The sequence below is a fragment of the bacterium genome, from assembly GCA_013360215.1.
GTDB lineage: Bacteria > CLD3 > CLD3 > SB21 > SB21 > JABWCP01.
The window spans coordinates 1-57,671 of sequence record JABWCP010000016.1; the positions used below are offsets into that span (position 1 = coordinate 1).

General features: G+C 43.3%; 42 protein-coding genes and 1 pseudogene (1 of these 43 running past the window's edge). 11 read left to right on the forward strand and 32 right to left on the reverse strand.

Annotation, left to right across the window (positions count from 1 at the left end):
• The 14 genes and pseudogenes from tsf to HUU58_10680 all read right to left on the reverse strand — a co-directional run.
• On the reverse strand, positions 1-318 hold a 318-nt coding region (tsf, locus tag HUU58_10615), incomplete at its 3' end, for a translation elongation factor Ts (protein ID NUN46123.1).
• Positions 319-368: 50 nt separating this feature from the next.
• The gene (gene rpsB / locus HUU58_10620; protein ID NUN46124.1) at positions 369-1,211 is read right to left on the reverse strand and encodes a 30S ribosomal protein S2; all 843 of its coding nucleotides are present in this window, start codon (positions 1,209-1,211) and stop codon (positions 369-371) included.
• A 209-nt stretch (positions 1,212-1,420) separates the two neighbouring features.
• Positions 1,421-1,810 (reverse strand): 30S ribosomal protein S9, encoded by a 390-nt coding sequence (gene rpsI, locus HUU58_10625; protein NUN46125.1) that lies wholly within the window; start codon positions 1,808-1,810, stop codon positions 1,421-1,423.
• Positions 1,811-1,829: 19 nt separating this feature from the next.
• Positions 1,830-2,246 carry a 50S ribosomal protein L13 gene (gene rplM, locus HUU58_10630; protein ID NUN46126.1) on the reverse strand — a complete coding sequence of 139 codons (417 nt, stop codon included), beginning with the start codon at positions 2,244-2,246 and terminating at the stop codon, positions 1,830-1,832.
• 244 nt (positions 2,247-2,490) lie between these two features.
• Positions 2,491-3,570, reverse strand: a complete 1,080-nt coding sequence (thiH, locus tag HUU58_10635; GenBank protein NUN46127.1) for a 2-iminoacetate synthase ThiH — start codon at positions 3,568-3,570, stop codon at positions 2,491-2,493.
• 7 nt (positions 3,571-3,577) lie between these two features.
• Positions 3,578-4,294 carry a sulfite exporter TauE/SafE family protein gene (locus HUU58_10640; protein NUN46128.1) on the reverse strand — a complete coding sequence of 239 codons (717 nt, stop codon included), beginning with the start codon at positions 4,292-4,294 and terminating at the stop codon, positions 3,578-3,580.
• Positions 4,295-4,312: 18 nt separating this feature from the next.
• Positions 4,313-4,759 (reverse strand): FixH family protein, encoded by a 447-nt coding sequence (locus HUU58_10645; GenBank protein NUN46129.1) that lies wholly within the window; start codon positions 4,757-4,759, stop codon positions 4,313-4,315.
• An 11-nt stretch (positions 4,760-4,770) separates the two neighbouring features.
• On the reverse strand, positions 4,771-6,201 hold the full coding sequence (gene ccoG, locus HUU58_10650; GenBank protein NUN46130.1) for a cytochrome c oxidase accessory protein CcoG: 1,431 nt from the start codon (positions 6,199-6,201) through the stop codon (positions 4,771-4,773).
• A gap of 24 nt (positions 6,202-6,225) precedes the next feature.
• Positions 6,226-6,804, reverse strand: a complete 579-nt coding sequence (locus tag HUU58_10655; protein ID NUN46131.1) for a c-type cytochrome — start codon at positions 6,802-6,804, stop codon at positions 6,226-6,228.
• Positions 6,715-6,945 (reverse strand): annotated as a pseudogene (locus tag HUU58_10660) (cytochrome C oxidase subunit III). Before HUU58_10660 ends, HUU58_10655 begins: the two are co-directional and overlap by 90 nt.
• Positions 6,893-7,096 (reverse strand): cbb3-type cytochrome c oxidase subunit 3, encoded by a 204-nt coding sequence (locus HUU58_10665; protein ID NUN46132.1) that lies wholly within the window; start codon positions 7,094-7,096, stop codon positions 6,893-6,895. The pseudogene HUU58_10660 and the gene HUU58_10665 overlap by 53 nt, the downstream one beginning before the upstream one ends.
• Positions 7,096-9,249 (reverse strand): cytochrome-c oxidase, cbb3-type subunit I, encoded by a 2,154-nt coding sequence (gene ccoN / locus HUU58_10670; protein NUN46133.1) that lies wholly within the window; start codon positions 9,247-9,249, stop codon positions 7,096-7,098. Before ccoN ends, HUU58_10665 begins: the two co-directional genes overlap by 1 nt.
• A gap of 5 nt (positions 9,250-9,254) precedes the next feature.
• A complete protein-coding gene (gene ccoS / locus HUU58_10675) occupies positions 9,255-9,437 on the reverse strand; it encodes a cbb3-type cytochrome oxidase assembly protein CcoS (protein ID NUN46134.1) in 183 nt (60 codons plus the stop codon).
• The gene (locus HUU58_10680; GenBank protein NUN46135.1) at positions 9,434-11,893 is read right to left on the reverse strand and encodes a heavy metal translocating P-type ATPase metal-binding domain-containing protein; all 2,460 of its coding nucleotides are present in this window, start codon (positions 11,891-11,893) and stop codon (positions 9,434-9,436) included. The genes ccoS and HUU58_10680 overlap by 4 nt, the downstream gene beginning before the upstream one ends.
• Positions 11,894-12,307: 414 nt before the next feature.
• Between HUU58_10680 and HUU58_10685 the strand changes: the two genes are divergently transcribed.
• The 4 genes from HUU58_10685 (at position 12,308) to HUU58_10700 (ending at position 14,977) form a co-directional block, all read left to right on the forward strand.
• Positions 12,308-12,892: a YceI family protein gene (locus HUU58_10685; GenBank protein ID NUN46136.1), complete on the forward strand. Its 585-nt coding sequence runs from the start codon at positions 12,308-12,310 to the stop codon at positions 12,890-12,892.
• A 93-nt stretch (positions 12,893-12,985) separates the two neighbouring features.
• Positions 12,986-13,435 carry a MarR family transcriptional regulator gene (locus HUU58_10690; protein NUN46137.1) on the forward strand — a complete coding sequence of 150 codons (450 nt, stop codon included), beginning with the start codon at positions 12,986-12,988 and terminating at the stop codon, positions 13,433-13,435.
• 4 nt (positions 13,436-13,439) lie between these two features.
• Positions 13,440-14,372, forward strand: coding sequence for a hypothetical protein (locus tag HUU58_10695; protein ID NUN46138.1), 933 nt, complete (start codon positions 13,440-13,442; stop codon positions 14,370-14,372).
• Positions 14,369-14,977 carry an HAD family phosphatase gene (locus tag HUU58_10700; GenBank protein ID NUN46139.1) on the forward strand — a complete coding sequence of 203 codons (609 nt, stop codon included), beginning with the start codon at positions 14,369-14,371 and terminating at the stop codon, positions 14,975-14,977. Before HUU58_10695 ends, HUU58_10700 begins: the two co-directional genes overlap by 4 nt.
• Positions 14,978-15,031: 54 nt before the next feature.
• Here HUU58_10700 and gdhA read toward each other — a convergent pair whose 3' ends face one another.
• The 4 genes from gdhA to HUU58_10720 form a co-directional block, all read right to left on the reverse strand.
• Positions 15,032-16,372, reverse strand: a complete 1,341-nt coding sequence (gdhA, locus tag HUU58_10705) for an NADP-specific glutamate dehydrogenase (protein ID NUN46140.1) — start codon at positions 16,370-16,372, stop codon at positions 15,032-15,034.
• 596 nt (positions 16,373-16,968) lie between these two features.
• Positions 16,969-18,000 (reverse strand): PorV/PorQ family protein, encoded by a 1,032-nt coding sequence (locus tag HUU58_10710; protein NUN46141.1) that lies wholly within the window; start codon positions 17,998-18,000, stop codon positions 16,969-16,971.
• Between the two features lie 71 nt (positions 18,001-18,071).
• The gene (locus HUU58_10715) at positions 18,072-21,608 is read right to left on the reverse strand and encodes a hypothetical protein (GenBank protein NUN46142.1); all 3,537 of its coding nucleotides are present in this window, start codon (positions 21,606-21,608) and stop codon (positions 18,072-18,074) included.
• Positions 21,609-21,696: 88 nt separating this feature from the next.
• Positions 21,697-24,633 carry a TonB-dependent receptor gene (locus HUU58_10720; GenBank protein ID NUN46143.1) on the reverse strand — a complete coding sequence of 979 codons (2,937 nt, stop codon included), beginning with the start codon at positions 24,631-24,633 and terminating at the stop codon, positions 21,697-21,699.
• Positions 24,634-25,491: 858 nt separating this feature from the next.
• On the opposite strand from HUU58_10720, the gene smc reads away from it, so the two are divergent.
• From smc to HUU58_10755, 7 genes are all read left to right on the forward strand, one after another.
• A complete protein-coding gene (gene smc, locus HUU58_10725) occupies positions 25,492-29,307 on the forward strand; it encodes a chromosome segregation protein SMC (protein NUN46144.1) in 3,816 nt (1,271 codons plus the stop codon).
• A gap of 248 nt (positions 29,308-29,555) precedes the next feature.
• The gene (gene nth, locus HUU58_10730; protein NUN46145.1) at positions 29,556-30,197 is read left to right on the forward strand and encodes an endonuclease III; all 642 of its coding nucleotides are present in this window, start codon (positions 29,556-29,558) and stop codon (positions 30,195-30,197) included.
• Positions 30,198-30,201: 4 nt separating this feature from the next.
• A complete protein-coding gene (locus HUU58_10735) occupies positions 30,202-33,627 on the forward strand; it encodes a hypothetical protein (protein ID NUN46146.1) in 3,426 nt (1,141 codons plus the stop codon).
• Between the two features lie 100 nt (positions 33,628-33,727).
• Complete coding sequence (locus HUU58_10740; GenBank protein NUN46147.1) at positions 33,728-35,017, forward strand: citrate synthase; 1,290 nt, start codon at positions 33,728-33,730, stop codon at positions 35,015-35,017.
• 149 nt (positions 35,018-35,166) lie between these two features.
• A complete protein-coding gene (locus tag HUU58_10745) occupies positions 35,167-35,601 on the forward strand; it encodes a D-tyrosyl-tRNA(Tyr) deacylase (GenBank protein ID NUN46148.1) in 435 nt (144 codons plus the stop codon).
• 9 nt (positions 35,602-35,610) lie between these two features.
• Positions 35,611-38,175 (forward strand): LPS-assembly protein LptD, encoded by a 2,565-nt coding sequence (locus HUU58_10750; protein NUN46149.1) that lies wholly within the window; start codon positions 35,611-35,613, stop codon positions 38,173-38,175.
• Positions 38,176-38,275: 100 nt separating this feature from the next.
• Positions 38,276-38,662: a DoxX family protein gene (locus tag HUU58_10755; protein NUN46150.1), complete on the forward strand. Its 387-nt coding sequence runs from the start codon at positions 38,276-38,278 to the stop codon at positions 38,660-38,662.
• 74 nt (positions 38,663-38,736) lie between these two features.
• Here HUU58_10755 and uvrA read toward each other — a convergent pair whose 3' ends face one another.
• From uvrA to HUU58_10825, 14 genes are all read right to left on the reverse strand, one after another.
• Positions 38,737-41,484 (reverse strand): excinuclease ABC subunit UvrA, encoded by a 2,748-nt coding sequence (gene uvrA / locus HUU58_10760; protein NUN46151.1) that lies wholly within the window; start codon positions 41,482-41,484, stop codon positions 38,737-38,739.
• A gap of 4 nt (positions 41,485-41,488) precedes the next feature.
• The gene (gene waaF, locus HUU58_10765; GenBank protein NUN46152.1) at positions 41,489-42,481 is read right to left on the reverse strand and encodes a lipopolysaccharide heptosyltransferase II; all 993 of its coding nucleotides are present in this window, start codon (positions 42,479-42,481) and stop codon (positions 41,489-41,491) included.
• Positions 42,482-42,502: 21 nt separating this feature from the next.
• Positions 42,503-44,335 carry an asparagine synthase (glutamine-hydrolyzing) gene (asnB, locus tag HUU58_10770; GenBank protein ID NUN46153.1) on the reverse strand — a complete coding sequence of 611 codons (1,833 nt, stop codon included), beginning with the start codon at positions 44,333-44,335 and terminating at the stop codon, positions 42,503-42,505.
• Between the two features lie 41 nt (positions 44,336-44,376).
• Positions 44,377-45,603, reverse strand: coding sequence for a glycosyltransferase family 4 protein (locus HUU58_10775; GenBank protein NUN46154.1), 1,227 nt, complete (start codon positions 45,601-45,603; stop codon positions 44,377-44,379).
• On the reverse strand, positions 45,600-46,604 hold the full coding sequence (locus HUU58_10780; protein NUN46155.1) for a hypothetical protein: 1,005 nt from the start codon (positions 46,602-46,604) through the stop codon (positions 45,600-45,602). The genes HUU58_10775 and HUU58_10780 overlap by 4 nt, the downstream gene beginning before the upstream one ends.
• Before the next feature lie 43 nt (positions 46,605-46,647).
• Entirely contained in the window at positions 46,648-47,898 is a 1,251-nt protein-coding gene (locus HUU58_10785; protein ID NUN46156.1) for a hypothetical protein, read from the reverse strand.
• The gene (locus HUU58_10790; GenBank protein ID NUN46157.1) at positions 47,898-48,602 is read right to left on the reverse strand and encodes a class I SAM-dependent methyltransferase; all 705 of its coding nucleotides are present in this window, start codon (positions 48,600-48,602) and stop codon (positions 47,898-47,900) included. The genes HUU58_10785 and HUU58_10790 overlap by 1 nt, the downstream gene beginning before the upstream one ends.
• Entirely contained in the window at positions 48,595-50,151 is a 1,557-nt protein-coding gene (locus HUU58_10795; GenBank protein ID NUN46158.1) for an oligosaccharide flippase family protein, read from the reverse strand. Before HUU58_10795 ends, HUU58_10790 begins: the two co-directional genes overlap by 8 nt.
• 68 nt (positions 50,152-50,219) lie before the next feature.
• Complete coding sequence (locus HUU58_10800; GenBank protein NUN46159.1) at positions 50,220-51,167, reverse strand: GDP-mannose 4,6-dehydratase; 948 nt, start codon at positions 51,165-51,167, stop codon at positions 50,220-50,222.
• Positions 51,164-53,425, reverse strand: coding sequence for a polysaccharide biosynthesis tyrosine autokinase (locus tag HUU58_10805; protein ID NUN46160.1), 2,262 nt, complete (start codon positions 53,423-53,425; stop codon positions 51,164-51,166). Before HUU58_10805 ends, HUU58_10800 begins: the two co-directional genes overlap by 4 nt.
• Positions 53,426-53,451: 26 nt before the next feature.
• Positions 53,452-54,435: an SLBB domain-containing protein gene (locus HUU58_10810; protein ID NUN46161.1), complete on the reverse strand. Its 984-nt coding sequence runs from the start codon at positions 54,433-54,435 to the stop codon at positions 53,452-53,454.
• Positions 54,422-55,420: a flippase-like domain-containing protein gene (locus tag HUU58_10815; GenBank protein ID NUN46162.1), complete on the reverse strand. Its 999-nt coding sequence runs from the start codon at positions 55,418-55,420 to the stop codon at positions 54,422-54,424. The genes HUU58_10810 and HUU58_10815 overlap by 14 nt, the downstream gene beginning before the upstream one ends.
• A 12-nt stretch (positions 55,421-55,432) precedes the next feature.
• Positions 55,433-56,068 (reverse strand): outer membrane lipoprotein carrier protein LolA, encoded by a 636-nt coding sequence (locus HUU58_10820; protein ID NUN46163.1) that lies wholly within the window; start codon positions 56,066-56,068, stop codon positions 55,433-55,435.
• Positions 56,069-56,124: 56 nt separating this feature from the next.
• On the reverse strand, positions 56,125-57,671 hold the final stretch of the coding sequence (locus HUU58_10825) for a DNA translocase FtsK (GenBank protein NUN46164.1). It continues 1,615 nt past the right edge of the window; 1,547 of the gene's 3,162 nt are visible here — the last part of the coding sequence; its start codon lies beyond the right edge, outside the window — the gene reads right to left on this strand; the stop codon is at positions 56,125-56,127.

The window sequence follows — 57,671 nt, forward strand, 5'->3', positions numbered from 1 at the left end:
ATCACGCACTTGCGCCAATACGTTATTGGAAAATTTTACGAAATCATCATTTTTAGCGACGAAATCCGTTTCGCAGTTAATCTCTACCATGACCGCAAAATTGCGCGCATCGTTGACCGATGAAAGTACGGTACCTTCATTGGCAACACGGCTTTGTTTTTCGGCTGATTTTTTGAGACCGCGTTCACGGAGAATTTCTACCGCTTTGGCGGCATCCCCGCCGGCTTCAGTGAGTGCTTTTTTGCACTCCATCATACCCGCGCCGGTTTCTTCGCGTAATTTCATTACGGCCGAAGCACTAATTTCTACAGCTGACATATTTTTATAAAACTCCTGTTCCGAGGTTTGTAAAATTCCGGTGCACGGAATTAATCTTCTTTTTTCACTTCTTTTTTACCGAGACGCTTTTTGTTGAAATTCGTCTCTTCATACTTCATACGGGTTTCATCTTTGACCCGTTCTTCATCCACTTCGGCGATTTCTTTTTCTTTAGCAGCAGCTACGGCGTGTTGGTTGGCTTCCGCAACGGCATCGGCTATAGTTTTGGTGATCGCTTCGATGGATTTGGTCGCGTCATCGTTACCTGGAATTACGTGCTGAACTGTATCCGGATCGCAATTGGTATCCACGATAGCAAATACGGGAATTCCGAGCACATTGGCTTCTTTGACGGCGATGTGTTCTTTTTTAACATCCACGACAAATACCGCACCCGGTAATTGTTTCATATCTTCGATACCGCCGAGCACAATCTTAAGTTTGGCTTTTTCGCGCTCCAACATGAGGCGTTCTTTTTTAGTAATCTTTTCAAACGTACCGTCAATTTCTTTTTTCTCGATATTCTTCATGTGCTTGATGCTTTTACGAATTGTCGAGAAATTGGTGAGCATACCGCCCAACCAGCGTTCCGTCACAAAGAAGGAATTGGCGCGTTTGGCTTCATTTTGAACGATTTCTTTAGCTTGTTTTTTGGTTCCGACAAAAAGAACACGTTCACCGTTGGCAACAATTTTTGCCAGCGCTTTGCAAGCACCTTCCAGTGAATGGACCGTTTTACGCAAATCCAAAATGTGAATACCGTTCTTTTCCATGAAAATATACGGCTTCATTTTGGGATTCCAACGGCGGGTCAAGTGACCAAAGTGTACGCCGGCCGCTAAAAGTTCTTCCGTTTTCTTTTTGGGATCAAATGAGACTTGGACTTCAGACATGAGAAACTCCTTACAGGGTTAAACGACCACTTTCGTCGCTTTTGAGCGAAACTCCGCCGGTAGCAGCGGGGCACCCTCGTTCAAATCAGAAAGTGTGATTGTTTGAAAATACGCACTGCATGATTCATTCAGTGCTTTGTTTAAAAATATAAAAGAAGTCGGTCACACACATAGCGCGTATGACCGACACCACTTTTTCGATTAACGAATTAACGTTTGCTGAACTGGTAACGCTTACGAGCCTTAGCCAAACCGTATTTACGACGTTCTTTCATACGGGGATCGCGGCTCATCGCACCGATGGGTTTCAGAGCTTTTTTCATCTCTTCATCGATTTTTACGAGGGCACGCGCGATACCAAGACGAATCGCGCCGGCTTGACCACTCGGTCCGCCGCCACGGGTCAAAGCAATCACATCATATTTGGAACCGGCTTCGACTACCGTCAAAGGTTCGGTCACGTGAATCTGATGCGATCCGCGGGGAAAATAATCTTTGATGTCGCGATGGTTGATCGTCACCTTGCCGTTGCCGGGTACGAGGCGAACTCGTGCGGTCGCGGTCTTGCGGCGGCCAACAGCTGCTAATGGTGCGCTCATGGTCACTCCTGTTTATAAATTAAAATTTTAACGTTTCAGGATTCTGAGCTGAATGCGGATGTTTTTCGCCCGCATAAATTTTCAGCTTCTTTATCATTTTAGCGCCGAGCGTGTTTTTGGGCAGCATGCCATGCACGGCCAAATACACAACGCGTTCCGGTTTGGTGCGAATCATATCTTCAAACTTAGTGATTCGTTGTCCGCCGGGATACATCGTATTATGAATGTATTCTTTGATTTTTGTTTTTTTGCCGGTCAAGCGAACTTTGTCCGCATTCACTACGACCACAAAATCTCCGCAATCCATATGCGGCGCATAATACGCTTTGTTTTTGCCTTTGAGAATTGACGCTACACGGCTGGCAAAGCGACCCAGTGTTTGGTCAGCAGCATCCACGACGAACCACTTCTGTTTGATTTGGTCGGCCTTGGGCATCAATGTCTTGTTCGAAACTTTCACGGTATAAACTCCTTAGAGCCTAAATGTATAAAAATATTATAACTTACGCATTTTAGGGGACGCAATATAATAAACGACCTAAGACAATGCAAGAAGTTTTTAATAAAAAAGTAATTGATTATTATTCATGCGATAAAGACCGTTTTTGTCATTCGCATCCTTTGCTCTAAACCCCTTTTAAACAACGATCTATCAGCCGATTTTTTAATGCCGTATTTGTTCAATCATACATTCGAACATTCTTTTCTAAAAAACTGCGCATTGTTTCAGCGGAACGGTTATCATGCACGGCAAACTGTTCCAGTTCGGTTGTATCATTTTTCAAGTAACCACCCGGTTGTGTTTTAGAGCCGACACTGATCGAGGTTACGCCAAGCTTCAATGTGCGATTGCGAAAATCGGGTGATTCGCGCGTCGACATCGCTATATCCCAATCCGGATTGATCCATCGAAATACCGCAATCAAATAATGCAAATCACTCTCAAATACATCGGAGGCTTTATTTTGCACACCGACAGCAGGTCGAATACGCGGAAATGAAATAGTGATTTGCAACTTGGGATACGCTTCTTTGAGATACGCCGCATGCATGGCTAAAAAAAACGCATCCACACGCCAGTTCTCAAGCCCGAGCAAAACACCTAATCCGATTTTCGAAATCCCCGACATCGCAATGCGATCCGGTGTTTCAAGCCGATGGCAGAAATGCGACTTCATTCCGCGCGGATGATATAGACGGTAGTTAGTCTCATGATACGTTTCTTGATATATATAAACCCCTTCACACCCGGCTTCGCGGAGTAAAGCGTAGTCATCCGTATTCAACGGTTGTACCTCGATCCGTACATGGTCAAATAATGTTTTGGCTATACGCACAGCCTCCGCAATATAGGTTACGCCTGCAAATCGACGCTCTTCGCCTGTGACCAATAGCACACGACGAACACCCGTCGCCGCTATCGCTTGTAATTCTTTTTCGATCTGTGCTTGATTGAGCACAACGCGTTGAATTTTATTTTCTACACGAAATCCACAATACGTACAACTGTTGTGACAATAATTTGACAGATAAAGCGGGGTGTACAAATGAATCGGGCGATGGATTTGCTGTTTAGCTTGTTGAGCTATTACATGACGATATGCGTCGGAGGCCGGAGAAAGCAGAGTTATAACGTCTTCGGGAAATTTAATATCAGACGCATCGGCAAGGATATTTTCTACCGATTTTTTTGTTCGTGTGTCTAAAAGATTCTCTACTACAGGCCAGCGATAAGATTGCCAACGCGAATAAAAAGACATAGTAAGATTAATGTTTGGAACAACAGGATTCGCTACTACCGGCAGCCACGGCGTGCATATCCGGACTGATATACGGGATACCAAGAGACAGCCCCCTGAGAATCAATAAAACAGCCACGCCACCTACTACGACAGGAATCAATCTAGTGATTTTCTGGCGCGTTGTGGTGGTAATGAATTGACCAAAAATTGCAACAGCGGTCATTGCCGGCAACGTGCCCAATCCGAATAATGCCATATACAACGCACCTTCCCACGCATGACCTGTGGCCATAGCACCTCCGAGCGCTATGTAGACCAATCCACACGGTAAAAACCCGTTGAGTAAACCCAGTGTGAGGAGTGATGTAGGATTGGGATCACGCAGAACTTGACCAAACCATCTCCGCATCGCTGTCCAACCGCCCTGGAGCGATGAGTCCGGCCATATTTTTTGTTTGATCGAATTCGGCAGAAAAAGCGCTAACAAAATGGCCACACCAAGCCCAATAGATAATCCTTGTTGGAGCCCAACGGTCTGCAGCGTCGCACCAACTGCCCCTACAACCAAACCCATCATGGCATATGTAAAAGCTCGGCCGCCATTGTACAGCAAAGCTGATCTTACCAGCATAAACCACCGACGATCACGTTGTGGTATCGCTAATGCCAATGGACCACACATGCCGATACAGTGGAAACTTCCAAGTACACCCACCAATAATGCTGAGTATATTTCAAACATAATAAGCGACTCGCCGATTTATTCGATGTAAATTACATCTTCAAGATAATAATCATTATTTTCCGATTTCCATTCTAGCTTTGCACGCCACATCCCGGGTAATGCTTTTTGTAAATCTATCGCTTGCGATCGTAGGCTGTCAAGCTTCAAAGGTACGACGATATCCCGATCGGCATCCGATGCACGATACAAGGTCAGTGTGCCGCCTGTGATTTGTGAGATTGGCTCAGGAAAAACTACTGTCATCGCACGCTCGGAAATATTCCATGTCGGTTTTTGTTCCAACTTCTTCGTACGTTTGATCGCTTGAATTCGCTTTTCATAAGCAATCTCATTGTCGTAATAGTTGGTACTTACTAAATCCTCACGACTCATGGAGGAAACAAATACCATTCCAAGAATGAGAAGCGCAAAACCAACATAGAGCACAGTGATTCGGAATCCCCAGTTTTTAAATAATGACATACCTCTTCCTTTCACTGCATTGGTGACACAAACGAAGTTTCTTCGGTTGAAACTTTCATTCCGTCTTTATATACACCTATTTTAATTCTAGTATTCATCGTACGGATTGACTTACGCGGAATATCTACTAAAAACGTAGACTCTACCAATTCGTCCGGATGCAACCGCAATTCATGGGTACCGATCAGTGCAATATTACCTTCCACACCTTCAAGTTTAAACTCAATTTGCATCGCATCAAATGTCTTATTGAGCACTTTGGCTGTATACACATTCCGTATATCACCATTCTCCATAAGTTGGAAGATCGGTCCTTTCGCGCGTAAAATCGTTGTTTGAATATCTTTACGTTTGAAAAGGAAAACAGACGTCACTGTAATCAATACAGTGAGGACCGCCGAATACAAAACAATACGCGGCGTAATTTTGAAAGGTAATTTTTGCGAAATAAGATTATATGAGCCGTAGCGGATGAGGTTTTTAGGCCGCTTGATTTTTTCCATGACGGAGTCGCAAGCATCCATACATGCCGTACAGTTAACGCATTCCATCTGTGTGCCATTACGAATATCAATTCCTGTCGGGCATACCTGTACGCATAATTTACAATCAATACAGTCACCCAAGTTTTCACCATCGGTATTCCCTTTTTTTAGTTTTCCTCGGGGTTCACCACGCTGAAAATCATACATGACACCGATGGAATTTTTATCCAGTAATACGGACTGCAGGCGGCCATAGGGACAAACATAGATGCAAGCTTGTTCGCGAAAACGGGAAAAGATACCATAGAATATCAGACTAAAAATCGTCATCGCCGTAAAACCGTTGACGTGCATCCCGATCGGATCGTTGATGATTTTGAATAACTCATCAACACCGATAATATACGCGAGCAAGGTGTTACCGATAACCCACGAAATCGCAAAAAAGATAATATGCTTAAATGTTTTCTTGAGGATTTTGTCGGCATTCCATGGCGCTTGATCCAATGCGTATTGTTTGGGTCCGTCACCTTCAATCCAGAATTCGATTTTTCTAAAAACCATTTCCATAAAAATCGTTTGGGGACATGCCCAACCGCACCAAATACGCCCAAATACGGCAGTAAAAAGGACGATAAATATGACGATGGAAAGAAACGTGAGCGCAAAAAGATAAAAATCTTGCGGCCAAAAGGCTAAACCAAATAGTATGAATTTTCGCTCCAGTATATTGAGCATGATAAAAGGATGGCCATCTACTTTGATAAACGGTACGCCAAAAAGCACGACGAGTAGAATGATCGAAACGATCACTCGCCAATGATGAAATGCTCCGGCGACAAGCTTTGGGTAAATCCAAATACGTGCACCTTTTTTATCAATAATTCCTATACGGTCTCGATACGTTTCACCGTCCGCATTCTTAATCTGCGCTAATTCCTCTTTTATCTCAGCCATAATACCGCGTAATCAACTTTCTTTTTATTGTTTGACCAGATCACCTTGCGGCGCTTTAGCATTCGGTGGATTGGTACCCCGTAGTGTTAGAATATAACTGGAAACCAAAAGCACATTTTTTTCACCGAGTTGTTTCCAAGAAATCATTCCTTTTTCGGGAACACCTTTCCAAGCCGTTCGCACGACATTATTGATACCCGCGCCGTGAATCCAATAATCGTCCGTCAGATTAGGCCCGATACCACCTTCGCCCAGTTTACCGTGACAAGGTACACAGTTAACGGTGAAAATCTCTTTGCCTTTACCGAGGCTTGCGGCATCGGTTAGAGCCGTAAACTCTTTAGTAAGTTCTTCTTCTTTCGGTTTTTCGGCGGCCGGCATAAAGGCTACAACGCCTTTATTGGTCGGGTCGGTTGGCTTATAATAATACGGGCCTTTGTAACCGGTACCAAGCACATCAGCTTTTTGATAATTAGGATCCATTTCTTTGGTCCATGTATTATCAAATTCTTTTTTGTATTCATCCACCGAGCGATCGCCTATTTCCAAAACATGATAAAATATCAAGTAGATGACAGCCCAAACGATCGTGATGTAAAACATATTGACCCACCAGGGCGGGAGTGGATTATCGTATTCGCGAATGCCGTCATAATCATGATCAAGCAATTCATCTTTGACTTCAGCCATATTATTTTCCTCCGTGTTTGTATCCGTTGTTTGATACAGCGATTTCTTCGCCATCGAGCGGCATCGTTTCCATATGGTGCAGATGCCGCTTATCTATACGCACAAGCCACGCGATCAGACCCACAAAAAAAACGAAGAAGATCACGAGCGCTATGGTCGGCCATATTTCCAGACCGCCTGCGTTTTCCAAAATGCGACGTAACATTATTGTTTCACCTTGATATCGGTTCCCAATCGTTGCAAATACGCGATCAAGGCAACGATTTCTTTATCCGGTGTCGTGGGAAATCCGTTTTGTGTCAAGTCGCCTGCAACAGCCGTTGCTTGCGCTCTCAAATCATTATTGGCTACCTTCTCATATCCTTTTTCATACGGCACACCTACGATCTGCATGGCCGAAATTTTCTTTTCTGTCGTTGATATATCGAGACTATTTTCAAAAAGCCACGGGTAGGCCGGCATGATCGAACCCGGTGAAATAGCTCTGGGATCCATCATGTGACTATAATGCCATGAATTCGTGTATTTGCCGCCGACGCGATGCAAATCCGGACCTGTACGTTTTGAGCCCCATTGGAACGGGTGATCATAGACGTATTCGCCGGCTTTGGAGTATTCGCCATAGCGTTCCGTTTCGGAACGGAAAGGACGCACAAGCTGCGAGTGGCAAGTATAACATCCTTCACGGATATAAATATCACGCCCTTGTAATTCCAGCGGTGAATAGGGTTTGACACTGGCAATAGTCGGAATATTGGATTCCACTGCAAACGTAGGAACGATTTCCAAAATACCGCCGATAGCAACGGCGATCAGCGTTAAAACGATAAACGGTAAAGGCTTGCGTTCGATAAGGCGATGATAATACGATTGGCCATGTTGCACATATTCTTTAGTCAATGCCGGCGCTTCCGCTTTTTCGTCGGCAACAAACTGACCTTGTTTCGCCGTTTTGATGAGATTGTAAACCATGATAAACATGGATGCAAAGAACATCGTACCGCCGATCGAACGAATCACGTACATCGGGATGATCTGCGTTACCGTTTCAAGAAAATTAAAATATTGTAGTGTACCTTCCGGTGTGAATTGTTTCCACATCAGACCTTGCGTAATACCGGCCCAATACATCGGTACCGCGTAAAACACTATACCGAGAAATCCTAACCAAAAATGCGCGTTGGCTAATTTTTTAGAGTACAATGTGGTATTCCACATTTTGGGTACAAGCCAGTATAAAATACCGAAAGTCAGGAACCCGTTCCATCCGAGTGCGCCGATATGTACGTGCGCGATCGTCCAATCCGTAAAGTGGCTAAGCGCATTGACATTTTTTATTGAAAGCATCGGACCTTCAAATGTTGCCATACCATAAGCGGTCACAGCAACCACCATAAATTTGATCACCGGTTCTTCACGTACTTTATCCCAAACGCCACGTAACGTAAGAAGACCATTGATCATACCGCCCCAACTCGGTGCAATGAGCATGATCGAAAAAACAGAACCCAACGATTGAGCCCAATCCGGAAGCGCACTATAAAGCAAATGGTGCGGGCCTGCCCAGATATATAAAAAGATCAATGCCCAAAAGTGAATGATCGAAAGACGATACGAGTACACAGGACGATTAGCCGCCTTGGGCATAAAATAATACATCAATCCGAGATACGGCGTCGTAAGGAAAAACGCTACGGCATTATGGCCGTACCACCACTGTACCAGCGCATCCTGCACGCCGGCAAACACCGAATAACTCTTGAACCATCCTGCGGGAATGGCCAGCGAATTGACGACATGCAACATAGTGACCGTTACCCATGTGGCGATATAAAACCAAATCGCGACATACATGTGGCGTTCGCGGCGCTTGATGATCGTACCGAACATATTGATACCAAATACGATCCACACGAGTGCAATGGCGATATCGATCGGCCATTCTAATTCTGCATATTCTTTACCGCTGGTAATACCAAGCGGCAAGGTGATTGCGGCCGAAACGATGATCAGCTGCCACCCCCAAAAGTGAATATTACTCAACGTATCGCTGAAAAGCCTTGCTTTGCAAAGTCGCTGCAGCGAATAGTAGAGACCCATAAAAATCCCGTTACCGACAAACGCAAATATAACCGCATTGGTATGCAGCGGCCTGATGCGTCCAAATGTCAACCAAGGGATATTCAGGTTAAGCGCCGGCATATAAAGCTGGATGGCAATGATCACGCCGACCAGCATACCGACAATACCGAAAATAACAGATGCGATAGCAAACTTCCGCACGATACCATTGTCGTACTCAAATTGTTCGAGCCGACCTGCCACCTGCGGTTCATGCGCTACGGATGTCTTTTCCATGACGTTTAATTCTCCGTGGATGATGAAGGGTTTGAGGTTATGTGATTTTGATTTTCGTCTAATAGCATGCGCATCGCGGGTGTATGCGTATCTTCATACTGTCCCCTGTTCATGGCCCATAAAAATGCAGCCAAAAAACCAAACGCCAGCATCAGGCTGACGGCGATAAGTACAACTAATATGTTCATACGTTTCTTAATGAAGATATCGGTACCTCCGGTACCGTTTTTAAAAGTTGATTTTTTCTTGCTATCCATCGAACGGCTATAACCGTGAAGGCTACCACGGAGATTGCTGAAATAGGCATGATCACTGCCGCAGCTACCGGCGCCAAAAGACCTTGCACAGCTAAAGTAACAGCCACAAGGTTATATAGTAGTGTGAGTCCGAACGCCGCGTACACTGTTTTTTTGGTTTGTCTAGCAAAAATTAAAAAACGCGCTAACTGTGGCAGCGCTTTAACATCCATGATCGCATCGGAACTCGGCGTGAACGCAGCCGTGTTTTCGGCAATCGCTACGCCCACATCGCTCTGCTTGAGCGCTCCGGCATCATTGAGTCCGTCGCCAATCATCAAAACACGACGTCCGGACACCTGCTGCTGCCGAATAAATTGTAGTTTATCTATCGGTAATTGCCTAAAAAGCATTACCGCACGGTTGGTAAACAATTGCTCTAGCCGATTTTTTTCACGGTCACTGTCTCCGGAGAGTACGAAAAGTTGATAGTCCTTCGGTATGACTTTGCTCAGGTATTCTGTGCCTTCTCGAAATTCTGATAAAATTGTAAAACACCCCAAAAGCGATCCATCAATCACAATATGCACCTGACTGCGTTGCGCATCACTGTAAAATGGGGAGTTTTCTGCCGACGGTAACCCTTCTAGCCATGCCAAGGAACCGATTTTCACATGATGACCATGTACGGTTGCTGTAATTCCTTTACCTGATATTTCTTCATACCGATCAACGACATACGTTTCAACGTGATCCAGATGGTCATATACTGCACGGCTAAGCGGGTGTGTAGAATTACGAACTACGGCAGCAATAATAGCTTGCTGTTCTTTGGTCAACGGGCTTCCTTCAAACGAAACCGATGAACTTTGCGACTTAGTCAACGTTCCTGTTTTGTCAAAAACGATCGTATTGATCGCTGCTAGGTTTTCTACGACATGATAGTTTTTAATATAAAGTTGCTGCTCCGACAGTACGCGCAATGCGGTGCCAAATGTAAAGGGAATGGAGAGAGGTAAACCGCACCCGCAGGAAACAATCAGAACCGAAGTCACCGTGTCAATCAACATGGCCGGATCGGTCGCATACCAATACACGCCCGTCATAACGGCGATTGTTAATACGGCCGCCGTAAAATACTTGGCCACCGTATTGGAAATATTCTGAATTCGACTTTCCGATGAACCCGTGAAGGCTTCTTGATTCCACAACTGTTGCAAATAACTTTGTGATACTTCTTTGACCACTTCCACTTCGATAGCGGAACCGGTTTGACGCCCTCCGGCAAAAATTTTATCACCCTGCATCACCGATACAGGTATACTTTCCCCGGTAACAAAACTATAATCAATCGTCGCAATCCCATTGATCAATACGCTATCCGCCGGTATGAGCTCCTGATAACGAACAATTAACACATCTCCAACCCGCACCTGTTCGATCGGTATCACTATGGCGGAATCGCCTGTTTTTTTCTGTACCGCAAGCGGAAAATAGGATTTCAGATTGCGTTCAAACGACAACGTATAAAATGTTTTTTTCTGAAATATTTTTCCTATCAAAAGAAAAAAAGTAAGCCCTGCCAGCGAATCCAAATAACCGGAGCCGAATCCGTGGGTGATATCCCAAAGGCTGCGAACGATCAACGTCGTTATACCGATCGAAATCGGTACGTCCATCGTGATCGTTTTTTCTTTTAGCGCATTAAATGCTGACGAAAAAAAACCGCTCACGGCATATAGTAACGGCAGCGCTACCACGATGCTTAAATATCTAAAATAATCCCTCAGTGGCGCCTCGATCTGCCCGCCGGCAAGGTAGTCGGGTAATGCCAGCAACATAATGTTACCAAAACAAAAACCGGCTATACCTAACTTGATATATAGATGACGCTCGACGGCAGGTGCTGTAGCCCCAGCTTTATCGTGCCTTGAAAAATCGGGTTCATAACCTATCGAAGCAAGCCTTTCCGCTATCTGCCGCAATGATGTCAATCGATCATCAAATAGGATATAAGCTTCCTTACGTAGGAAATCTACACGTACCGATTGTATACCGGATTCCATTTTATGCAGATGTTCCAAAAGCCAGATGCATGCGCTACAATGAATTTGCGGTAAAAATAACGTTACACGAACACGATGATCATGTTCGAACTGTATAAATGAACTCCGTAACTCAGGTATATCCAGAAATTCATATTTAACATTAACTTTGGCTTTAGGAAGGGAGCGCGCGCCGTCTTTAAGATCGTAATATTCCCCCAGATCATGCTCGTGCAAAATTTGATAAACCCATTGGCATCCTTGGCAGCAAAATGTTTTTCCGCTGATTTGGACTGTGTCCGTATCGCAAATATCACCACAATGAATACACGTTTGCTTGGATTGAATAGTTGTTTCTGCCATAGACGGTGAGTTAGACATTTTTTTGTTAGACGGTTTCGAAATTACAATGAGGATAAAGGAATCCTCTGTCAGAATTTCTGATAACTAATTATAATTTTTTTACAATTCCTTCTCAAAGATGTGAATCATCTTTAAGTATGACTTTTATCAGGCAATATCGTTTTTTCATTAGATTAATTATCATAAGATGAAGTTTTATTTATATTTAAATAAATTTAAACAATTAAAATAAACTACATTCCTGATTTAATACCATTTATATAATACATGATTTCAGATGTTTTTTAGAGTTAATCAATTTTGGTTGGAATAAATTTTAAAAATAAATGTTGCAACATTAGGTGTTATAACATATATTAACCTAATTAGTTCATAATCCACTTAACCGTTCTAAACATAAACAGGAGTTACCAGATGAATCGCATGATGGTTTTTGCCGCCGCATTGCTTATCAATGTAAGCGCATTTGCACAGTCCAATTGGGGTGTTGATGTTTCTCACTCCAATGTTCTTTTCACAGTTTCCCACCTTGTTGTTTCCGATGTACAAGGCTATTTCAAAGAATTTGATGCAACCCTAGGTTACAGCAAAGAAGATTTTTCTGATGCTACCGCTACGATGACCATCAAAGTCAACAGTATCAATACGGGAATCGAAAAACGCGATGCACACCTTAAAGCTGACGATTTTTTTGCGGCCGACAAATTTGCTGACATTACATTTGCAAGCAAATCATTCAAAAAAACCGGTAAAAACACGTTTAAAATAACCGGCGATCTCACTATGCGTGGTACCACTAAAACCGTGGAATTAGACGCTGTGTATCGCGGCGAGATCAAAGATCCGTGGGGCAATACCAAATCCGGCTGGAAAATCAATGGCACCGTCAATCGTTTTGATTACGGCCTCAAATGGAATGCCGCAATGGAAACAGGTGGACTTGTCGTAGGAGAAAATGTTGATATTACCATTAACCTCGAAATGGTAAAAAAGAAATAAACCCCCTTTTCCCCTTATATAAGAGGCGACGCAACTTCGGTTCGTCGCCTCTTTTTTATTTAATATCACTCATAGTTTTTTTACATTAATACCATGCGTATCGAAGAGCGAATACATCAAAAGAAATTTCGTAACGAATACCATAAGCTTTTAGCTAATATCGCCTACCACCATCACTGGCTTATGGTCGAGCAACAAAAATTACTGAAACCGTTTGGCATTTCATTTACTCAATGGAATGCCTTAAGTATCTTACGCGGCCAATATCCCCATGCGGCTTCGATTCTTTTGATCAAAGAACGCATGATTGATCAAAGTTCGGATGTGTCACGTTTGGTTTCACGATTATTACATAAAAAATGGGTTACGCGAACTACTTGTCCGAAAGATCGTCGTCAGGTTGATGTCGTCATAACACAAAAAGGCCTTGACCTGCTTGCTCAGATTGATCCCTTAGCTGAACAATTTGAAAGCCTGATTACTCATCTTGACGAAAAAGATGCGCAATTGGTTAATAGCATCATGGATAAATTGAGAAAGTAAAATCATGCGTTTTTTTATTCTCTTATGTCTATTTAATTTCTCAGCTTGCTCCGTCAAACAGTCATCGCCTATTACAGAACAACCTTTTACCCCCTCACACGAATTTAGTTCCTATTGGTATCAAGGGCAGGCTGAAATTACACGTTATGAACTCACGCAAGCCCGCTATGGCGAATTACGTAAGGGAAATGCAATTTTAATTTTTGTCACGGAGGATTTTCTCACCGAAAAACAAGTCAAATTAGAAAATTATACACCCGATTCGAAGGCGCATTCAATCCCCATTTTGAAGCTTAATTTTGTTTCAAATTTTAATACCGGCATATACAGCTATTCACCGATGGTTTCCGCATTTATGCCGCTTGATACATCTCGCTACCGCTACCCTATCAAAATCACCGGTTCCGTCCAAGAGTGGTGCGGTCTTGTATTTACTCAAATCAATCATCGTAACAATCAATTTAACGTACAGAGTTATTCATACTTCGAAAATGAAGGCGACGAATCATATCCTCTTGAACCTGCCTGGCTTGAAGATGCATTGTGGACTAAGGGGCGCCTTGGCCCGACCGCTTTGCCTACCGGCCGTATTCGAATAATCCCGGGACTTACCCAATCACGATTTTTACACCGTCGTCTGGGTGTGGAAACGGCTGAAGCCTCGATTCAGGAGTTACCCGATGATCGCGGACAAACAGGTCCAATCATTTCATACAAAATCGAATATACATCCTACGATCGTACACTCATCATCAACTTCAAAAAAGCGTGGCCTCACGAGATTACTTCGTTTGAAGGAATTTATATGGATGGTTTTGGGGAAAAAGCCAAGAAACTGCACTCCATTGGCATCAGGACACACACCATTAAAACAGACTATTGGACTAAAAATACCAATGCGGACTCCACCTATCGTGAATTGTTGGGCCTTAAATGATACGAGCTATTTTTTTTGATCTTGGAAAAGTACTTGTAGATTTTGATTGGAATACTGCGGCTGAACATATTTCTCGCAAGTCTGAACTCAAAATCACTGAAATCATTTATCGTTGCACAGCCAGCGACATAGCCATTGCATTTGAATGTGGGCAATTAGATTCAAAAGAGTTCCTTGAAAAACTAAAATTGAGTTTGAGATTTCGAGGAACAAACAATGAACTTCATTCTTTGTGGACTGAAATTTTTACCCCCATCCATAATAACATTGAACTGCTTTATCGGTTGAAACCACACTATACTTTAGGTTTGATTTCCAATACAAACACACTTCATTTCGATTATATCTGCAACACGTATGATTTTACCAAAGAATTTGACAAACTAATACTATCATACGAAGTTGGTGCGATGAAACCCGCTCGACAAATCTTTGAAAAAGCCATTGTCGGTATGAGCCTTCACTCTGAAGAAATAATTTTTATTGATGATATTGCGAAAAATCTAGTTGGCGCTACGGACTTAGGTTGGCAGACTATACATTATACCGGGCACGACGCCTTGATAAAAAATCTACAAATATTTAATGTTATCATATTAAAATAGAAAAGAGGGGTTCAATCGAACCCCTCTTTTATCAATATTAATTTCAAATCGCTTTTATACCAAACCTTGATCCATCATAGCGTTAGCGACTTTTAAGAATCCGGCAATATTTCCTCCAACCACATAGTTACCCGGGTGACCGTATTCTTTTGCTGTATGCAATGACGTATCGTGTATACTCTTCATGATACCACGCAGACGTTGATCCACCTCTTCAGCGGACCACGGCAACCGCATACTGTTTTGTGTCATTTCCAGACCGGATGTTGCTACACCGCCGGCATTGGAAGCTTTACCGGGTGAAAACAGAATACCGGCTTGTTTGAACACTTCGTAGGCATCCAGAGTACTCGGCATATTAGCGCCTTCGCAAACGCAGATACATCCGTTTTTTACAAGCTCTTTGGCGTCTTCGACGCCAAGTTCATTTTGTGTAGCGCATGGTACGGCAACATCCACTTTTACACTCCATGGACGTTTGCCGGCATGATACTCTACTTTGAACTCATCAGCGTAATCTTTGACGCGGTCTTTACCGCTTGCACGCATTTTGAGCATATAATTTATTTTTTCACCTTGAATGCCGTCTTTGTCATATACGAAACCATCGGGACCTGAAATAGTAACTACTTTGCCGCCCAATTCCGAAATTTTAAGTGCCGCACCCCAAGCCACATTGCCAAATCCCGATACGGCAAAGGTCAACCCTTTAATGTCTTTACCTTTGGTGCGCAGCATTTCTTGTGCAAAATAGGTAACGCCAAATCCTGTAGCTTCCGGACGAATCAAAGAACCGCCCCAGTTGATACCTTTACCCGTGAGAACACCGGTAAATTCATTTTTCAGCCTCTTATATTGACCAAAAAGAAATCCGATTTCGCGACCACCGACGCCGATATCCCCTGCGGGAACATCCAGATCGGCACCGATATGTCTGTACAGTTCCGTCATAAAACTTTGGCAAAAGCGCATCACTTCGTTATCACTTTTTCCTTTGGGATCAAAATCCGAACCGCCTTTTCCGCCGCCCATGGGCAGCGTAGTTAGGCTATTTTTGAAAACCTGTTCAAAAGCCAAAAACTTTAAAATCCCGAGATTGACGGACGGGTGAAAACGTAAACCACCCTTATACGGCCCGATAGCGCTGTTCATTTGCACGCGAAAGCCGCGATTGATATGTATTTCTCCCTGGTCGTCTTGCCAAGGAACACGAAACATGACTACACGTTCCGGTTCGACCATACGCTCTAATATTTTAGCCGTACGATATTCCGGATGACGGTCTAATACCGGTTCTAATGATTCGGCCACTTCTTGGACTGCTTGATGAAATTCCGGCTCCGCCGGATTTTTGGCTTTAACTTGCGCCAAAACCGATTTGACGTAGTCTGACATACTATGCCTCTACCTGGATTAATTAAAACAAATTTTATTCATTTCCGCGCAAATCTCGTTATTTATACTCTGAAAGTCAATATTTTTGGAATGTTATCTGGCGTGAGAGACTCTAGTTACCCCCATATTTCGCTAAATTAATTTGGCTTGTGATTGGAATAAATATAGGCCTGCAACTTTATGTTTTAAAACACTCACTTATAGTATTATGGCGTGTAAGTTTGACCGCATACTTTTGGTTTCCGCTAATTTATGAATATATGTGAGATCTATCCCACATGGAGAGGTCAGCAATATCTTTTAGTTAAATTATTTTTAATTGGGCTAAAGAAGAACATGCTACATTGTAGCCAATAGGACGAATGCCGATCCTACTATCATGTAGGCATTATTTAAAGAGTGCTCCTTATCGACCAATATACGTACCCACCCTTATCCCGAAAGCAGTAAAATAGTTCGCTCGTGCCTGTAGGATTTTCTGGTGAGCATGTAAAGCTTTCCATATTTAGTTGTTGCCCATTAATTGTTCTCCTATGAATTTTCCAAAAAAAAACCCTTCCTCGATGAGGAAGGGTTCTTGTCAAAGGAAGATATTCTTAGAATTTAAACCCGACGGAAAAACGATGTGTTCCGCCAAGAATTCCCATATTCAAATAACCGTAATCAACAGTAGCTCCAAAGCTGTCGTTGAATTTATAATCAACACCAGCGCCCATAGTCAAACCGCTCATACCAGCATCGCTACCGGTATTATAGTCACGGTCTTTTTTCAATGTCGAAGTGTAGCCTGCGCGAGCAAAAAACATATTTTGGAATCCATATTCCAATCCAAAATTTGTACGGCTGGCTTGAAAACTGTTAATATTTTGCTCTAACATACCCGTAATCGAATTCTGTTCGTTACGCATCAAATCCATACTGGCACCAAAATTAACAGAAGCCGGCATATTGAAGAATTCAGACTCATATGCCAAATAAGCCGTTTCGTTCGTCAAAGGATCAACTGTAATGGTTTGTAGGAGACCATCACCTTTGTATGATGCTTGAGGGCCAAGGTTGTTTACAACAAAACCTAACTTCAAACCACGGAAATCGGTGTTATAGGTAAAGCCAAAATCAAACGCATAATTGCTCGCGCTAACAAGATCAATTTGCGAATTGATAAATTTGACCGTTAAACCGCCGCTTACTCGATCCGTGACTTGTTTGGCAAAAGTTACACCTACGGAAAGTTCGTAAGGTGCATAATTTCCAATTCCGCCATCAGGATTTGCTTCACTTGTGCGCTGAATATCGCCATAACTCATGTAGTTAATGCTGGCGCCGATCACACCTGCATCACCCATGGGAAATGTTATCGCACCGTAGTTTGAAGAAATGCCTGCAAAATGATTCAAATAAGAAAAACTAAATGTCGGCGAAGTAGCTGCTGACACATTAGCCGGATTCCAATAAATAGCATTGGCACCGGATGTCGTAGTAATGCCCGATTGGCCGAGCGCGACTTCACGTGCGCCCATCGGAACTTTGAGGAACATAAAGCCGGCCGTACCGCGCTTTTCTTCACCTGCAAAAGCATTGATGGTGTACATCAGTGCCAAAGCTAAGGCTAATATCTTATGTTTCATACTTTCTCCTTTTGTGATTAGTAGTCCCGCCGACAATGTCGGCGGGGTTACTTTAAACTGCTTCAATACGATTATCGAATATCCGGACCGCTAATCGTATATTTCTCCATGATGACAGCAAATTTCACTGTCTTCTTACCATATCCAGGAGCGTCAACTAACGCAATATACATTCCGCTTGCAACACCATCACCGGTTTCGTTCAGCAGATCCCATATTTCTGTGCTGGTTTGGGCTGCTGTCGCATCGAAAGTGATATCCAACGGATTGGTATTTAAACGATCGTTGTTGGAACCTGCAGTATGACGCAACGTGCGCACAAGGTCACCGGCGACAGTAAATATACGGATCGTACATGTACCCGGCAGACCTGTGAATTTGACGCGTTTGTCAAATAAGCTAGCCTGGTATGTCGAACGGCCGTAGTAAGGATTAGGTACTACAAGAATACCATCCATACCTTTTTTCTTTGCACTGGATGTCGTAGCCGTTTTACCAGCCGTCGTAGAATAAGTGTATGTATCCGACGGTGTAAGTACGTGATTTACACGGAATTTGAACGTACCATTATCAATCCAGTTGGAGAAGATATTATGACGTTCTGCTGCCGTGATAGCCGTTCCACCATCTGAGCCGGCACCGCGAGCCGTGACATATAAGCCATGTAACGTCGCCGCATCGGCATCCGGCGCTGAAGAAACTGCGTCACCACGATATCCCATCCACATGACAGCGTAGGAAACTTTATCATATGGCGCAGTATAAAAGCCCAGAGCGCGCGTACCGCCGCTATAGGAGTTGGTGTCAAAGTATGTATAGTTAAAGCGACCGACACCACCTGAAGTGTAAGAATTAACACCGTCCATTGTCCAAGCATCGAATGTATCACGATCGCGGAAGTTCACTTCGATTTGACGCGGAGCGGTATTACCGTCTGTTTCATCCACTTCGAACACGGAGAAAGGAGCCAACGTAGTATCATTAGAAGCCGCGGTGGAACCTGTGCCGTGTTTGTAAATGACCTGCCATCCCGAAGGATCGCGGCTCATCACGATATCAAAGTCACGACGATCCGGTATCTCAACGCCACCGATACCCCAGAATTCTTCAGTAAACTCAATAACTCCACCAAATTCGGTAAGCCCGCCGGGACCTGACCACCAGCGAGTTTCTTTTCCTAATCCTGTGCGATAAGCACCGTATTCGTATGAAGAACTCTTCCAACCGCTGGCATCTGTTACTTTGATCATAACGCCATCAACGATGCCGAATTCTTCCTGATCCGGATGACCCGCTTGGGCAATCGTTGTGTTAAATAAGCGATCATCGTACACATAGTCGCTATCATTAGGAGCGGTCTTATCCGGATTATAAACTCCATTATTATCCACATCCACGTACGTATCGGGATTGTCCACAAGATTTGAAAAAGCAACCGTCTGATTCGTTGTCGTATTGATCACGCGATACGCGAGTGTTCCTTCGGCGATACCATGGAGCGGTTTGCCATCCGCCGAATCATTGGTTGTAAACATTTCGATACGGTAGTTATTACCAGTCACTGCACCGGGATTGACCACTTCGATTTCGACAACGCCGTCGCTTGGTCCTGCGTGTGTAAGCGTTGAAACTGAACCGTTAAAGTCGTTTCCTGCCACGGCCGCCATCGGCGTAACGGCGGTCACATTGGAGCCCGTTGAGGTCTCAAGTGAACGCGGCACAACCGCAAACGGGTAAGGTACATTACCCATCAAAGGATCATTAATTAAAACATTGGCTATAGCAATGTAAGGCTGAGCATCATATGCCGTAACAGAATAATAATATGTCGTAAGATTGGTTACTTCTTCATCTACATAGCTATAACGCAAACCATTATCAGTGCCCAGGATTATTTCACGGCTTGAGAGGGTACCATTGGCATCAAAATACAGCTCCCGAATTCCCGTGATACCGTTATTATCATCATATTGCGCGAGCTGCGTAAAGGAGCCGGGTAAACCGGTCAAACTGCGATATACGCGATATCCTTCGAAGTCCATCACACGATAATCTGCGGTATATGGGGTTTCTGGATTCGTGGTACGTATATAGGCTTTATTGGGATCGCCGAAATGATCTTCGGAATATTCCGAATTATTTTTCCAAGTTACAACTACTTTTCCGTCCAAACCGGCCAAGGACATTAGAGGTACATCCGGCGCTGACGGCGCTGCCAAATCCGCATCAAAAATAGTCTGGATCAAGTCATCCGTAGCAAACATTTTAGCTACGGCATTAAGGTTATCTACCGTACTGTTGGTACGATTTACATTAGCACCGACCACACCGGCCCAAACTTCCTGACGTGCACCGGCAACCACTTCAAACGGGCCTACACCGTGTAGAATACGTTTATCCGTTGGATTCGCATCAAGGGGGCCGGTCTGCGAAACAGGATCACCAGGGAAGAACCAACCACCATACGAATTTGGGCTAACTGATCCGGCATTAGTCAAGCCTCTTAATAAGTTATAACGTTCCGTGTTATTATTAGGATCGCCATTGTTATTGTACGTATTAAGCGTCGTAGCGCCAAGCCAAATCGAATCGCCACCTAATGTGCGACTAGCTACTAAACCAATATTTTCATCAATAACTTTCACTTTTTTATGACCAGCGTTTTTGACAGCCAAAAAAGGCGAAACACTTGCCGCAGAAACTACAGGACCCTGGAAGAAATCAAAACCAACGGCCGAATGAGCATCACTTTCATCAACATTGTATACGAAGCCCAAACCGCGTGAAGAGTCGGAACCGATTAAATCGTTGCCCGAATTATCCACATCGGCATCCATCCACAGACCCAAATAAGAATTCGGATAATTTGTGTTGGTTTTGTTGTCAAATATGAACTTCAAAAAGACGCCATCGCCCGCATCACCGCGATCGGCTAATACGATGGATTCGAGGGTAATTTGAATACCAAGACCGGCATAGGGACTGGAGGTTGTACCTTCCTGGCTCAGTGTGGTATCCAAATCATTGAAAACAGCCCACGTAATGCCTACACCGCCAGAGGAATATAAGTAGGGATCACCTGATGAAGTTTTATCACCAGGCCATGCTAGCCAATCCGCATTGTTTTCACTGGAGGCGTCTCCAGATTTCTCGTCAATATAGTATACTTTATATTCAGGAAGCAGCGGATCCGCAGCTGTCAACTGTTCAAATGGAACGTTGGAGTTCGTGATCGGACCAGGTTGAAACTCCGTTCCAAACTGAGTCTCAGACACAACCGGTACACCATTCTTGATAGTACCCAACCATGCACCGGCTGCGAACACGATGGTGACATTACTTCCCTGAGGGAATTCGCCTCCTGCGTTATTACCATTTTCGTCGGCATCCGGCGAATCATACATAAAGGAACCTTGATTACGCATTACGTAATTCCAATTCGTTCCTTTACGTTTAACAAATATAATGTCCACAATATCCGGTTTACGTAATTTCATTTTAAGACGCGTATTCGCATCTACTTTTGCAATACTTGCAGTATTCATCGTTGCTATTAAGGCGACTACCGCCGCAACGACTACCGCAGGTATTACTATCCACTTTTTCATACTCATTGTATAACTCCTGTATTTGATAACTATCTTCGCTTGTAATATAGAGGGTGCTTTCGGATGAAAGCACCCTCCGGATCATACATTAGAAATTGAAGATAACGCCAAGACGTGCTTGACGGGGTGTATCCCAACTAAAGCCATCATGATGATTGACATCATATTGTGGCAATCTACGTGCTTTTTCTACTTTTGAATAGTCGTTCCATTCAGGCGAATTGATAAAACCTGAATCATCAGCACGACCACTACTTGCAAATACCGTGTTCACGTTTTTACGATCAAGAAGGTTTAACACTTGGACGTAAAGATTGACATTCATGTTCTCATTGATATAAAACGTCTTATCCGCTTTCATATCAATGCGGAATGTCCACGGTGAGCTTTGTGAATTACGGCGTGCTGTAGCATTACCTGCCGGTACACCAGTTTGCTGGATCGCTACTACCGTCGTCGGAGTATACGGGAAACCACTACCAGCGGACACGAGGAAGTTTAGTCCTGCATTCTCAATGATATTCATACCTCCTACGGACGGGCCCTCACCTTTACCATTACGCACATCTACATTGGCATTAATGTTGTGACGTTGATCAAAATTCAAAGGGGCATTAAAACGGGCCGTGTTGAATCCAAGCCAGGAAGCACGGAAATTAGAATTTGTTCCCGAACCTGACCCTGTAGCTGTCTGCAGAGTATAAGCCAAACGACCGGAGAATTTACCTATACGACGGGCCTCAAGTGAAATATTCACGCCCTGTATAACGCCGGCATCCTCGTTATCATAGATGATTAATCCATTGGGTATCGAAGTGATCGGGCTTGAATTCACAAGATCCGTAATATCCTTGTAGTATGCTCCGACGTCAAGTGCTACCTTATCACTCAACGCACGGCGAAGTCCGACTTCATATTGTGTGCTCTTTTCAGCTTGAAGATTGGGATTTCCCAATGTCGTTGCAAACGGAGCATTTAACGATTGTTTTTCGAGAAATGCCGGGGAAACATACAAATCTTGCAAATTTGGCTGTTGGAAGAATCTACCATAGCTCATACGGAACTGCGTTTTTTCAGAAATCGGGAAGCTGATCGAAAAACGCGGAGAAATACGATGGTCTGTCTTAGCTGAAGTATAGTCTTCTGAGCCTAAAACTTGATCAGCACCGGTAGGATTACCTAGATCTTTAACACGTTTCACACCGGGGTTAAACGCGTCATAACGAATACCAGCACGCAATACTAATCCTTCGTATTCTAGTTTGTCTTGAACAAACGTCGAGAAACTTGTCGGATGCGGAGGTCCCATAATCGGAGTTTCCGCATTTAGATTATCAGAATTAACCTTCTTAAATTTGATTTTGCCAGATGAAGTGACATAGCCTTTGTATCCGATGTTATCATTGGAACCTGTAACCGGATTGTCAATATCAAGGATATTCAAATAACGAATCGTGTGATAAAAATAATCCGCACCAATTTTGATCTGATTGTGCTTATCCAATTGGTTGGTATAGTTGGCTTTGAACGCAATATACTGGTCATCATCACGACGATAATTGAGTATGCCGTTATTCGGATCAAAAAGGAGATTATCCGCTTCGTACGTTCTAAAACCTGTTGAACCTTTTTGACGATCCGCATATTCACCCACATTATCAAACTCAAGAAAATCATTCATGAGCTTACGGGTATTGGAAAAATAGTTGATCCCCAAATCAAAAAAGCTGTTTTGATCCATAGTATAGGTTGCTATAGTACCTACGTTTAGGTTTTGAATCTCACGGCGAAGATTGTCGGCGAGAGACAACGTTCTGGCAACCGTATTGCTACGGCGGACCGTATTACTATAATTACCCGATACGTCAATTCGCAGTTTGTTCGGCATTACGTCAAAGGTTAACTTGGCTTGAAGGTTTGTTCCTCTATCGGAATTAATACCCGCGCCGGAAAGACCGTCAGGACGTGCACCTTTTTTATATTTTACATTGCCGTTTTTGTCAGTTTTCCAAATAACGGTATCAATCGGTACTTTAGGCGTACTACTAGGCGTATCACCATCACCATCATGGTCATACAAACGGGCACCTTTTTCAAGTTCAAACTCAGGATAGCCCCAAACACTAGGTTCCGCATCATCTATTTCACGCACTTCACCGGAAACAAAGAACCGAATCATGTTATTATTCGGAATCAACGGTCCACCGAAACCCGCACTCAACACTTTATAACCATAGGTTTCCGCAATACCGAGACCGGCCGGATCACCGACAGCTTCGATATTACCGCTATAACGTTGCGAGCCTGATTTCGTTGTCACTTGAATAATACCCGATTGATTACGTCCGTATTCCGCATCAAAACCACCAGTAATCACTTGCACTTCTTCCACGGCACCCGAAGGTACATTGGCATTGGAAGTACCGGTCAAAAGGTTGTTTTGTTGGAAACCGTCCATATATACACCGGTTTCAGACGAACGACCGCCGCGAACATTGACATTGGCAGTACCACCGTCAAGGTTACGGGTATTGCTGACCACGATACCGACGCCAAGGTTAGCCGCCGCCTGGAAACCACGAACCGGCAGGTTCTTGATTTCTTCAGCCGTCGTAACGGACATCGTCATGGTTTGATCTTTTTGGATCAAAGGACGCTCGGCAACAACTACCTGCTCTTCGCCAGATACCGACGTAGCAGAAATTTCGAAGTCCAAACGTGTCGTAAAGTCCGGAATCACACGGACGTTTTGTTTGGTCAACTTCGTGTAACCGATCATGCTTGTGGCCACCGTATAAACACCGGCGGGAACGTTGAGGATCGTGTACTCACCTTTGGCGTTGGTCGTTGCGCCCATGGAAGTACCCTCGATCAGGATATTCACACCCGGAAGTGCGTCACCCGATTCCTTGTCTTTTACCACACCGGTGATCTTGCCCGTATTACCTGCAAACAGGTACATCGGAAGCAAGAACACCATTGTTGCCACCAGCAACAATCGTTTTAGTCTCGTACTACCAGACATAATGTCCTCCTTCTGTTGGTTATTAAGAGCGTGTACGATGAATGAATTTTTTTCGATAAGTTTAGTAATCATATCTTTTCTCATTTACCTCCTTTGTAAATGCACATAGATAAGAAATGTGTTTTTCCGACTTGACATCTGCTTCTGAGATTAATTCGACCTACCCTTTCGTTTTTTTGTGAAAGAATCAGCACTACGGTTACAAGCGTGCCGCCCTCTCCTTCACATCATACTCAAGGATACTGCTTTCAGAGAACAGTTTTAAGAGAACGTTATTAAAAAGATTTGTTTACAACCCGGCAACAAGCTTTTTGAAAAGACTAGGGACACTTATTGCACAAGATAAGGTTTTACAATAAACAATATAGGCGGCCTTAAAATTATTGTCAAGCTTTTTTTGGGAACCCGGTTTTACTTGGTTTTAAGACCACGATGGGCACTTTGAGCTAATCAATAAAACCTTAATACCTAGATAATATTCCCGCCCTAATTACAAAACTACCGAAAAAACGAAAGAAATAAGTTTTCCACCCCCTTCTAAATTTTTTAAATTTTTTCATTCATACGTAGAATCCGGACATGACACGCTCTTTTCATGCACATATCCGCAATACCGGTACCGTAATAATAGAAGTACGATGCGTTGTGGTTTTATTACAAAGTTTTTTAAAAAGATTTTGCGCCAACACGATTTAATCTATATATTAGCCGCCCCAAAGCGAAATGATACGCTTTTTCGTGTTATTTAGTATGGATATACTATAATAATACAGTGCTAGTTTACTAAAAGATGATTTCCTGATTAACAGGAAACTTATTTAAATTTTGATTTTGTTAGGCTTATAAGGAAATAACGGCATGTATTTGTCACGGCTTGAAGTTTTCGGTTTTAAAACATTTGCGCAGAAAGTGGATCTTCGTTTTGACGAGGGTATCACCAATATCGTCGGCCCCAACGGCTGTGGTAAGTCCAACGTCGTAGATGCCCTCCGCTGGTCACTCGGTGAACAAAAAGCCAGTATCCTGCGTTCCGAAAAAATGGAAAACGTCATTTTTAACGGAACCAAACAACGTAAGCCCCTCAATTTTGCCGAAGTCAGTCTGACCATACAGAACACCAAAGGTATCCTGCCGACGGAATATACCGAAGTCACGATCACCCGTCGGATATACCGATCCGGTGAAAGCGAATATTTCCTAAACCGCCTCCCTTGCCGCCTCAAAGATATCAATGATCTTTTTATGGATACCGGTATGGGCGCGGACGCGTACTCCGTGATAGAGCTCAAGATGGTCGAACAAATCTTGTCCGATAAAACGGAAGACCGCCGGAAAATGTTCGAAGAAGCGGCGGGCATTACCAAATATAAAATTCGTCGTCGTCAGACGTTTAACAAACTGCAAACGACCAAACTCGATCTCAACCGCGCCAACGATATCATCGTCGAAATCGAAAAAAAGGTCAATTCCCTCAAACGCCAAACTCAAAAAGCCAAGCGCCACATGAAACTGTCCGCCCGTCTCAAATTGGCGGAAGTCCAACTGGCGCATCATGAATACCAAAAGTTTGCCGCGCAACTGGCGCCGATGGCCGAAAAACTGGAAAACCTCGAGTTTGTCGCCGAACAAATGCTGGGCGAAATTTCCAAAAAAGAAGCCGAAGTCGAGGCCATGAATACCGGCCTGATCGAGCGCGAACAAAGTTTACGTGCGATCCAACTGCAACTCGAAGAGCAGGATAAAAAAATCAAAACAATCGAGGATGAAATCCTCGTCAGCCGCGAGCGCAAAAAAAATCTTGAAGCGATGATAGGTCGCTATGCAGAAGAAAAAACCGCATTGGAAGCCAAGCGCGAACAACTGCAAGCCCGCATCACCGAACTCTCCGCGACGCTCGCCGATTTGGAATCGCAATACAACGGTATGTCCGGAACCGTCGAAGCCAAAAAAACGGAAATGCTGGAGTTTGACCAGCAGATACAAGCCAAACGTACCGAACTGGATACCGTACGTAAACAATCCGTACAACTCATCGACGAAGTGGCTAAAAAACGCAATGCGTTTCAACTCACTAAAAACAATATCCAGAATATCGAACGCAAAATCGCCGATCTGCATCGCGAAGGCGAATTTCATAACACCTCATCCGAAGACGCGATCAGCGCGCTGGATGAAAAACGCTATGAAAAGAAAAAACTCGGCGAACAAGTTGAAGCGTTGCGTAATAAAATAACGGCTGACCAATCGGCTTTAGATACGCTTCGCCATACACTGGACGATTTGCGCTCTAAAAAGCTGCATGATGAGGCCGAAATCAAAGCGCTGCATGCCAAGATGGCTATTATTCAAAAAGCCATCGAAAATCATGAAGGGTTTCCCGAAAGCGTTCAGTATATCCTATCTTCCAAACCGTCCGGCATTCAAGCAACGGTCGCCGATATGATCGCGACGGATGATACGTACAAAAAAGCAATCGAAACTGCACTCGGCGATTCCTTCGCCTACCTTGTGGCCGGCGGAAGTGATCACGTGCACGACGCGCTGACCCAGCTCAATACCAACAAAAAAGGCAGTGCGACATTCCTCAATCGTCAAAAAATCGGGCAATTCAAACCTGCTTTTGAAGCCGAAGCACTTGCTTCCGTACGCGGCGAGATCATCGGAATGGCTACCGAACTGGTGCGATGTGATGATCCGGCAATGGCGCGTCTGCTTTTGAGCGATGTGGTGATCGTCGAAAATTTTGAAAAAGCAACGCGGCTTGCCGATCAATTTCCCGCTGTACGTTTCGTCACATTGCAAGGTGAAATCGTCAAAGGCAATTATCTCATCAAAGGCGGCGGTACCGTCAAATCATCCGATAGCCTTATCGGTCAACGCGAAGCTTTGAATAAACTGCAGGATCAGTTATCCCAATACGAAGCCTCCGTTCGCCGTTATCAGGACGAACTGCAGACTACCGACACTACGCTGCGCGAACTCACCCAGACGATCGCAAATAATCAAAATCTTCTGAAGAATACTGAGCAAAAATTTGTCGCTCTGGAAAAAGAAATAGCCCAATCCGAATACGAACAAAAACGTTCTCGTGAATCCTTGACACGCAATGAGGATGCGCTTCTGCAAGCGCAGCGTGAGATGGAAGCGTTTCAGCTTACCATCGAAGATATGGGGCCTGAAATGGATGAACTCGAAGGCCGGCGCGGTTCGCTCGAACTTGAAACCCGGCGCATGGAACAACAGCTCGCCGAACTGGAAAAGCAGCGGCGCGAACGTTCCGAAGGATTCAACGAAATGATTTCATCCTTTCTCCGTATGGAAGGAGAAATCAAAACAAACCGCAACAATATCGAATCCAGCCGCACACAAATTGCAGATATTGAAGCAACCATTCTTCGTCGCGAAGAAGAAACTGTCGCCGCTGAAAATGAAATTGCCCGTATGGGTGACGTTTTCACCGAACGCGAAGGCGAACTCATCACTCTTTCGCGTGAACGCGACGTGATCGAACGCAACCGCGATGCCGAAGGTACCGAAGTCGCCCGTCTGCGTGAAACGACCGGAAAAATAGAAGCCGAGTTGAAAAAAATGCGCCGTCAGCGCGAAGAATTCCTCAACTCACGCCATACCATGGAGCAAGAAACGACCAATCTTCGTTTTGAACTTCGTGCGCTGGAAGAACGCATCAAACGCGATCACGATTTTGACTTGACCAAAGACTCCATCGAAATACTGATCCTCAGTACGGAACCCGGCAGTAAAGAAGAGGAATCCGAAGAAGATGCACCGGAGAGCGCTCCGGATACCGCGCCGCAGGAAGTATCTGGCGTCGAAAATCAGGAAATGAATATTGATGAAGTGCTGGAAAGCGATCTTGTTTCCGATGCATCGCAAGCACCTGAGACGGCATCTTTTGATCCGGAGGCGACTAAACTCGAAATAGATGAACTGCGCCGTAAACTCAAGAGTATCGGCCCGGTTAACATGGAAGCATTTGCTGAATTTCAAACGGAAAAAGAACGCCTTGATGTATTGCTCAAACAGCGTCAGGATTTGCTGGACGCCGAAGCGCAACTTTTGGAAACGATCAATGCCATCAATGAACAGGCACAAAAACAGTTCATGGAAGTCTTTGAAAAAATCCGTGCTAATTTTATCAAGATATTTACGGGTTTATTTGTTGATTCCGAAGCCGATCTCAAACTGGAAGCCAATGAAGATATTCTGGAAGCCAATATTGATATTTTAGCCCGACCGACCGGCAAAAAAATCCAACACATTCAGCTGCTCTCCGGCGGTGAAAAAACACTAACGGCTATTTCTTTACTTTTTGCCATCTACCTTGTCAAACCTAGCCCATTCTGTATTTTGGATGAAGTGGATGCGCCGCTGGATGACACCAATATTGATAAATTCACTAAAATCCTCAAAGACTTCTCCAAGGATACTCAGTTTATCGTTGTAACGCACAATAAGCGTACGATGGAAGCTGCGCGTAATATTTTTGGTATCACCATGCAGGAAGCCGGCGTATCCAAAGTCGTATCGGTTAAATTTTCCAATCGCGGCGATGTCAGCAAAACCGACGATATCGAGCAATTTATCAACGAAAATCAGGTCGAAGACCTGACGAAAGAAGTCAAAGACACACCGCCGTCGCCGAGCGTTGCGTGATACTGTAAAAGTACACCGTCCATCCATTCACCGATCCGTCGAAATGTACGAATTTGCGCAATAATTCAACGCGTTGCTGCGTTCCGATTACATTTTTTTTCTCGCCTGTGCTAATTCCTGCTCCTTGTTAAGTTTTGTTACCATTTTTTAAATTCATCGCACACCTTATCACATCAATTTTTTATTGGCTAACACCGTGCGAACATCTTATATTTTCAAAATACCGGCTATCGTATTCGGCTCTCACTATGGAATCTATAGACTTTAAAAAACAGCGTGCACAGCGTATCGTGCGTTCGCTTGCCCGCTCGTATCCTGACGCACGATGCCGACTGACCTATCATGATGCGTTTGAGCTGCTCATCAAAACTATCCTCTCTGCCCAATGCACCGATGAGCGTGTCAATTTTGTCGGCGAAACGCTTTTCCGAAAATACCGTTCTCCTGAAGATTTTATTCAGGTTCCGCAGGCCGAACTTGAAAACGATATCCGCTCCATCGGTTTTTTTCGGAGTAAAGCGCGGCACATTCAAGCGTGTTGCCGCACGCTCATACAAAACTTCAACGGATGCGTTCCGAGTACTATGGATGAATTGGTCACCTTATCCGGCGTAGGACGAAAAACAGCTAATGTTATTTTGGGTAATATTTATAATATTCCATCCTTGGCCGTGGATACACACGTGATAAGGATCAGCCGGCTGCTTAAACTAACGCGTCACACGGAGGCCGAATCCATTGAAGCCGATCTTATGAAAATTCTTTCGCCTAAAGATTGGGTTATGTTTTCACACCGCGTTCAAATGCACGGTCGGACTGTGTGTATTGCCCGTCGCCCTCAGTGCGATCATTGTTCCTTAGCTAAAGATTGCCCGTCCGCAAATAAATAAAAAAATGAACCCTACGCGCCGTCTCCTGATCATTGCTTTTTTTTTCAGCGCTATCCCGGCATTGGGCCAACGCCTCTTCGTTCGCCATTATTCGACCGCCGAAGGGTTGCCTCAAAATCAGGTTTTTGCCATTCATCAGGATCAACATGGTTTTCTTTGGTTTGGAACCGGCGGCGGCCTCAGCCGATACGACGGGCGTCAATTTCGCAATTACACCAAAGAACATGGCCTAGCCAGTAATGTCATCCGGGCCATTCATCGCGACAAAGATCAAAACCTTTGGTTGGCTACCGATGAAGGTATCAGTTGTTACTTAGCCCAACGCGACACATTTATCAGTTATCATTCCGATCATATCGGCCAAGGTACGGTGCGCGCTATAGCCGGAGACGATCGCCGGCTCTGGTTTGCTACGGCCGGCGGACTTACGCGTTATGATTTTAACGATCATTCGTTTATAAACTTTACCACGGCCAACGGTTTACCTGCCAATCTCGTTCAAGCCGTTACTGTAACGGCCTACGGGAAAGTTTTCATCGGAACCAATCAGGGACTGGCTGTGATGCACGATCCGGTCAGTGATCGTATCGAACAAGTTCCAATCCCTGGAAATAACAAATTACTTCTCCATGTCGAAGCGCTTTATTGTGATGCACGCAACCGTATTTTTGCCGGAACGCAAGGCGGTGTCATACGCATTGACAGTCTCAAACCGGAAATCATCAGCACAGCGGACGGTCTTACCAATCCTGTCATCCGAGGTATTACAAGCGACCAATCCGGTCACATCTGGTTTGCTACCGAAGACGGGCTTTATGTCATGACCCGATCAGAGCGCCCTTACTTATTTAACAGCTACACCACACGCAATGGTTTTTTTGCCAATCAATATTACGCTGTTTTTCAGGATTCCGAAAACAACCTTTGGTTTGGCTCCTCCCGCGGTGTCAGTAAACTGATTTCCGCTGACCTCATTTCATACACCGAAGCAGAAGGTCTTGGCAACGATGTCGTGATCGGCATAACAAAGGCTACGGATAAAACATGGTATATTACTACCAACGACGGTATTTCCATTTTTCGCGAAGGACGGTTTCAGAACCTGTCAGACACAGAAGGTCTCATTGCCAAAGAAATATGGGATGCCGCAACGGATTCGGCGGGAGTAATATGGTTAGCGACCTATCGCGGTCTTCAGGCTTTGCTTCCCAAAGAACCGCGCACGCGGCTTCCGATACATACCAAACTTCCGCGTGCAGGCACTATATCATCCGGATATTACAATCTTACCTTACCGCCTAACGATTTTATACATAATAACCGCATCGTGGATGTTTTGGTTGACCGCCGCGGACGCATTTGGTTTGCCAGCACGGATAAAGGAACGGGTTACGTTGAAATCAATTCGACCGGTGAAATTTCCGTTCGAACATTTACTACCGCAGACGGTTTGTACAGTAACAACGTATGGATGATCTATGAGGACCGGCGCGGGCAAATATGGGCGGGCACGATCGGCGGCGGTATAGCGCGTTGGGATGAGGTATCTCAGCGTTTTACCAGCCTCAATAAAGGTCGCGGGCTTTCGGACGATGTCGCATTAAGTATTTACGAAGACCGACGCGGCGGTTTATGGATCGGCACTGAGCGCGGCGCGATGCGTTTGGCACCGGAAATCGTGAGCGGAGATTCTTTTCCCGGCGATCTGCGTTCATACATTAGATTAGTGTCTAAACGCGACGGCTTGTCCGATAATACCATCAATGCGATTGTGGAAGATTCGGAAGGCATGATTTGGCTGGGTACGAATAACGGGCTTAATCAATTTAATCCCGAAACCGGGCTGACGCTTCAAGTTTACAACAAAAAGCGAGGCCTTATTGACAATGAAGTAAGTACACAAAACGCACTGCGCTTTTATGATCACGAGACCTTGATCGTCGGTACCAGTGCCGGTATCACGTTGCTGCCATTACGTTCATTTCGCTCGCCCCTACCGACCCGACCTGTTGTTTTGATGCAAGAATTTATGGCCGAAGATAATGCCAACAAAACGACCCGGTTGATCCCCATTGCCATGCGCCCCGATACAAACGTTTCGGATGCATTTTTCAGTACACTTCGTACATCCGTACCGGTGGTCAGTTATCTCGAAAACAATATCACATTTCGTTTTGTAGCGCCGTCGTTTAAAGATGAAAATGATGTGCGGTACCGTTACCGTTTACGCGGCTTTGACCGATTTTGGTCGGACCCGACGCCGGAAAATCATGTGCGTTATACCAACCTCAACGACGGTGATTACGTATTTGAGGTAATCGCCGGCAACGGCAATGGCGCCTGGAGCGACGTTCCCACCCGCGTAACGTTTTCTGTCATGACGCCCCTATGGAAAAGCTGGTGGTTCATCACTTTTTCAATCACATTTTTCAGTTTAAGCATTTATACCGCTTATAAGTTCCGCGCCAATATCGCACGCCAACGCACCGCCGAACTTGAACAAAAAGTATTGCAGCGTACACGCGAATTGGTCGTACAGAAAGAGACCGTCGAGCGTATTTTGAACGAACTCAAAGAAACGCAGATCCATCTGATACACTCCGAAAAAATGGCTTCACTTGGTCAGATGGTAGCCGGCATTGCGCATGAGATCAATAATCCGGTCGCTTTCGTCAAAGGTAATATTTCATTATTGGAACGGCGGCTTCATGATCTGGAACGCGTATTCACCAGTTTCTCCGACGTTTTTGATTTCTACGATAAATTCAACGAATTCAGCGACGATCTACACAAAGATTTTCGCGCCAAACTGGAAGAAATAGATCGTATTATTGCGTCGACGCGATTTGAAAAATTTTTAGGCGATCTGCCTCAAGTTGTCAACGAAATGCGGGACGGAGTGGATCGCACGCAAAAAATCGTAGAAGATCTGCGAAATTTTTCACGTCTGGACGAATCGCAATTCAAAGAAATTTCCATCATTGATAGCATTGAATCCACACTCAACATACTCAAAAACGAGTATAAAACGCGTATTACCATTCATCGCAATTTCGGCGACGTGCCACCGGTGTATTGCAATCCGGGTCATATCAATCAAGTTTTTATGAATTTGCTGCAAAATGCTTTTCAAGCGATCGAAGGTGACGGCAACGTTTGGATTCGCGTTGTAGCTGCCAGTAATAACATTTTAATCGCTATTCGCGACGACGGTAAAGGCATTCCCGGAGAAATTCAAAACCGCGTTTTTGATCCTTTTTTCACAACGAAACCGGTCGGTAAAGGTACGGGGCTTGGTCTGGCTATTTCATACAAAATCATCGAAGCACACAAAGGCACGATTTTCTTTGAGAGCACCCCGCAGCAGGGAACTGAATTTAAAATAACATTACCGATACGCCGCTTGGCCGATCTCCAAAAGCCGGAATAAGCTTGTATCAAAATAAGAGATGTATTATCTTTTTTTTGATTTTAACTTTCATTTTAACCACATCAACTTACCGCCACTCCAAACGTTCTAAGGAGTCTATATGATTAAAAAAGCTTCATTATCTTACGATGATAAAGTGCTGGATTTACCGCTGATCACCGGCACTGAAAACGAACAAGCCGTGGACATCGGCAAACTGCGCGGTGCTACGGGACTTGTCACCATGGACCCGGGTTACGGCAATACCGGTGCATGCCATTCCGGTATCACGTTTCTTGACGGCGAAAAGGGTATTCTTCGCTACCGCGGATATAATATTCAGGATTTGTGCGAAAGTTCTAATTTCCAAGAAGTCAGCTATCTGTTGATTCATGGCGAACTGCCGTCGGCACAACAACTCGAAGAATTTAAACGCGGTATCACGCGTCATACCATGCTGCACGAGTCGCTGCGCAAACTTTACGATGCCTATCCGCGCGATGCCCATCCGATGGCGCTTTTGTCTTCCATCGTGTGTTCGCTATCCACGTTTTATCAGGATTCCATTGATCCGTTGAATAAAAAACATGTGGAAATTTCGATCTTCCGTTTGCTTGCCAAAATTCCGACGATAGCGGCCTATGCTTACAAAAAATCCATCGGCCAGCCTTTCATGTATCCGAATAATTCGCTCAGTTACTGTGCCAATTTTCTGAATATGATGTTTGCAGTTCCTGCCGAACCGTATGAAGTGGATCCGGAAATCGAAAAAGCACTTGATCTGCTTTTTATTTTACATGCCGATCACGAACAAAACTGTTCAACGTCAACTGTACGTATGGTGGGCAGCAGCCAAGCCAATCTTTTTGCGGCTATTTCAGCCGGCATTTGTGCACTGTGGGGACCGCTTCACGGCGGCGCCAATCAGGAGGTGCTTGAGATGCTGCAGGAAATTCACAACGACGGCGGTGATGTCAAAAAATATGTGGAAAAAGCTAAAGATAAAAATTCCACATTCCGTTTGATGGGATTCGGTCATCGTGTATATAAGAACTTCGACCCGCGCGCAACGATCATCAAAAAAACCTGCGATCGTGTATTATCAAAACTCGGCGTAAATGATCCTTTGCTCGACATCGCGCACCAACTCGAAGAAGCCGCTTTAAAAGATCCGTATTTCATCGAAAAGAAGCTATATCCCAACGTAGACTTCTACAGCGGTATTATTTACAAAGCGATGGGATTCCCTGTCGAAATGTTTACGGTGCTTTTTGCCATCGGACGTATGCCCGGATGGATCGCTCAGTGGAAAGAAATGATGGAATCCAAAGAAACGCGCATCGGACGCCCACGCCAGATCTATACCGGATCGGCAGAGCGCCCTTATACGCCGATTCATAAACGCGGATAAAAGTTTTCCCTGAAACTAAAAACCGGCATAATTTCATGCCGGTTTTTTTTATCTTCAGTTTGAAGAAGTTAGATAAATTAAACATATTGCGTTACGATCTTCGCTCGCACAGCAACTTCGTTTTATTTTCTTTTACTATAGGAAAAATCATGCGTATCGTAGCGCAGCGTGTTAACAAAGCCCATGTATCGGTAGATGGTCGCATCACCGGTGCAATCGAAAAGGGTCTCGTTTTACTCATCGGCATTAAAAACGGCGACACATCGGCTGATGTAAAATTTTTTGCGGGAAAATGCCTCCACCTCCGCATCTTCGAAGATGCCGAAGGAAAAATGAATCGCAGTATTATAGATGCCAAAGGCTCTATACTCGCAGTTTCTCAATTTACGCTTTATGCCGATACAACCAAAGGACGACGGCCTAATTTTTTGGAAGCCGCGAGGCCGGAATTAGCCGAACCGCTGTATAATGAATTTGTCACGCACTTACGAGCGCACAATATACACGTTGAAACCGGCATTTTTGGTGCCCTGATGGAAGTGGAAATTCACAACTCCGGCCCGGTCACGATTATTATGGAATAAAAACGACGCATGAATTTTTTCCCTCGCATCTCACTATTGTATTTCCATCTTTCACACTTGATCGTATTGAGCTTTTTCACAGCGCTTGCACAAACGGCTTCCGATTCTTCGTCTATTGCTACACAGAAAGATTCTTCCCAAACTCCCGGTAACGGCGTGGATACGATGATCTACTACGGTGCCGATACTACCGAAGGCACGCTGAATAATTCAACCGTGGTTCTCAAAAACAATGCATGGGTCCGGTTTAAAGGGATTGAAATCAAAGCCGCTAAAATCACCATTGATCAGCCCCGCAAGATCATGATCGCCGAGGCTGTACCCGACTCCATCGATTCACTCGGCCAAGTGGCGCGCTATCGCGGTATACCCGAATTCACCGAATCCGGCCAGATGTTTCACGGTAATGTGATGGAGTACAATTTTGAAACCAAGCGCGGTAAAGTCGTCATGGGCGAGACCAAAATGCAGGATGGCTTTTATTACGGCTCTACCATACGAAAAATCGGCGACAGTACGTTATATATACGCGGCGGACGATTTACGACATGCGATGAGAAGGAACCGCATTTTTTCTTCCGCACCAAAGAAATGAAACTTTCTGTGCGGGATAAAGTCGTCGCCAAACCGGTGATATTATACATACATGAAGTGCCGATTTTCGCCATTCCGTTTGGTGTGTTTCCCAGTAAAGGCGGACGCGCTTCCGGTATAACTCCTCCCGTTTATTTTGAGACACCCGGCGGCGAGAGACAAATTCGCAATTTCGGTTATTATTGGGCGCCCAACGACTATTTTGATGCGCTCCTGCAAGCCGATTATTTAGATAAATCCGGTTATCAATTTCACGGCGGGGGCAACTACGCCAAACGTTATCATTATTCCGGACGAATGGATTTTTCCTATTCTCAATTGCATTCACTTAGCACGACAAGCTATAACGATAACCGAACAACCGCCGGGGCACTCAGCCTCACCCATGCGCATACTTTGAGCGAACGATCCAATCTCAACGCCGATATTCGCTACCAGAGCAGTAAAAATTATTTTCAGAATACCAGTATCAACCAGCAGCAAATATTAAATCGTCAGCAGAATTCGAATGTCAGTTACAATAATACATTCGACTGGGGCGGCATATCTGCCAGCGCATCACATTCTCGTAATTTGGACAACGGTCAAAGTTCGCTAACATTTCCCAATGCGACGATCAGCAAATCGTCGGCGGCCGTGATACCCAAATCCGAAGAACGTCGCAACGAGCCGGACCGCTGGTATCACACGATTCGTTATTCGTATAGTGCTAATCTGCTCGGACGACGTGAAATCGCCAATGATACTTCAGACGTGCAAAACGGGTACGGTCTACGGCACAATGCAGGATTCAATGCGCCATTCAAAGTGTTTTCGTATTTTACATTCAACCCCAATATCAATGTCGTCGAGACGTGGTACGATCGCCGTCATGAGAATTTCGGCTATCGCGCCAATGGTCAGGACACCAGCGTCGTCAAACGCGGATTTTATGCCACGCACACGTATAGCATGGGCGCATCGCTTTCGACGAAAGTTTACGGTACGAGCAATCCCAATCTGTTGGGGTTAAAAACTTTTCGTCATGTCATGACTCCGAGTGTGAGTATTAATTACACGCCCGATTTTTCCGAATCAAAATGGGGATATTATGAATCGGTTCAAGATACGTCGGGGAAAACCGTACGTAAAGACCGCTACGGAAAAAATCTGACGTTTGGCGGAACACCTTCCGGACGCCAGCTCTCCATGGGCTTCGGGCTCGCGCATACATTTCAAGCCAAAGTCAAAACTTCCAAAAAAGACAGCACGCAACACGACCCTGATGTACGAAAAATAGATATTATGAATATCAACAATGGCCTTAGTTACAATTTTGAAGCCGAAGAATTTAAGCTTTCCAATCTGACTACTTCTATCACGGTAGCCAATGATTTAGCCAAAAACGTAAGTTTATCCATGAATCTTACGCATGATTTTTACAAATTTGATACGACACTCAACCGCCGTATTAATAAATTCAGAAGCTTCCCGCGCTTGATCAATGCGGGTATCACCGGAGGATTTAGCGTCGAAGGCGGTTCCGGCACATCTTCAACATCATCGAGTTCCACACTTTCAACAACGGCCTCGACTACACCGCAAGGCACGGTGACACCCAACTACGGGCAATCATACTTGCCGTCACAACGCGAGCTGCCGAGCGGCGTTCCGTGGAACGCCCGTTTTGATTTTAATTACGACATTCGGCGACTTGATCCGCATAATGTAACCAAAACATTTAACGGAAGTGTCAGCGCTGGCACGCGCATTACTCAAAATTGGCAAATTAATTATTCGGCGCAGATCAACTTACTCAAAGAGAAAATTGTCAGCCAGAGTTTTTCGTTTGTTCGTGATCTCCATTGCTGGACGATGCGCTTTGATTGGACGCCTACCGGCCCGGCCGCAGGTTATTTTTTCGTCATTCAGGTCAAATCTACGCAGCTCCAGGATATCAAACTGCAACGTACCGACTATGGCAATCGCATTTTCCAATAGCGATTAAAAAAATCGTGGTTTGAAAATAAAAGAAACTTGTCTCGTTGTAATACGTAAACAACTTAATCTTATTCTCATCATTATCCATGTCGGAGGAGTTATGAATGTTTTGAACAGCACTTTTTTGCTGCGCCTTGCCGTTTCGATTACGTTATTCATGCACAGCGTGCCGGGCATGTTTAACGGCGGCGTCAATAATTTCGGTACTTTTTACCTCAACGAAGTCGGGTTTGCACCTCTAGGTGTTCCGCTGGCGTGGGCTATTAAGCTGTCGCATGTAGCGGCAATTTTTTGCCTGATGTTTGAGAAATACGTAAAGCTGGCTTCGCTAGTAACGATATTTATTCTGCTCGCCGGTATCGTAATGGTGCACTATCCGGATGGCTGGTATGTGGTTGGCGGGGGACGTAACGGAATGGAATTTAATGTGCTTCTGATTTTTGTTTTACTGGCTATTATGTTCCCCAATGGGCTAAAGAAAAATTGATATATACTTTTTAAGCTTCTCATAAAAAACGCTGCATGGTTTGTGCAGCGTTTTTATTTTTAATGTTTTCGAATTTATCTTTTCAGATACGACTTTAAATGTTTTCCGGTATATGAATTCCCAACCTGCGCTACTTCTTCGGGCGTGCCGGTGGCAACGATCGTACCGCCTTTATCGCCGCCCTCCGGACCGAGATCAATGATGTAGTCGGCACACTTGATCACATCGAGATTGTGTTCGATGACGATGATGGAATGACCGGCTTCGATCAGTTTGTTAAAGCTCGTTAACAGTTTATTGATATCTTCAAAATGCAAACCGGTTGTCGGTTCATCCATAATATACAGCACGTGATCGCCCGATTTGTCCGCCAAATGAGCCGCTAATTTGACGCGTTGCGCTTCGCCGCCGGACAAAGTCGTTCCCGCCTGACCGAGTTTGAGATACCCCAAGCCAACGTCGTCCAACACCTGAAGTTTTTTTACAATTTTAGGATGCGCTTTAAAAAACGTCAACGCTTCGGTGATGGACATTTCCAACACATCATGGATATTCTTATCGTGAAAATGTACTTCTAAAACTTCTTTTTTATAACGCTTACCTTTACACTCTTCGCATTCGAGATACACGTCGGCAAGAAACTGCATTTCCACCAAAATTTGTCCCGCACCTTCACAGACTTCGCATCGCCCCCCCGGCACATTAAACGAGAAGGTTCCCGATTGATAGCCACGCATTTTAGCGGTCGGCGTGGCTGCAAATACGTCACGAATCAGATCAAATACTTTGACGTATGTCGCCGGGTTGCTGCGCGGAGTGCGCCCGATGGGCTGCTGATCCACCATTTCGATAGCATCCACATGCTCCACACCGAGTATTTCTTTGTGCAATCCGATTTTATTAGACCATTGACCTTTTTTTCGCATAGCCGCGGCATACAAAATGTCATGTATCAGTGTGCTTTTACCGGAACCGCTGACGCCGGTGATGCACACAAACATGCCCAGCGGAAACTGAGCATCAATTCGTTTGAGATTATTTTCTGCGGCACCTTTAAGAACGATAGATTGGCCTCTACCTTGACGCCGTTCGGATGGAAGTGTAATTTCTTTTCGACCGGAGAGATACAATCCTGTCAGCGATGATGTGCTTTGACAAATCGCCGCATGATCCCCCTGAAACACCACTTCTCCGCCGTACATACCCGCACGAGGGCCCATATCAATAATTTCGTGGCAAGAAGCCATCATATCGCGGTCATGCTCCACGACGACGACGGTGTTGCCTATCGCCTGAAGATTTTTAAGTATATGAATGAGTTTATCATTATCGCGCGGATGCAAACCAATACTGGGTTCATCCAAAATATACAAAGAGCCGACCAACGCCGATCCAAGCGACGTCGCCAAACTAATACGTTGCGCTTCGCCGCCGGAGAGTGTCCCGGCCAGACGATTGCATGTCAGGTATTCGAGCCCGACATTTTTCAGATAGTTATAACGTTTGAGAATTTCTTCCAACGGGCGGCGTGCAATCTCACGATCCATTTCCGATAATTGAATGTTTTCAAAAAAATGTACGGCTTCACTAACCGTCATATCATTGATTTCGTGAATCGTTTTATCGGCGACTTTAACACAATTGGCATCCGCACGCAGACGTGAACCGCCGCAATCCGAGCACGTCACATAACCCCGGTATTTGCTGAGTAAAACACGCACGTGCATTTTGTAGGTTTTGCTTTCGAGCCATTTAAAATATTCACGAATTCCGTCAAATCCGTCTCCGCCTTGCATGACTTTTTCGTATTGCTCTTTGGTAAGATCCATGACCGGAATGTTCAGCGGAAAGCCGTTTTTCTTAGCCGCTTTTTCCAATCGTTCCTGAAAATCGGCGTAACCGTCCGTCGTCCACGGTTTGATCGCACCTTCCTTAAGTGTTTTGGTTCGATCCGGTATGACGAGATCCATATCTACTTCGATCTTATTTCCAAAACCCTGACATGACGGACAAGCGCCGTACGGATTATTAAACGAGAATAAACGCGGATCAGGTTCGATATATGCCGTGCCGCACGCATTGCATTCAAACTTATTGGAGAAACGAAGCGTTTCGCCTTCCATTATTTGAACGATCATTTTGCCTTCACCGTTGAGAAAAGCGGTTTCGACCGAATCGGCAATACGCGCTTTTTCTTCTTTGTTTACAGCGATACGATCTACAAGTACACGGACTGTTTTTTGTTTCAGGATTTTTTTTACGATGGCTTCGTCATTGAGCTCAGCGATAACATCATCCACGATCAAACGCGTAAAGCCCTTTTCGTGAAGTGACAAAATCGTTTGTTCGTTAGCCGCGAGTTCAAAAAGAACATGTAATTTGGTTCGTTCCGGCAAAGCGAGAATCCGTTGTACGACATAACCGACGGTATCTTTTCGAACCAATGCACCGCAATTTCGGCAGTATGTTTTTCCTGCACGACCAAAGAGCAAACGGAGAAAATCATAAATTTCCGTCACCGTCCCCACCGTTGAGCGCGGATTTTTGGCCAAAGTGCGCTGTTCGATGGCCAACGCGGGGCTGATACCTTTGATATGATCCACTTCCGGTTTGTCCATGCGCTCCAGAAATTGGCGCGCATACGCCGATAGTGATTCGACATACCGCCTTTGGCCTTCCGCATACAGCGTATCAAACGCTAATGAAGATTTGCCGGAACCACTGACGCCGGTGATCACGATGAATTTGTTTCGTGGAATATTGAGGCTGATATTTTTGAGATTGTGTACGCGTGCACCGCGTATTTCGATCATGGGTTCCATATACTTACGATTTGATAAATGGCTTTAATCCGAATTTCGAAGTGGTCAATGTTTGTACGACTTGTTCGAGCGTCACCTGATTAACATCGCGGCCGTTACGAATCACGGTATGTTTTTCACCGTAAGGTCCGATATGCCGCTCATCTTTGGGTCCAAAAATTGCAAACACCGGTGTTCCTACGGCGGTCGAAAGATGCATAATTCCGGAATCGTTAGAAACAAAAAAATGCGCTTGTGCGATCAACGCTGCGGTCTCTTCCAAAGTACACTGTCCTGCAAAATTGAGCGGCTTATGCTGAGCCTGCTCCATAATTTTTCGCACATCATCCGCTTCATCTTTACCGCCGACAATAAAAACTGTTGCATCGTATGTAGTATATAAATAATCCGCCAAAGCAGCATAACGTTCCGGCGGCCAACGCTTGAAAGCTGCGGCAGGGTTGCAGCCGGGATGAAAACCAATGACAAGTTTTTTCCTGTCATGTGCTATTTTAGTTTTCATTTTGGCTAGCGCAACATCGCTGATATGAAATTTTGGTGATGGTTTTGACCAGTGATTAACTTTTAAAAAATGAAGCAGTTCAAGATTACATTCCAACCGATGAACGCCTTCACCGATCGGAGTAAGTGCATGATACAAGACATCTAAGTTTCTAGGAAATTTGTGCGGTGAGTGATGTTTGATTCGAACCGGTATACCCGCTAAAACAGGAAGTAAAAGTTGCGAGTAGGTGTTCGACGGAATGGCACCGATATACAGATCAAACTTTTCTTTGCGTATTTTTCCAACCAACCCGAGATATTTTTTTATCGACGAAATATCCATCGCCCAGATTTTTTGAATACCCGGATGCGAACGAAACACATGCTGTGTAGCAGCACTACAGAGAACATGTATGTGAGACTGCGGAAAGTTATTTTGAATTTCGTTCAACAACGGCTGCGCCATCAGCGCGTCACCGATACCGGCGGAAATACTAAGGAGAATTTTTTCCATTTATTATAAAAAAACCATAGGTTACATTTTCTTATAATATGTATCATACCAACGCGCCAAAAACCAAAGACTCCAAATGCGTGAAGCATGGTTTTTGGAACTGTTTAAATGGGTTGTAATCATGGTCTCTATAAAATGAAGGTTCATATGTTCTTTGATCAATTCACAATCCATTATTTCGCGATGAATCATACGGGTTAAATCGGGATTAGATTTGAACCAGTCTCGCATCGGTAGCGAAAAACCGCGTTTATTTCGATAGATCAGTTCTTTAGGGAATTGTGGCTCCAATATTTTTTTTAGCACATATTTTTTTTCACTTTTACGCATTCTCATCGAAACCGGCATTTGTGCCGCAAGTTCAATAACCTTGTGATCAAGCAGAGGAACTCTGACTTCAATAGAATGCGCCATGCTGGCTCTATCCACTTTTGTGAGACCATTTTCAGGTAAATAGGTATGCATATCTATATTTTGCATTTTATTCAAAAGCGCATCGGAGCTATTCATATAAGAGTCGAATAATCGTTCCCGATGTTCTACAGGGAATTTCATCATATCTGCGATTTGGGCCGAATGAAAAATATTAATCATACCGTAATAACGAGTCATATCTGATTGCGAATGAAATCGAAGATAATTTTTTCCAAGTATACTCTGCGGCCAAAAAGTGGCTATTTTTGATAACCAATCTTTATTTAACCATGAATTTGATTGGGACCATTCCAAAAGTTGTTCGTATCGTTTATAACCGCCAAATACTTCGTCACCGCCATCGCCCGACAAAGCTACAGTCACATGAGATCGGATTATTTTTGCAATTTGATATGTTGGTACAGCGGAACTGTCTGCAAAAGGTTCATCATAAGCATATACTAAATTCGATAAAATCGTATTGAGATCTGTCGCTTGCACGCTCTTTTCAACATGTCGGCTTTGTATGATAGCAGACACCTGACGAGCGTACGCGCTTTCGTCAAACTTGCTTTCGTTCATACTGATCGTAAACGTATTGATAGCGCCAACGTGTTTTGCCATAAAATGAGACACGATAGTAGAATCAATACCCCCGCTTAAAAACGATCCGACAGGCACATCGCTGATCATATGCATGCGGACAGAATCTGAAACGACGGATTCAATTTTATCGATCCATACTGTATCGTTATGCGCTCCATCTGTATATTGGCCAAACTGAATGTCCCAGTAGCATTTGTTTTTCATATTATGTTTGTCCCCATCAAACGTAATATGGAGCCAGTGAGCCGGAGGTAGCTTTTTTATTCTATTATAAATGGAGGACGGAGAAGGCACATAACCATATTGCAGGTATTCACGCATTGCTGAATAGTCAATAGTGCGATCTATACTTTTATCTTGAAGAATGGCTTTTATCTCTGAGCCAAATAAAAACTTATTCTGATCTGCGTAATAATAAATGGGTTTAATTCCAACTCGATCTCTTGCCAAAAAAAGCGATTTGGTACGTTCATCCCAAATGGCTAATGCGAACATTCCACGGAATCGGTCTAAGCAACTTGCCCCCCACTGTAGATAAGCTTTAAGAATAACTTCTGTGTCGCTTTGGGTACGAAAGTTCCAACCTAATTTTATTAGTTCCTCCCTAACTTCACCAAAATTATATGTCTCACCGTTATATACTATGCAAGACTTGCCGTCGTCATCATACATCGGTTGTTGACCTGTTTTCAGATCAATGATACTTAAACGACGATGCGCTAATCCGACATGTTGACGAATAAAAAAACCATCGCCATCAGGGCCACGATGAGCCAAGGCATCACCCATCGCCTTAAGTAAAAACTCATTAACGGGCTCACCAGAAAAATTCATTACACCTGCAATGCCACACATAAATGTAACCTCAAATTTTATTATTCGAAAAGTTCCGAATAAACTCTCAATGAGTTCTTATAAAACCGTTTAACATTGTATTTTTCAACCACTAGGCGGTGACCACTCTCACCCAATCGCTGCGCCAAAATCGGATCAGCTCGTAACTGTTCAACAATTCCCGGCATCTCCGATGGAGTATTTATAATATAACCGCAGTTTTGACCTAATATAATCTCTGCAGGACCACCGCTATCGAAAAAAACAACTACAGGCTTCTTTTTATACATAGCTTCAACCAATGATACACCAAATGTTTCGTTATCAGAGGATAATACAAACAGATTCATCGCAGACATTGCATCAGATGGATTTTCAAGAATACCTGTAAACGTTACTTTATCAAGCATGTTGTTATGCGCGACAAATTGTTTGAGGGTTTGTTCTAGAATTGTATCGCCGCCGCCAACGACAACTAAGTGGAAATCTTTTAAATTCGAAATCATTGAAAATCCCATGAGAAGCCTATCTAAGCGTTTGCGAGTGTCAAACCGACATACAGTTCCAATCAAAAAAACATTTTTATCAATATTATATGATGCACGAAAACCTGTTTCATCGCCTTTTCTATTATTGAATTCGATACCATTCATTACTATGCGTATTTTCTGGGGTTGAATGCCATATTTCTCAACGGCACTTTTAGCGGTATAGCGGCTATTAGCGATTAAATAAGTACACCACTTGCGGAGAAATAGCTCGAAATATTTTCGTTTAATAAGTCTGTATAATGAACGTCTGTTAGGAATTTTTGATTGGGAAGTATTCTCCTTTGCCGGTAATTTTATTAATTGATCGCCCCTACGGCCATCATCGCTGCGTCGTCTCCATATTGTTTTTTTTATTTTTTTCGCCAAAACGAAGAACACATCCCTTAAGCTTTTCTTGTTAAGCAAATATATTCCTGATAAACGATATATGAGCGGTTTCCCTGATAAAATACCCGCCAAAAAAAATTTCCAATCTACAAAGTGAAAAACAATAATGTCTTGTTTATCCATTAAATTAATCATCTCTCGTAAATCAGTTACGTCGCAATAAACTGGAATTCCTAACGATTTTATTTTTTTAAAATAAGGACCAACAGGATATTTAAAAAAAACCGAAGTTTGAGTTCTTTGATCTTTTGATTCTTCATTTAAAAGTATATAAAGAACTTTCTCTCGTCCGCCGATATTTCCGTTGCTTATGATGTGAAGTAGTTTCATATATCTCTGCCATAGTACTGTGTAGAGTCACTCAAACCGATGGAGTGGACAGAATGGCAACCATATAAGTAATCTAACGTGTACCTGATGGTACTTATTATTTGATCAACTTCTAATGGCGATTGCGCATACGGGCTCGCACCAGATTGTAATTCATTACTATGGAACATCATATTCAGTACTATAGGTTCATGAGCATTATGAATCTTAATATGATTTTTAATAAGAGTTATCAAGCTATCAGCATTGGTAACTCTCGGTCTTAATGAATATGTTTTTTCTCTTTTCTTTGCAAAGAGAATACGTGAGAACTTTCTTATTTCGTTTTGTTCTGAAAGTGGTTTTCCTATGAAAAAAGGGATTCGCTGAAAAAGCCAATTATGAACGGTCATTGGCACATGTAATATTTTGCAAGTTTCTTGTTTTCCAAAATTCATCCAGTTTTGCACATCAGGATAAAATGGCTTAACCGGAGTATAGTAAAAGTTATATGTGGCTTTCCCTGTTTTAATTATGTTAAAAGGTAATAAACTGGAGTCAACACTATATCCAAGTTCCGCTAAAATGCGCCATGTATTTTGCCCGATGCCAAACCTTCCGGCACGGAAGGACTTCGGCATATATCCGAACTTGATCTTAAATAGTTCTGTAAGTGTTCTAAGCTTTTCTCGTTCCAAAGTTTCATTGTAATCAGATTGAAAATCGTTAGTCCATCTTGGATTTTGAACCTTATCAGGGTCAATGAATTCACCATGTAAATGTGTACCTAATTCGCATCGATCCTGAATTGATTTAAAATAACTCACACTTTCTTCATTATACATTACTTCAGGGCTCAATAGATAGGTTGGTTTTATTTTATATCCATCCAACATAGGTTGAAGTTTTTCAGCTACACCTTCGTAAATATTACGAAACGAAATCGGATATGGAATACTCCAATCGATACTTTTGTCGCACTCAGTATCAATCGATACTATGAAGAAAACAACTCTATTCATACGATCATTATACTAAATAGCAGTCAACTTGGTAAGTTTGATTTTATAGTTTTTGCAATAAAAGCCTTAGAATCGTACGAAACTGAAAGCTAACAAAAAAAACTGCGACTCCGTAAAAGGAAAACGTCAGCCACCGATTCCTCAAGCGATTTATATATGTTAAGATGATTTGATAGCCGGCCAGCATAGCAAAAGAAAAGAGAACATGATACAATGTAAGTACTCTGGGTGTGATAAAAAAAAACAAATAAAAACATGTTAACCCAATACCTAATGCGATGAATCTTCGATATATTGAATTCCAAAACATCACACCAGCTATCAAAAAGCAACACCCTATCCACGAATAGGTAGAAATCAAATAGTAAAAAAAACGCTCTGTATTATGTGGCAGACGCTCGAGTATTTTACTACCAAAACTAGCCATATACTCCGTTGCCCCCCCCGCCTCTTCAGCATTATCCCATACTCGATGTATGACGTCATATCGCGCATTATCGTTTGTTGGATTTTGGTAAGGACTGTTCAATTCGCCAAGGACAAGATTGACATATGTTTTACCGCTTAGTTGCCAAGAGCCAGTCTGATTTTTAAGAAACAAACTATACGGCAAATAGAGAACTATAAAACATAATACAGCAACCCATTTGACGTTTCGATTATTAAAAGCACTTAATGAAATCACTACAAGCCCCAACAGAATCCCTTCCGGTTTAGTTAAAGACAATATTCCCCATAACATGCCTAACATAATTCCCCAAGTAAGGCCCTTATTTTCTTTTCCTATAATAGATGCCCAAATTAGAGATAAAAACAAAAAAATCATCGGTAACTCTGCATAGCCTCTCCCAGCCTGAATCAAAAACTGAGAATTAAATACAAAGAACATTAACCCGACTGTACAGAGATGAGAGCAAAAACCCATCAACTGTAAAATTTTTTTCATCAAGATCGCGGATAAGACATACGAAGCAATTCCTATTCCCAGCAGTGTAGGCCATTCTACCAAAGTTAGAAAATAAAGAAGTCCTATAAAAATAGGATATCCTGGCGGCAAAACAATATCATAATTATCGTTTAATACGATTCCTTTTCCACTAAACAAGCCGCGAGAAATATTAAAATACTCCCATGGGTCATTGAAGGCCATTAAATCATACGGATTACTAATATACCATGCCGTTGAAGCTAAAAGCATCAATATCAAAATATCTGCATGATTTTGGATGTAAATAAGAAAACTCTTCTGCCTGTTTCGAAGTTGGAGAGCTTTTATTCTTGTATTTTTACCCATTATCGTTTTGTAGCAATAAATATCATATTTTGACTGAATGGGTTATAGGAAAACATTTTGAAAATAACCTCAATTACTCGAAATATCATACTGGAAACAATATCAGGGATAACTTTAGGTAAGTAAACCAGGCCATCATTCATTATTATTCGATCAACATTAAATCCTTGTTTTTCGAGAGCGGCTACAATTTCCTTTCTTGAATAATATCTCGCAGAAGATTTTTTTTTTCTTTTCAAATATCGTGTGATATATTTTCTACCGCCATATTTATTAGGAGTCAGAATCAACAAATGCCCGTTTTTTTTTAGAATGCGATGACATTCTTTGAGAACATTTTCTACATCAACATATTCTAACAAACCGACAGAATAAATCACCTCTAATGATTCGTTTTCAATCCCTGTTTTTTGTGCATCTCCGAGAATGAAGTCAGCTTTTGGATAACGTCTTTTCGCCACATTCAACATATTTTGCGAAACCTCTAAACCTAATACTCTATTGGCCGATTCCAAAGCAAAACCTAAATAAGCTCCTGAACCACATCCCAAATCCAATACATTTCGTTTATCACAAAACGAACGAATATGTTCTACGAGAATTGGATGCCAGTGGTCGTACAGATATTTCTCGAACACATTACGGTTTTTTCGGTTTTCGTATTGATCTACCGAAATAGTATCATAATAAAGTTTATCATTCATTAGAGTTCTTTTTTTTAAATGGTAGTTTTCTGAGAATCTTATTCAAAATCATTCGATCATCTTGAGTTAGTCCCAATAGAATTAAAACGCTAACGTATAGGACGGCGAACATGATTATATGGATTAAAAAAGTGAGATCATAAAAGGGTAATTGATACCAGCTCGAAAAAGCGACAATGATAAAAGCCGAAATTAACGTTGCAACAAAAGGTTTTAATAATAAAAAATCAAATGGATGTATTTTTAGTATATACAACGTTTCGACAGTCGTGAGTATTGTCAAAAACGCTATTGAAAAAAAATTTCCGATCGCTGCGCCATACATCCCATAGTTTTGAATTAAAATAGGCATTAGAACTAAGTTGATGACGGCCATTACTATGGAGTTAATAACATTAATGCGCACACGCCCTGTCATAAGTATGACATTTCCTGATAGACCCAAAAAATCATGAATCAAATTTCCAATACTCAAAATGGCCACTAACTCAAAGCCAGCTGTAAATTCTTTACCAAAGACCCCGAGAATGTCTTTACTAAAAAGTATGATAATCAAGCATATAGGTAAACTAAGCGTAACACTCCACTTAGTTGCAGTTTTATATAATTGGTTTAGCTCTTGTATTTTGCCAGCAGTATACAACTCTGCCGCCATTGGACCAAAAACTGAGGAAATCGAGTAATGTGGTAGGTAAATTAATGGTTGTAGACGCAGAGCTAGTGTGTATATCCCAATCTCCGGTAATGTAGCGTAATATCCCAGAAAAAGAATATCAAGTTGGTAGGTGTATTTACTTAAAAGCGAATTAGCGAAGAGCGCCGAAGAAAACTTTATCATTTTCTTCTTTTCTATTTCAACGGGTATTGATCTATCCCTGAGCTCAGGAACTATCCGAAAAAGATAAAATGCCGAAACAGTAAGCACGACAATATCTTGAATAATATTCGAACCAAGTGCTGCGTAGAGGTTAAAATCCAACAACAATAAAGATACAAGACTTATAATTTTGGCAGCTGGACCTAACACATCATTTGCCAAAACTTTGTATTGAACAAACTGATATCCCACTAGTGATGATAGAAATGCCTGATATAATGCTGTCAGTAATATTGAGACAGCGTAAAATTGAAACGCTTTTGTAACAAAATTTGAGAAATATTCTTCCGAAACAGTCTCAGGTCTATGGATAAATAAATCGCAAAATACATCAGGGAAGAATAGAATAAAACATGCTGCCATCGCACTCATCACTACAGAGACGCGGATGGTCGTAAATACAGACCCTTTAATTAATGATTTTGACCCTATGGCTTTGTAAGTGGGTATAAATCGTAAATTCATTCCATTAAAACCAAAGCTGGATAAATTAGCAAGCATGGATCCCCACGACTGAACTAATGAAAATATTCCATATAACTCTGCTCCTAGAAAGCGAGTTGTAATGACACTTGTAATAGGTGCCCAAATTAGACCGAAAACACTTCCAATACCAGAAATAGCAAAGTTTTTGGCTAATTTAGTTATATTTTTTTGTCGAGCGTCGCCCAAAGAACCTCATCTTAAGGATTCACCAATGGTAGGTGAGAAAATTAAATAAAGAAAGTAGCGATAGACCACTATGTCGACCGAAAATAATCGACAAATCGCTCTATTCCGATATTAATACTAACCGATGGTTTATACCCTATTAACCTTTTAGCTTTACTTATATCCGCATATGTTTTCTGTACATCCCCCGGCTGATTGGGCATCCACCGAATTTGAGCTTTTTTTCCTAGTGCTTTTTCTATCGTATTGACCAGGTCTATGAGAGAAATCGTTTGCGATTCGCCGAGATTTAATATTTCATATCCGCGAAGACCGTCAATGCATTGCATTATCCCATGAACAATATCATCCACATACGTATAATCGCGAAACGTCTGTCCATCACCAAATAAAGTGATCGGTTTGCCTTCATCTATCAAACGGGTAAACAAATGAATCGCCATCTCAGGCCTTTGGCGAGGGCCATACACCGTAAAAAATCGTAAGCAAAACGCATCGATCCCAAATAAATGATGATAGGTATAAGCCAAAACTTCACATGCCTTTTTGGTCGCGGCATATGGTGATATGGCATGATCTACATTGTCTGTCTCATGGTAAGGAACTTTTTCATTATTACCATACACGGATGAAGAGGACGCGAGTAGGAGTTTCTTTACATTGTGGGCTCGCATCGCTTCCAAAATATTCATCGTACCCTCAACATTGACCTTCTGATAAATTTTGGGATCTTGGATGGAGGGACGCACCCCGGCACGTGCCGCCAAATGAATTACCAAATCAAGCTTCGATTCGGAAAAAATACGACTCATCAAATCAGCGTCTAGAATATCACCACGTAACAACCGAAAACCGGGACTTTGAATAGCGTTAGTAAGATTTTTTTCTTTAATCGCAGGATCATAAAAATGATCAAAATTATCCAAACCGACGACTTCGTGGCCCGCTTTCAAAAGTGCATCCGTAACATGCGAACCGATAAAACCCGCACATCCGGTCACTAATATTTTACTCATGCTTTTACACCTTCTTCGCTCGTGCTGATACGTTGTGACTTGGAAAGATAATACCCGTCGTATGCATATTTATAATAATTCTTCCGCTCATCTGCGTAATCATTCATCACGATACCGATGATGTTGGCACGAACACCTTTTAAATTGTGAATAGCATTTTGGAGTTGCGACTTCGGCGTTACGGCATGTTTGACCACCATAAGCACCGCGTCAACTTTAGAAGCCAGAATAACTGAATCCGTCAACAACATTACAGGCGCGGTATCGTATACGACGATATCAAACTTTTTCTCTAATTCGTTCATCATAAAATTCATACGCAAGCTGGAGAAAATTTCTGAATGATCTTTAGCGTCTCTACCGACGGTAAGTGAATGAAGGTTGTTAATCGATGTTTTTTGAAGTGCCGTATCTAAATCCGTTTGGCCTAAAATAATATCAGTAAGACCCGGTTGCTCCTGTATATCAAATAACATATGATGCTTGGCCTTACGTAGATCCGTATCCACTATACACACACGATGTCCCATATCCGCAAACGAAATAGCCAAATTGACCGCCGTTGTTGTTTTACCTTCTCCAGGACCCGCACTCGCCACAAGCAACGAGCGAATCGGCGAATCAATATTGGCAAACTGAATATTTGTACGCAACGAACGGTAACGCTCCGATACAAACGAACGCGGATTAAACTGTGAAATCATCGCTTTCCGACGAATTTCATTCTTATCTTCTTCCTCATCTTTGGTTTTGATTTTATTGATTTTTTTCCGCAAACCCTGTACAGCATTATCTTCATCGCCTACATTGATCGGAGGTATACGTCCGACAACAGCGATCGATGTAACCGAACTGATCGCTGCAATCGATTTGATTCGATTATCCATAAATTCTAACCCCACCGCAATGGCAATACCTATAATTAAACCCAGCACGGTTCCGACGAAAATATTGGTAAACACTTTATTATAGATCGCTATCGGTTCCTTGGCGGGATCAATAATTTTCAGGCTCCCTGTACTACCGTAATACTGAATCGACAAACTTTCTTTTTGTTTTATCAGTGAACTCAAACGTTCTTCGTAAACTTGTTTCAACCGCAATAGTCGGGAAATATCAATCGCATCTTGCAACAGATTAGGGTTTTTCTTTTCGAAGTTAGTCAAAAGCCCGCTAAACAACCGTGCCTGACCTTTGAGTAAAAAAAGCTCAATCTCTTCCGTATTTTTTTTATCCCATATCGTCTTCCACACCTGGCTCATATCACCACTAACCGTATTGTCCGAACCGGTTTTAACGGACGACAGCAGCGTGTAATACTGACTACGCAGGTCAGCGATTTGACGATCTATCCGCTGTACCTCGGGATTTTCTACAGCATCCGAACCAAGCTTTTCATATAAAACCGCTTTTTGCGATGTCAACTGTTCGATCTGTAACTTGATTTGTTTTTCTTCTGAGGATTCGGCTGCCGCATAAGAGGACGAACCCGTAAGACGCCGTTGGATCGAATCTAATTGTGAGTTGAGAGCGTTAATATTAGAACTGCGGATTTGTATTTGCGTTTCAAATTCCGCTAATTTTTCCTTCATGAGAAGCACTTTAGCCAGAGGGCCTTCCGATTGTTTGATATTAACGTCCGTCTTTTTCTGTAGGGCCTGAAGCTCCACTTCCGTTTTTTCAAGATTATTTCTAGTCACTTCCACTTGTTCGTCAATGAATTCAATACTCCGCTGAAGCCCTTCCCGATCCAGCTCCGTCACGCGCGATTTCAAAACGTCCGTCGTCACTTCAATCATTTTTTTAACCAAAAACGAATCATAGTTCACCGCCGATATTTCGATGAACTGCTCTACTTCTTTATATGGCTTGAGTGTAACCTGAGATGAGGATACGCTTTTAAGCGCCGTGACCGTTTCAGCATCATTACGTTCGCTCAACACGACACGTTCGAGTTCCTTACGAAACCGCTGATTAAAAAGATCCGTTGTTATGATAACTTCATAATAACCGAAATCCTGCGATCCTAAGGCTATTTTTTGCTGTTGAGGAACATTAGCAAAAGCCAGATTGGATAACCCGTTATCAAAAAACAACAGTGCCGAAGAACGATATAAGGTCGGTTTACTCAACGAGTAATACGAAACTATACCGGAGAACACGATGAAAACTGTAAGTACAATCCACTTGTGCATCAATACAGTTTGCAGGATCGCGCGCGCGTCAATCCCTTGTTTATCATCGTTTAAGTCACTCATAGATATCCTGTACTTTCTATGTGGTATTACAATAAACCAGCTTGTTTGGAAAGGAAAATCAAGGTTAAGATCGTCGCCGCGTAACTCAACACTTGAAATATCGTTTTCAGCGTAAACTTTTTCGCCGGCACAAATACAATATCGCCGGGTTGCACGAGCGGAACCGAACCACCTTTGGCCTTGAGAACCGCTTCTACATCGACGATTTCTTCCGTTTGCGCGACGCCGATACGACGTATCAATTTGACAGTGCGAATCGAAGCATCATCTTTGGGACCGCCTGCCAAAAAAATCACATCCACCAGATTCGCACCGGGAAATAATTCGTAATTACCGGGTTTTCCCACAGCACCGAGTACATTAGCATATACTGCACCATAAATAGACGGAACAAAAATAACATCACCGTCACGCAAAGCAGGCAGTTTCCTGATATCGCCGGTTTCTACTATGATGGAAACCATGGGCACTTCAATTTCTTCACGCAAACTTGTTTCGGGGTTGATACGAATAAGTTTCGTTCGATCCAAATCACTGCGCACAGTCGCGCCGCCCGCCGTCGCAATAGCACCTTGAATAGTGTGGTTACGGGGAATTTTATGCGAACCCGGCTGAACGACTGAACCGAGAACAATCACTTCGATCATTTCATCTTTAGCATAGGCCACGATCACTTCGGCGCGCCCGCCGATATATTGCGAAAGTCGGGCCGATAAGATATTCGTCAATTGTTCGACGCTCATACCGTCCACTTTGATATCCTTCATGAAAGGATATTTGATGGTACCATCGGCTTCGACTTTGATTTGTTTAGGTAATTCGTCATGGCCGTAGACCACGACATCCAGAATATCACCCGGTCTGATTTTGCGATCAGCACGTATTTGCGATAAAGCATCCGTTTTGAGCGAATCTTTTGTTTGTGCGTAAAGCTGGCTCGCACTACTGCTCATGGAAATTACCATCAGCAATCCGGTGACAAACATTTTCAAAAAATTATTTTTCTTCATGTACATTCGATAACGCCTCTTTGAGACTAAAATTAGTTTTAATCCAATATCCGACACCAATAACTATCTGCGCGGCATAATTGAAAGCATGTATGACGATGGCAAATCCAAGCGCAACCTCCCGATCTACACGAAACATCATAAGACTCTGCTTGACGACTTCATGAAATGTACCCACATAACCCGGTGCCGCCGGAATCATCACAGCAAACGAAGAAAAAGTCATCACGATGGTCGCATCAATAAGGTCCAGCATCGCCAGTTCAGGGGCATTGCATGCTTTGAACATAATCCATATTGAGAAGGTATAAACAGCCCAGATCAAAAAACTCAGCACAGCAATGACTACGGTTGTACCCAAAGCATGCGTAAATGTAATTCCCGACACAAAAGATCGTAAAAGACGATCTACGCGTTGCTTGAGACTATCCGGAAAAACTGAAATCATGGATTGCACCAAGCGGCATGTGGCTTCCGTATTTTTTACAAGCAGAATCATGAAAATAATAGCTGCTAAATCTATAGCACCGACAACAATGCCGGCCGTTTTGATCCATTCCGGAAAAGGAAAGATAATTACCAGTACACCAAAAACCGTCAACAACGAAATCACATCAATGACACGTTCCACCACCACCGTTGCCATCGAGGCCGTAAAGGAAATCTGATGTTCTTTTTTTAGAATATAACCTCGCGCTATTTCTCCAAGACGGAACGGCAAAATGTTGTTGATCATAAATCCGATACTGACATTTGAAAACAGACTAAGCGTCGGCACGTCTTTTAAAGGAGCCAATAAAAACTTCCATCGCCAGGCACGAAGCCATAAGCTAAATTGATTGATGATCACTGAAAAAATCACAAGCGTCAGACTGATCGAAGTTAATGAGGAACCCAGTTGTGTCCAATCTATACCGCGTGTCGCAAGCCATACAAAAAAAACACTAACCAAAACATTAAGCAGAAGAAATAGTATTTTTTTCAAGTTACACTCCGGTCATCGCAAATCAATCACATCCATACCGGTTTCCGGCGTGAATGTAAAAAGATTCATATTCATCGGCTGATCTATTTCGACGTGGGTAAACTCGTATGTAACTTGATTACCCTCCAAATCAGCGTATTCTATTTTTTGGGTGATCCACGTATCGGAAGGCACCCAGATCTTCATGCTTTGCACAAAATCATCACGGTCCCGCGGATCAAGCTTGAGCACATAAACCAATCGGCCGTTGATCGTTTCCGTTTTGATGACTTCGGCAATAAATTTTTCCAAATAATCATACAAAAAATATTTGGGCATAAACAGGCTACGGCTGTTCTTTTTCAGTTTATCAATAATCACCTGATTATTGACTTCCGAATATTGCCACACCGACTCCCCGTTGGTGATATTGAGTTGTTGACCCAGCTCATAGCGAATATTGTTTTCCTTTTTGAAGAACAATTTACCCTGAGCACTCTGACTTTTTCCGGTCAGTTTCCATTTGAAACGGTAATCAAACGAAAACGAAAAACTGTCCGTTTTTTTATACTTGTTTTGCACTTTACGGATGACCGACTGTGCGTCTTCCGGTTTACCTTGGGCCCAAACACCGGAAAGAGCTATCAAACTTACGATCAAATACTTCAAACGATAAACTCCATTCTTTGGAAAATGGTTATACAATAAACATAATCAAACGAACACTAATTCATATACATCGCCATCTGATCTTCGGTAATAAGCACCTGGCGCGGTTTGGCTCCATCAGGTGCGCTTACGATACCCGCACGTTCCAGTTGATCAATAAGCCTTGCCGCACGGGCGTAGCCGACAGATAGACGGCGCTGCAAAAGCGAAGCTGAACCTTGATTGTGTTTGACGACGATCTCCATCGCCTGATTAAAAAGTTCATCAAATCCCGACGAATCCACCTCACCGCCTTCGTTCTCTTCACGCGGTTCTTCTTTCACCATAAAATCACGACGCGGGAATGCCTGCATGCGGTTTATAAAATCAACGATGGTTTCCGTTTCCTGCGTCGAAGTAAACGCGTTTTGGATACGTATCGGCACTTGCCCCGGCGGCATAAAAAGCATGTCGCCTTTGCCGAGTAACTGCTCCGCGCCGCCCATGTCCAGGATGGTTCGCGAATCAATCTTGGAACGCACTGCGTATGCTATACGCGCCGGAAAATTGGCTTTGATCAAGCCGGTCAAAACATCTACCGAAGGACGTTGTGTGGCGACAATCAGGTGAATACCGACAGCACGCGCCATCTGTGCAAGGCGCGTTATGGATGTTTCTATTTCGCGCGGCGCCGTCATCATGAGATCGGCAAGCTCATCAATGATCGCAACGATGTATTCCAATTTGTAATGCTGATATTTGCCATCGTGCGGCATCCGACCTTCTTTCCAACGCTTATTATAATCTTCCAAATTACGCACATTGGCCTCCGCCAATTTTTCATAACGCTCTTCCATTTCTTCGACAAGCGCTTTGAGAATAAGCTTCGCGTTTTCCGGTTTTGTGATGACGTCTTCAATTACTTCACCGCGATGATTGCGCAGGGAAATCAAATGATGATTTTTTAACCTGCGATATAACGCCAATTCGACCTTCTTGGGATCCACCATGATAAACTTCACTTCCGACGGATCGAACTGATACAGAAGACTGGTGATGATCGAATTGATACCTACCGATTTACCGGCACCCGTCGTACCGGCGATCAGCAAGTGTGGCATTTTGGCGAGATCTTCGAAATGAATATGACCGTCTATCGTTTTCCCCAATGCCAAACCCAGTTTGTATTTGTTTTTCGCATCGCGAAATGACGGATCTTCAAAAAGACTGCGAATCATCACAGGCTCGGCTTTGAGTTTTGGTATCTCGACTTGTATCGTGCCTTTGCTGGTAACCGGTACCATACGCACGGATTTGACTTTGAGGGACAGTGCAAGTTCGTCTTCTAAGCCCGTGATTTTGGAAATTTTTAATCCCGACGGTAATTCCAGTTGATAAATAGCTACCACCGGTCCACCGTATTCCGTAGCCACCACTTTGGTTGCAATGCCAAACTCAGCCAGCTTGGCGATGATCTGTTCAACTTTTGTATTAAGGTAGCCGATTTCTTCCGGAGTTAATTTTTCAAGTGACTGCGTAGGCTCCAGCAAATCAATAGAAGGAAACTTATATTTTTTTCGCGCTTGTGAATTTTCTTTATCAAAATCAATCGCGGGTTCGGGTT

What these genes read in the sequence shown, in the direction of transcription:
- rpsB (NUN46124.1), bottom strand. Translation starts at nt 1,211, where the DNA reads ATGTCTGAAGTCCAAGTCTCATTTGATCCCAAAAAGAAAACGGAAGAA.
- rpsI (NUN46125.1), bottom strand. Translation starts at nt 1,810, where the DNA reads ATGAGCGCACCATTAGCAGCTGTTGGCCGCCGCAAGACCGCGACCGCA.
- rplM (NUN46126.1), bottom strand. Translation starts at nt 2,246, where the DNA reads ATGCCCAAGGCCGACCAAATCAAACAGAAGTGGTTCGTCGTGGATGCT.
- thiH (NUN46127.1), bottom strand. Translation starts at nt 3,570, where the DNA reads ATGTCTTTTTATTCGCGTTGGCAATCTTATCGCTGGCCTGTAGTAGAG.
- HUU58_10640 (NUN46128.1), bottom strand. Translation starts at nt 4,294, where the DNA reads ATGTTTGAAATATACTCAGCATTATTGGTGGGTGTACTTGGAAGTTTC.
- HUU58_10645 (NUN46129.1), bottom strand. Translation starts at nt 4,759, where the DNA reads ATGTCATTATTTAAAAACTGGGGATTCCGAATCACTGTGCTCTATGTT.
- ccoG (NUN46130.1), bottom strand. Translation starts at nt 6,201, where the DNA reads ATGGCTGAGATAAAAGAGGAATTAGCGCAGATTAAGAATGCGGACGGT.
- HUU58_10655 (NUN46131.1), bottom strand. Translation starts at nt 6,804, where the DNA reads ATGTTTTACATCACGATCGTTTGGGCTGTCATCTACTTGATATTTTAT.
- HUU58_10665 (NUN46132.1), bottom strand. Translation starts at nt 7,096, where the DNA reads ATGTTACGTCGCATTTTGGAAAACGCAGGCGGTCTGGAAATATGGCCG.
- ccoN (NUN46133.1), bottom strand. Translation starts at nt 9,249, where the DNA reads ATGGAAAAGACATCCGTAGCGCATGAACCGCAGGTGGCAGGTCGGCTC.
- ccoS (NUN46134.1), bottom strand. Translation starts at nt 9,437, where the DNA reads ATGAACATATTAGTTGTACTTATCGCCGTCAGCCTGATGCTGGCGTTT.
- HUU58_10680 (NUN46135.1), bottom strand. Translation starts at nt 11,893, where the DNA reads ATGGCAGAAACAACTATTCAATCCAAGCAAACGTGTATTCATTGTGGT.
- HUU58_10685 (NUN46136.1), top strand. Translation starts at nt 12,308, where the DNA reads ATGAATCGCATGATGGTTTTTGCCGCCGCATTGCTTATCAATGTAAGC.
- HUU58_10690 (NUN46137.1), top strand. Translation starts at nt 12,986, where the DNA reads ATGCGTATCGAAGAGCGAATACATCAAAAGAAATTTCGTAACGAATAC.
- HUU58_10695 (NUN46138.1), top strand. Translation starts at nt 13,440, where the DNA reads ATGCGTTTTTTTATTCTCTTATGTCTATTTAATTTCTCAGCTTGCTCC.
- HUU58_10700 (NUN46139.1), top strand. Translation starts at nt 14,369, where the DNA reads ATGATACGAGCTATTTTTTTTGATCTTGGAAAAGTACTTGTAGATTTT.
- gdhA (NUN46140.1), bottom strand. Translation starts at nt 16,372, where the DNA reads ATGTCAGACTACGTCAAATCGGTTTTGGCGCAAGTTAAAGCCAAAAAT.
- HUU58_10710 (NUN46141.1), bottom strand. Translation starts at nt 18,000, where the DNA reads ATGAAACATAAGATATTAGCCTTAGCTTTGGCACTGATGTACACCATC.
- HUU58_10715 (NUN46142.1), bottom strand. Translation starts at nt 21,608, where the DNA reads ATGAAAAAGTGGATAGTAATACCTGCGGTAGTCGTTGCGGCGGTAGTC.
- HUU58_10720 (NUN46143.1), bottom strand. Translation starts at nt 24,633, where the DNA reads ATGTCTGGTAGTACGAGACTAAAACGATTGTTGCTGGTGGCAACAATG.
- smc (NUN46144.1), top strand. Translation starts at nt 25,492, where the DNA reads ATGTATTTGTCACGGCTTGAAGTTTTCGGTTTTAAAACATTTGCGCAG.
- nth (NUN46145.1), top strand. Translation starts at nt 29,556, where the DNA reads ATGGAATCTATAGACTTTAAAAAACAGCGTGCACAGCGTATCGTGCGT.
- HUU58_10735 (NUN46146.1), top strand. Translation starts at nt 30,202, where the DNA reads ATGAACCCTACGCGCCGTCTCCTGATCATTGCTTTTTTTTTCAGCGCT.
- HUU58_10740 (NUN46147.1), top strand. Translation starts at nt 33,728, where the DNA reads ATGATTAAAAAAGCTTCATTATCTTACGATGATAAAGTGCTGGATTTA.
- HUU58_10745 (NUN46148.1), top strand. Translation starts at nt 35,167, where the DNA reads ATGCGTATCGTAGCGCAGCGTGTTAACAAAGCCCATGTATCGGTAGAT.
- HUU58_10750 (NUN46149.1), top strand. Translation starts at nt 35,611, where the DNA reads ATGAATTTTTTCCCTCGCATCTCACTATTGTATTTCCATCTTTCACAC.
- HUU58_10755 (NUN46150.1), top strand. Translation starts at nt 38,276, where the DNA reads ATGAATGTTTTGAACAGCACTTTTTTGCTGCGCCTTGCCGTTTCGATT.
- uvrA (NUN46151.1), bottom strand. Translation starts at nt 41,484, where the DNA reads ATGGAACCCATGATCGAAATACGCGGTGCACGCGTACACAATCTCAAA.
- waaF (NUN46152.1), bottom strand. Translation starts at nt 42,481, where the DNA reads ATGGAAAAAATTCTCCTTAGTATTTCCGCCGGTATCGGTGACGCGCTG.
- asnB (NUN46153.1), bottom strand. Translation starts at nt 44,335, where the DNA reads ATGAATTTTTCTGGTGAGCCCGTTAATGAGTTTTTACTTAAGGCGATG.
- HUU58_10775 (NUN46154.1), bottom strand. Translation starts at nt 45,603, where the DNA reads ATGAAACTACTTCACATCATAAGCAACGGAAATATCGGCGGACGAGAG.
- HUU58_10780 (NUN46155.1), bottom strand. Translation starts at nt 46,604, where the DNA reads ATGAATAGAGTTGTTTTCTTCATAGTATCGATTGATACTGAGTGCGAC.
- HUU58_10785 (NUN46156.1), bottom strand. Translation starts at nt 47,898, where the DNA reads ATGGGTAAAAATACAAGAATAAAAGCTCTCCAACTTCGAAACAGGCAG.
- HUU58_10790 (NUN46157.1), bottom strand. Translation starts at nt 48,602, where the DNA reads ATGAATGATAAACTTTATTATGATACTATTTCGGTAGATCAATACGAA.
- HUU58_10800 (NUN46159.1), bottom strand. Translation starts at nt 51,167, where the DNA reads ATGAGTAAAATATTAGTGACCGGATGTGCGGGTTTTATCGGTTCGCAT.
- HUU58_10805 (NUN46160.1), bottom strand. Translation starts at nt 53,425, where the DNA reads ATGAGTGACTTAAACGATGATAAACAAGGGATTGACGCGCGCGCGATC.
- HUU58_10810 (NUN46161.1), bottom strand. Translation starts at nt 54,435, where the DNA reads ATGAAGAAAAATAATTTTTTGAAAATGTTTGTCACCGGATTGCTGATG.